Below are 55517 nucleotides of genomic sequence, written 5' to 3'. Positions count from 1 at the left end.
TGTAGATCCAGGCCAGCACGAGGCCGAACAGGGCGGCGCCGAGAATCCAGGGACCGAGGGCGGTGGCCACGACGAGGGACAGGACGGTCCAGCCCGCGGCGACGTAGAGACCCCAGCGCCCGGGCATCCGACCCGACGGGATCGGCCGCTGCGGCTCGTTGATGGCGTCGACGTGGCGATCGTACCAGTCGTTCACCGCCTGCGAAGTGGCGCAGACGAGGGGGCCGGCCAGGATCACCCCCGCGGCGATCACCGGCCATTGCCCGGTGGGCGAAGCGCCGGAGGAGACCACTCCACAGGTGAAGGCCCACATCGGCGCGAACCATGTGATCGGCTTCAGAAGCTCGATGAGGGCGCTGGGTGCAGGCGTTGCCATACCGACGACGCTAGAGTTTTACATACCTGAGTGTCAAGTTTGATTTACAATATTGTCGTGAGGTCGGGCCCCGGCGACGCCGCATCCGGTCGCCCGGTCAGACGTTCGTGACGACCGGTTCTCCGCCGCAGGTCAGGCTTCGTCGGGGGCGTCGCGGCCTTCGAGATCGCCGATGCCGTAGCGGTGCATCTTGGCGTAGAGGCCCTGGCGGCTCAGACCCAGCATCTCGGCGGCCGAGGCCCGGTTGTCGCGGGTGATGCGCAGAGCGGCCTCGATGCACAGGCGCTCGATCAGATCGGTCGATTCGCGCACGAGGTTCTTCATCGAGACGCGCCCGACGAGCTCCGTCATCTGCTCGACGGAGCGGGGCAGCTCGCGCCCGCCGGCCACGGCCGCGGCGCGCCGGGGCGTTGCACGGAGGGTGAAGCCGATGCAGGGCTGGCTGCCGCCGGGGACCGAGACGGCGGCGATTTCGACATCCTCGACGCTGCCGTAAGCCCCGCGGACCTGCGTGGGGAAGTGGCGGACGGAGCCATGCTGCGACAGCGTCGCGAACAGGGCGGCGGCCTCCGATTCCTCCCGCCCGATCCAGCTGTCGAGGGGCTGACCGCGAACCTGCTCCTCCGAGGCGAGCTGCACAAGGTCCAGGAAGGCGGGATTTGCGGTGAGCACCCGGCGGGCGGGGTCGGTGACCACGAAGCCTTCGGGCAGATTGCGCAGGACGTCGAGCGCGCCGGCGCCCGTACGGGCCGCGCTCGTCTCCAGGGGTTCGGGGGAGGCCAGCCGCAGCAGGATGCTGGTAGCGTTCTCCTGGCGGAACAGCGAGGCGGCGACGCGCACGGCGCCGCGTCCATGCCCGAGCCTCGCCTCCAGGTCGGCCGCCTGCCCGGTCATCCGCAGGCCGGCGAAAAGCGATTCGAGGTCGCGGACACAGGAGCCGTCGAACAGGTCGACCGCATCCTGGCCGACGATGCGCTTCTCGGCCCGCCCGATCAGCCGGGAGGCGGCGGGATTCACCTCGGTCACCCGGCGGGTCGCTGCATCGACCACGAGGACGGGCTCGGAGCCGAGCTGGAACAGCAGGCGGTACCGGGTCTCGGCGCCGCGCATGCGCAGGTAGTCGCGCTCCAGCGCCTGCTGCGTCTCGGCCAGGGTCCGCTGCAGCGAGGCCATGGCACGCAGGTTCCGCCCGAGGACGAGGATCTGGCCGTCCTTGGCCAACCGCATGGCGGCGTAGCGCACGGGCAGGTCGGTGCCGGTGGGCGAGACGTGGTTCACCTGGCGCCAGCGCGTGACGGCGCCGGGCGCGGCATCCTTGAGGAGCGCGGCGATCTTCGGGCGACTCTCCACCGTGACCGTGTCGACCCACGGCCGACCCAGCCAGGCTTCGCAGCCCTCGTCCGCGAGATCGGCGCTGCCGAACGTCGCTTCCCGGACGACGCCGTCACCGTCGATGACCAGGGACAGGTCCGTCGCGGCAGCCACCAGCAATCCCGCCGCCTGCGCGTCGAGAGGGCCGAGTGACTTTTGAAGCGCCGCGAGCGCATGGCTCGCGGCAGGAAGCGCCAGGCTGGTCACGGATCACCACGTCGGGATGTGGTCGGGCAGGTCGGATCAGGGAGGGAGGCTGTGTCGATCGAAACTGTCTTTCAGCAGGGTCTGACCGGCAGATCAAGCAAGCATTCGGCAACGGACAGGGCCGTGCGGGCGTCGCCGGCGCTCGCGTCGGCCCCGACGCGCCGGAAGCTGTCCGGATTGGCGGCGAAGGCCGGGCCCCCAACGAGGACCCGCAGCGCTTCGTTCCGAGAATTCCGGCGCAAGGCCGCCACGGTCTCGGTCATCGTCGGAAGCAGGGTCTCGGAGGCGAGGGACAGTCCCACGACGTCGAACCACTCCTCCTGGATGCAGCGGAGGCTGTCCGTCTCCGGCTGCGTGATCGTCGAGGTCACCGACCAGCCGGCTTCCCGAAAGAACTGCTCCACCAGGGTGAGGCCAAACCTGTGGGAATCTCCCGGACAGGGCAGCAGCAGGATCTTCCGGTTCACGGCGGGGGCCACGGGCTCGCTGCGAAAGCGGCTCGTGATCTCGCGCATGATTCGCTGCAGCCGCCCCATGGCACGGGTCACCTCGACGAAGTCGCAGAGGTCCTCCTCCCACAGGGTGCCGAGGTGGCGGGCCGTCGGCGCGAGGAGGTCGAGGAGGAGGCTGTCGGTCCCAAGGCCGGTCGCCAGGAGTTCGGCGAGCCGGCCCTCCACATCGTCGCCGGCCGGGTCGAGCATGAGGGCCGTGAAGGCCGCGATCTGCTCCTCGCTCGGCAGCACGTCCGTCGGCTCCGGGGCCGGCTCGATCCGGTGCGCCAGCATCAGGCGTGGAATGATCTCGGATTCGACGACGCGCGCCAGATCCCGTTGCAGCCGGATCGCCTGTCCGAAGACTGCGAGTTGGGCGCTGATGCGGGATTCGCACAGGTCCGCGACATCCCGGCTGGATGGTTCGTAGCGCAAGCGATCACCGAACTGACTCACATCATCCATTGGTCCCTCCCAATGTGGCTGACGGCTTTACTGTCGGTTCGATCTTGCGCGTCGAATTCCGGGACGTCTGAGCACGCGCCTCAGTACCCCGGCGCCGGGGAGGGCCAGCTTGGCCGGCCTCTGCAATGAAGTCGCACGATACGCCCGAAACTGACTTTATCAATACGCACCCTGTAACTATCTTGCATTCAATCTGTCATTTCGTTTTGACGTAAAGCTGGCTTGACACATCGGGACCGCCTTCCTAACCTCCCCTTCAACGAGGCCCGGCGACCTGGTCGCAAGGGGTCTCCACAGGGGGGCGGACAGCATGATCCGGAGTGCGGACAGGCCCAGACGACCTCTCTACGACGCCGATCAGCGCGCCCGTCGCGACGCCACCCGCTGGACCCTGGTCCAGGGGGTTCTGGCCCCCCTTCAATTCCTCGTGTTCGCCGTGAGTCTGGGCCTCGTCCTGCGCACCCTGTGGACAGGTGAAGGCGCGACCGCCGCCAACGCGTCCGTGGTGGTGAAGACCCTGGTGCTCTACGCGATCATGGTCACGGGCTCGATCTGGGAGAAGGCCGTCTTCGGCCGCTACCTCTTCGCCCCAGCCTTCTACTGGGAGGACATGGTCAGCATGCTCGTGCTGGCCCTGCACACCGCCTACCTCGTAGCGCTGGCCGCCGGCGCCCTCGACACCGCCGGCCTGATGGGCCTCGCCCTGGCCGCCTACGCCTCCTACGCCGTCAACGCTGCGCAATTCGTGCTGAAGCTGCGCGCCGCCCGGCTCCACACGCGGCCGTCCCGCCTCGTCGCGGAGGCGGCGCGATGAACGCCCACGCGCCGCTTCCCGCCCTGGAGACGGGCTGCGACATCCGCCAGGAGCGCGGCCAGCGCGCGGTGTTCTGTGGATTGACCGGCATCGTCTGGCTGCACCGCAAGATCCAGGACGCCTTCTTCCTCGTGGTCGGCTCGCGCACCTGCGCCCACCTCATCCAGTCCGCCGCCGGGGTGATGATCTTCGCCGAGCCGCGCTTCGCCACCGCGATCCTCGACGAGCGCGACCTCGCCGGCCTCGTCGACGCCAACGAGGAGCTCGACCGGGTGGTCGCCCGCCTGATCGAGCGCCGCCCCGACATCCGCCTGCTGTTCCTCGTGGGCTCGTGCCCCTCGGAGGTGATCAAGCTCGACCTGTCGCGGGCGGCCCAGCGCCTGTCCCGCAGCTTCCACCCCGACGTGCGGGTGCTGAGCTACTCGGGCAGCGGCATCGAGACCACCTTCACGCAAGGGGAGGATGCCTGCCTCGCCGCCCTCGTCCCCGAGATGCCCCGCGCCGCGGAGACCGGGGCGCCCGCGCTCCTGGTGGTCGGCGCCCTGGCCGACGTGGTCGAGGACCAGTTCGCCCGCCTCTTCACGGATCTCGGCCTCGCCGACGTGGCCTTCCTGCCCGCGCGCCGCGCCGGGACGCTGCCGGCGGTCGGGCCCAACACCCGCTTCCTCCTCGCCCAGCCCTTCCTGGCCGAGACCGCCCGCGCCCTCGAGGCCCGGGGTGCGAAGCGGCTCCCGGCGCCGTTCCCCCTCGGGGCGGAGGGCACGACAGGCTGGCTCGCTGCCGCCGCGGAGGCCTTCGACGTCCCGGCCGAGCGATTCGCCCGCGTCACCGCCCCGGGTCGAGCCCGCGCCGCCGTCGCCCTCGACCTCTACCGGGAGCGCCTCGCCGGAAAGCGGGTGTTCTTCTTTCCCGATTCGCAGCTCGAACTGCCGCTCGCCCGCTTCCTGTCGCGCGAGATGGGGGCGGCGCTGATCGAGGTCGGCACGCCCTACCTCCATCGCCAGCACCATGCGCCGGAACTGGCGCTGCTGCCGGCCGGCACGAAGGTGGTGGAGGGTCAGAGCCTCGACGCGCAGATGGATCGCTGCCGGTCGGAAAAGCCCGACCTCACGGTCTGCGGCCTCGGCCTCGCCAACCCGCTGGAGGCGGAAGGGCTGGCGACCAAGTGGTCGATCGAGCTGCTGTTCACCCCGATCCAGGGCTACGACCAGGCCGGAGACCTCGCCGAACTGTTTGCGCGCCCGCTGAAGCGCCGCGCCCGGCTGGAGGTCTGAGGCGATGCAGCTCACGCTCTGGACCTACGAGGGACCGCCGCATATCGGCGCCATGCGGATCGCCACCGCCATGCAGGGCCTGCACTACGTGCTGCACGCGCCGCAGGGCGACACCTATGCCGACCTGCTCTTCACCATGATCGAGCGGCGCGACGCCCGCCCGCCGGTGACCTACACGACCTTCCAGGCCCGCGATCTCGGCGCCGACACCGCCGCGATCTTCCAGAACGCCGTGGGAGAGGCCTACGCGCGCTTTCAGCCGCAGGCGATGATCGTCGGGGCCTCCTGCACCGCCGAGCTGATCCAGGACGACCCGGGCGGCCTCGCCCGCGCCCTCGACCTGCCGATCCCGGTCATCCCCCTGGAGCTTCCGGCCTACCAGAAGAAGGAGAACTGGGGCGCCTCGGAGACCCTCTACCGCCTCGTCCGGGCGCTGGCCGGCGGCACGCCGAGCGCGCGCGACGGGCGCCGCCCCCTCTGCAACATCCTCGGCCCCACGGCACTGGGCTTCCGCCATCGCGACGACCTCGTCGAGGTCACCAAGATCCTCGCCGCCCTCGGCATCGACGTGAACGTGGTGGCGCCGCTCGGTGCGACGCCCGCCGATCTCGGGCGCCTCGGGGCGGCGGATTTCAACGTCGTGCTCTATCCCGAGATCGCCCGTGCCGCCGGCCTTCACCTTCAGAAGACCTTCGGCCAGCCGATGGTCGAGATCGTCCCGATCGGCGTCCAGGCCACCATCCGCTTCGTCGAGGCGGTGGCCGCCGCCGCGGGCGTCGATCCCGCCCCCGTCCTCGCCGGTGCCCCCTCGCGCCTGCCCTGGTATTCGCGCTCGGTCGATTCGACCTACCTCACCGACAAGCGGGTCTTCATCTTCGGCGACGCCACCCACGCGCTGTCCGCCGCCCGCGTCGCCGCCACGGAACTCGGCTTCAAGGTGGTGGGCCTGGGCACCTACACCCGCGAATTGGCCCGCGAGGTCCGGGCCGAGGCGGCGCTCTATGGCATCGAGGCCACGATCACCGACGATTACCTCGACGTCGAGGCCGCGATCCAGGCCGCGGGACCGGAGCTCGTGCTCGGCACCCAGATGGAGCGGCACATCGCCAAGCGCCTCGGGTTGCCCTGCGCGGTGATCTCGGCGCCGATCCACGTCCAGGATTTCCCCGCGCGCCACTCGCCGCAGATGGGATTCGAAGGCGCCAACGTCCTGTTCGACACATGGGTCCACCCGCTGATGATGGGCCTGGAGGAACACCTGCTCGGCATGTTCCGCGAGGATGCCGAGTTCCACGGTGCCGCCGCGCCCTCGCACCTGCCCCGGCACGGTGTCGCTGCGCCGCAGCCGGTCGCCCCGGCACCTTCGGTGGCCGCAGAACCGATTCTCCTGACCTGGGCGACCGATGCCGAGAAGGAACTGAAGAAGATCCCGTTCTTCGTGCGGGGCAAGGCCCGCGCGAACACCGAGCGCTTCGCACGGGAACGTGCCCTGCCGCTCATCACCGTCGAGACATTGTACGATGCCAAAGCGCATTTCGGACGCTGAGCGCCCGGCGCTCCGGGTCGTCCTCGTGACGATGGACAACCACGTGGCGAGCGCGCTGGAGCGCGCCCGCCAACGGCTCGCCCGCGACCTGCCGGGCCTCACCCTGGACTTCCACGCGGCCGCCGCCTGGGACACCGACGCCACCGCCCTGGAGGCCTGCAAGGCCGACATCGCCCGCGCCGACATCGTCCTCTCCACCATGCTGTTCATGGACGAGCACGTCCGGGCGATCCTGCCGTCCCTGCTGGCCCGGCGCCCGCATTGCGACGCCATGATCGGCTGCCTGTCGGCGAGCGAGGTGGTGAAGACCACCCGCCTCAACCGCTTCGACATGGACAGCACCAAGCGCGGCGCCCTCGATTTCCTGAAGAAGCTGCGCGGCAAGCCCGGCGCCCAGGGCAACGGCGCCCGCCAGATGGCGATGATCCGCAAGCTGCCCAAGATCCTGCGGTTCATTCCGGGCTCCGCCCAGGACGTCCGGGCCTATTTCCTCACCCTGCAATACTGGCTCTCGGGCTCGGACGAGAACATCGCCAACCTCGTGCGCTTCCTGGTCGGCCGCTACGCCGCCGGCCCGCGCGAGGGCTGGCGCCGAATCGCCGCCGCGCCGGCGCCGCTCAGCTACCCCGAGACCGGGCTGTATCATCCGCGCATGGCCGGCCGGATCGGCGAGGATGGGGCGAAGGTGCCCGCACCCGCCGGCGCCCTGAAGGGCCGCGTCGGCCTCCTCGTGATGCGCTCCTACGTGCTGGCCGGAAACACGGCGCATTACGACGGCGTCATCGCCGCCCTGGAGGCGCGGGGGCTCAGCGTCGTGCCAGCCTTCGCCAGCGGCCTCGACAACCGCCCGGCCATCGATGCGTTCTTCCGGCGCGACGGGCGCCCGACCATCGACGCGCTGGTCTCGCTCACCGGCTTCTCCCTGGTGGGCGGCCCGGCCTACAACGACGCCGCCGGGGCACAGGCGCTCCTCGCCGACCTCGACGTGCCCTACCTCGCGGCCCACGCCCTCGAGTTCCAGACCCTGGAGCAGTGGGAGGCCTCCGACCGGGGCCTGTCGCCGGTGGAGGCCACCATGATGGTGGCGATCCCCGAGCTCGACGGCGCGACCAGTCCGATGGTGTTCGGCGGACGCTCCAGCCGCTCCCTCGGCGCCAGCGCCCGCGACATGGTCGTGCATCCCGAGCGCGCCGACATGCTCGCCGCCCGCATCGAGCGCCTCGTGGTCCTGCGCCGCAAGGCGCGGGCCGAGCGCCGGGTCGCCGTGGTGCTGTTCGGCTTCCCGCCCAACGCCGGCAGCATCGGCACCGCCGCCTTCCTGTCGGTCTACCACTCCCTCCACAACACCCTCGCGGCCCTGAAGGCCGAGGGTTACGCGGTCGATCTGCCCGAGAGCGTAGAAGCCCTGCGCGGGGCGGTGCTCGACGGCAACGCCACCCGGTTCGGCACGCCCGCCAACGTCCACCACCGCATCCCGGCCGACGACCATGTCCGCCGCGAGCGCCACCTCGCCGAGATCGAGGCGCAGTGGGGGCCGGCCCCCGGCCGCCAGAACAGCAATGGCTCGCAGATCTTCGTCCTCGGCGCGCAGTTCGGCAACGTCTTCGTCGGCGTCCAGCCGGGCTTCGGCTACGAGGGCGACCCGATGCGGCTGCTGTTCGAGCGCGGCTTCGCCCCGACCCACGCCTTCTCGGCCTTCTACCGCTACCTGCGCGAGGATTTCCGCGCCGACGCGGTCCTGCATTTCGGCACCCACGGGGCGTTGGAATTCATGCCCGGCAAGCAGACCGGCCTGTCCGGCGCCTGCTGGCCCGAGCGGCTGATCGGCGCGCTGCCCCACATCTATCTCTACGCCGCCAACAACCCGTCCGAGGGCCTGCTGGCCAAGCGCCGCTCGGCCGCGACCCTGGTGAGCTACCTGACCCCGAGCCTGGCCCAGGCCGGACTCTATCGCGGCCTGATCGACCTCAAGGCCTCGATCGAACGCTGGCGCGGCCTGGAGCCGGAGGCGGTGGGAGAGCGCCGCGATCTCGCCGAGCTGATCCAGGCCCAGGGCGCCGGCCTCGACCTCGTCGCCGCCGAGCCCGCCTGGACCGCCGATCTCGCCGGCCACGTCCACGGCCTCGGCACGGCACTCCATGAACTGGAGCACACCCTGATCCCGCACGGCCTCCACGTGGTCGGGCAGGCGACGCCGCCGGAGGAGCGGACCGACATCCTCCTCGCCCTGGCGGAGGCCAGCCACGGCCTCGTGCCCACCCGTGCCGGCCTCCAGGCCCTGGTGGCCGGCGCGGCCATCGACGCCGCCCTGGCGCAGGGCGGTCTCGGCCCCTCCGATGCGAACCGCGCCGCCTTCGCGTCCTTGCGCGAGACCGATCTCCTGTTGTCACGGGATCACGAGATCCGGGGCCTCCTCGCCGCCCTCGACGGCCGCTTCATCGCCCCCGTCGCCGGCGGGGACCTCCTGCGCAACCCGGACATCCTACCCACGGGCCGCAACCTGCACGGCTTCGACCCCTACCGCCTGCCCTCGGCCTTCGCCCTCGCGGACGGCGCCCGGCAGGCCGCGCGTCTCCTGGCCCGCTACCGCGACGAGGGCGCGGCGCTGCCCGAGAGCATCGCCCTCGTGCTCTGGGGCACCGACAACCTGAAGAGCGAGGGCGGTCCCATCGCCCAGGCCCTGGCGCTGATCGGCGCGGCCCCGCGCTTCGACGGCTACGGCCGCCTCTGCGGCGCCATTCTGATCCCCCTCGAAACCCTGGGTCGCCCGCGCATCGACGTGGTCGTGACCCTGTCGGGCATCTTCCGCGATCTGCTGCCGCTCCAGACAAAGCTCCTGGCCGAAGCCTCCTATCTCGCCGCCACCGCCGACGAGCCGTCCGACCGGAACTTCGTGCGCAAGCACGCCCTGACGCTCCAGGCCGAGCACGGGATCGACCTCGAGACCGCGGCCCTGCGGGTGTTCTCCAACGCGGAAGGCACCTACGGCGCCAACGTCAACCAGCTCGTCGAATCCGGCCGTTGGGAAGAGGCCGACGAGATCTCCGAGACCTTCGCGCGGCGCAAATCCTTCGCCTACGGCCGCACCGGCGTGCCCACCGCCCAGCGCGCCCTGATGGGGGCCGTGCTCGCCACCGTCGATCTCGCCTACCAGAACCTCGATTCGGTCGAGGTCGGCGTCACCTCGGTGGACCACTACTTCGACGGTCTCGGCGGCATGGGCCGCGCCGTCGCCGAAGCCCGCGGCGCGGCGGTGCCGATCTTCATCAGCGACCAGACCCGCGGCGAAGGCGTGGTCCGGACCCTGACGGAGCAGGTCTCCCTGGAGACCCGCACCCGGATGCTCAACCCGAAATGGACCGAGGGCATGCTCGGCCACGGCTACGAGGGCGTGCGCCAGATCGAGGCGCACCTCACCAACACCCTGGGCTGGTCGGCCACCACCAACGGCGTCGCCCCCTGGGTCTACCAGCGCATCACCGAGACCTACGTCCTCGACCCCGCCATGCGCGCGCGCATGGCGGCCCTCAACCCGACCGCTTCGGCCAAGGTGGCTCACCGGCTGATCGAGGCGCACCAGCGCGGCTTCTGGACCCCCGACGCGGAGACGCGCGACGCGCTCGACCGCGCCGAGGAGGAACTCGAGGACCGCGTCGAAGGCATCACCGCAGGGGTCGCCGCATGAACATCGCCATCCGCAATCCCGTCACCGCGCGCCAGCCCGAGGGCAGCGTCCAGGTCGAGCTCGACCCGAACCTCAAGATCGGCACCGCAAAGGTGTTCGCGGTCTACGGCAAGGGCGGCATCGGCAAGTCGACCACTTCGTCGAACCTGTCGGTGGCGTTCTCCAAGCTCGGCAAGCGCGTGCTGCAGATCGGCTGCGACCCCAAGCACGATTCGACCTTCACGCTGACGAAGCGCCTGGCCCCGACCGTGATCGATGCCCTGGAGGCCGTGCAGTTCCACTCCGAGGAGCTGCGCATCGAGGATTTCGTGGCCGAGGGCTACAACGGCGTCATGTGCGTCGAGGCCGGCGGCCCGCCGGCGGGCACCGGCTGCGGCGGCTACGTCGTCGGCCAGACGGTGAAGCTCCTCAAGGAGCACCACCTCCTCGAGGACACCGACGTGGTGATCTTCGACGTGCTCGGCGACGTGGTCTGCGGCGGCTTCGCCTCGCCGCTCCAGCACGCCGACCAGGCCCTCATCGTCACCGCCAACGACTTCGACTCGATCTTCGCCATGAACCGGATCGTGGCCGCGATCCACGCCAAGGCGAAGAACTATCCGGTGCGCCTCGGCGGGGTCATCGCCAACCGCTCGGCCAAGACCGACGAGATCGACCGCTTCAATGCCGCCGTGGGCCTCGAGCGCATCGCGCACTTCCCCGACCTCGACGTGGTCCGGCGCTCGCGCCTCAAGAAGTCGACCCTGTTCGAGATGGATCCGACGCCGGAACTCGAAGCCGTCACCACCGAGTACATGCGTCTCGCGGCGCATCTTTGGGCCGGCGGCAAGCCGCTCAACGCGATCCCCATGAAGGACCGTGACCTGTTCGAATTCCTCGGCTTCGATTGAGCGGGCGCCGAACCATGACCTCGCACAGCTACGCCGCCCGCCGCTCCCAGCTCACCACATACTTCGACCGCACCGCGGTCGAAGCCTGGGCCCGGCTGACCTCGGACGCGCCGGTCTCGAAGATCCGCGCCACGGTGCGGGCCGGCCGCGACGCCATGCGGGCCAACCTCCTGTCCTGGCTGCCCGAAGACCTCACGGGCCGGCGCCTCCTCGATGCCGGCTGCGGCACCGGGGCCCTGAGCCTGGAGGCGGCGCGTCGCGGCGCCGAGGTCGTCGCCATCGACGTGTCGCCGACGCTGATCGGCCTCGCCCGGGAGCGCACCACCCTGTCGGCCCCGGGGCGGATCGACTTCCGGGTCGGCGACATGCTCGACCCCGCGCTGGGCCGATTCGACCACGTCGTGGCGATGGATTCCCTGATCCACTACGCCACGCCCGACATCGTGCAGGCGCTCGCGGCCCTGGCGGCCCGGACCGAGGCCGGCATCCTCTTCACCGTCGCGCCGCGCACGCCCCTTCTCACGCTGATGCACATGGCCGGCCGCGCCTTCCCGCGCGGCGACCGGGCGCCCGCCATCGTGCCCGTCGGCGCGGCGGACCTGCGCCGTCGCCTGGCGGCGGAGCCGGCCCTGGCCGGTGTCCGGGTCGCACGCGCGCACCGGGTGAACAGCGGGTTCTACCTGTCCCAGGCCTTCGAACTCCGGCGGCTGCCATGACCCGCCTTGGCGCCTCCATGGCCCGCGCCCTGCAACGCGTCGGTCCCGGCTTCCTGCCCTTCGCCGACGCGGCGACGGCGGAGCTGCCCATGGGGCGCCTGCTGCGGCTCGCCCTGTTCCAGGTCACGGTCGGCATGGCCGCGGTGCTGCTCATCGGAACCCTCAACCGGGTGATGATCGTCGAACTCGCGGTGCCGGCCTGGATCGTCGCCGTGATGCTGTCCCTGCCGCTGATCTTCGCGCCGTTCCGGGCGCTCGTCGGGTTCCGCTCGGACACCCACCGCTCGGTCCTGGGCTGGCGCCGGGTGCCCTACATCTGGTTCGGCACGCTGCTGCAGTTCGGCGGGCTGGCCATCATGCCCTTCGCCCTGCTGATCCTGTCGGGCGACACCACCGGCCCGGCCTGGCCCGGCCACGTGGCCGCCGCGCTCGCCTTCGTCATGGTCGGCGCCGGCCTGCACACCACTCAGACCGTGGGCTTGGCGCTCGCCACCGACCTCGCCCCGGCCCATGCGCGACCGCGGGTGGTGGCGCTGCTCTGCGTCATGCTGCTGGCCGGCATGGTGGTGAGCGCCATCGCCTTCGGGCTGCTGCTGGCGGATTTCTCGGCCCTGCGCCTCATCAAGGTGATCCAGGGGGCCGCGCTCCTCACCGTCGTGCTCAACGGCATCGCCCTCTGGAAGCAGGAGCCCCGGTCGCCCACCCGCACGGCGCGCGACCTGCCCCGGCCGACCTTCTCGGACTCCTGGGCCCTCTATGCCGGCAAGGGCCGGGCGCGCCGCCGCCTCGTCGCCACCGGGCTCGGCACCGCCGCCTTCTCGATGCAGGACATCCTGCTCGAGCCCTATGGTGGCCAGATCCTGCACCTGCCGGTGGCCGCCACCACGGCCCTGACCGCGCTGCTGGCCGCCGGCGGCGGCCTCGGGCTCCTGATCGCGGCGCGCTGGCTCGACCGGGGCGGCGACGCCTTCCGGGTCGCGGCCTCCGGGGCGGTCGTGGGCATCGCGGCCTTCTCCGCGGTGGTCTTCGCCGCGCCCCTGGATTCCGCCCGGCTCTTCGCCGTGGGCGTCGCCCTGATCGGCCTCGGCGGCGGCCTCTTCGCTCACGGGACACTGACGGCCTCCATGGCCAAGGCCGGCCCGGAGGATACGGGCCTCGCCCTCGGCGCCTGGGGCGCGGTCCAGGCCAGCGCGGCCGGCCTCGCCATCGCGGCGAGCGGCATCCTGCGCGATCTCGGCGCGCATCTGGCCGAGACCGGCCGGCTCGGCGAGGCGCTGAACCTGCCCTCCACCGGGTACCTCATCGTCTACCATCTGGAGATCGCGCTGCTGTTCGCGACGCTGCTGGCCATCGGCCCGCTCGTCCGGCCCGAGAGCCGCACGCCTCTTCCTCGATCCCTGCCTCGCTCAGCCTGAAGGAGACCGGCCATGCCGAGAGGTGAAATCACGGGCTACGTCGACGTCGCGCAGCTGGTCCTCTACGCGTTCTGGATCTTCTTCGCCGGCCTCGTCTTCTACCTGCGCCGCGAGGATCGCCGCGAGGGCTACCCGCTCGAATCCGAGGCCGCCCGCGGCCGGGCGATGCCCCCGGACCCGTTCCTGATCCCGTCGCCGAAGGCTTTCTTCCTCTCCAACGGCCACGTGAAGCACGCGCCCCAGACCGGCGAGCGCACCCCCTGGACCTATCGCGGCCACAAGCACGAGGTCTGGCCGGGCGCACCGCTGGAGCCCGATACGGATGGGCTGCACGACGCCATCGGTCCCGGCTCCTACGCCGACCGCGAGGACAGCCACGACGAGACCTGGGATCGCGAGAAGCGCATCGTGCCCCTGCGGGTCGCGGAGCACTTCGTGGTCCATGAACTCGGCCCGAACCCCATCGGCATGTCGGTGTTCGGCGCCGACCGGCAGGTGGCCGGCACCGTGAGCGATCTCTGGGTCGATCGCGGGGAATCCATGGTGCGCTACTACGAGGTCGAGCTCGGCGCCGGCGGCCGGCGGGTGCTGATGCCCGCCACCTTCTGCCGGACCGGCCGGTTCTCCCAGCGCGTGACCTGCGAAGCCCTGCTGGCGCACCAGTTCGCCGACGTCCCCACCACCAAGGATCCGGATTCGGTCACCCTCAACGAAGAGGAGCGGATCATGGCGTTCTACGGCGGCGGCACCCTCTACGCGACCCCCACCCGGCAGGAGGCCATCCTGTGAACCGGTCCATCAGGCGGCCCGTGCCGCACCTGCCCGCCAACGCCTTCGACGCGCCGCCCGGCCTGCCGGCGCCGCTGCCCGCCGGCGAGCACATCCTCTGGCAGGGACGCCCCTGCGGCTTCGGCATCGCCTTCCGGGCGCTGCATCTGCGCCTCGTCGGCCTCTGGTTCGTCGGGCTGGCCCTGTGGGCGGCGCTCCCGGCGGCCCTCGCCGGACAGGTTCGGGAGGCTACGTCGCTCGCCCTGCCCACCCTGGGGATCGGCACCGGTGCGGTCCTGCTCCTGGGCCTCCTCGGCTGGCTCTCGGCCCGCACCACCACCTACACCATCACCAACCGCCGGGTGGTCATGCGGATCGGCATCGCCCTGCCGATGACCCTGAACCTGCCCTTCGCCCTGGTGGAGGGGGCCGGCTGCCACCTCTATGGCGACGGCAGCGCCGATCTTCCCCTGCGCCTTCGCCCGGGCAACCGCGTCGCCTACCTCCACCTCTGGCCCCATGCCCGGCCCTGGCACGTGAACCGGCCCGAGCCGATGCTGCGCACGGTGGCGCAGGGCGGCGAGGTGGCCGCGATCCTGGCCCGCGCGCTGGCGGCCCATCGCGCGGCGCCGGAGGAGACGGCCGGCCCGGTCATCCTGCGGCCGCGCGTGGCGCCCGGCCCGCGCCTCGCCACTGCGAGCTGATCCGATGACCCGATCCAACCCGCATCCCCTCGCACGTACCGCCGGCCGCACCTCCCGGGGACTCGTGGCCGGCGTCGGCCTCCTCCTCGGCTTCGTCGTGGTGGCCGTGACCGTCGGCCGGGTCGAGAGCATCGGCCTGACCCGGATGGAGCCGGCGCGCCCCGTCCAGAGCCTCGCCCTCCGGGTCGACGACGCGGCGGACGGCTCGATCACCCTGCGGGACGCCGAGCACGGCGACCTCGTCGCCACCGTCCGGCCGGGTGCGGACAACTTCATTCGCGCCACCCTGCGGGGCTTCGCGCAGGGGCGGCTCCGGGCCGGCCTGCCGCGCGACGTCCCCTTCCGCCTGACGCGCTTCGACGACGGCTCCCTCCGGCTCGACGACGCGCTCACCGGCCGCAGCGTCGATTTCGGCGCCTTCGGTCCCTCGAACTTCGCCGCCTTCGCCCGCCTGATGCCGAACGACGGAGCCGCACGATGATGGCCTGGCTGAACGGACGCCGCACCGTCGACGTCCCCTGCACCGTCGAGATCGAACAGACGCCCGAGAGCCTGCACGCCCACGTGGTCCTCGACGCCAGCTTCGAGATCGAGCCCGGCGACGCCGTGCAGGTGCACGACGCGCCCACCTCGGTGCCCTACGGCGAACGCCTCGTGGTGCGCCGGACCGCCACCGTGACCCGCGCCGGACGCCTGGAGCGGCTCTGGACCAAGCTCGCGGGCCACCTCGAGCTCACCGAACTCTACGAAGTCAGCTTTTCCGAGAGGAGGCGCCTGTGACCGCAGCCATTCAGCAGTCCGTTCCCAAGGCTCCCGCGCCCAAACTGCCCCTCAACGAGGCCACCAAGGCCGCGCAGGAGACGACGTTCCTGTCGCCGCGCTTCTACACGACCAACTTCGAGGAACTCGACCGCACCGACGTCGAGCCCGTCCGGGCCGAGTGGAACAAGCTCATCGCCGAGCTGCGCGCCGATCCGAACAAGCGCCACTTCACCCGCAATTCGGAGTTCGACTGCGACATGTCCGGGCTCGACCCGGCCCTGCGCAAGGAGTTCATGGACTTCCTGGTCTCGTCGATCACCGCCGAGTTCTCGGGATGCGTGCTCTATGCCGAGATGCGCAAGCGCGCCAAGAACCCCGACATCCGCGAGCTGTTCGGCTTCATGAGCCGCGACGAGGCGCGGCACGCCGGGTTCATCAACGACGTGCTGAAGGATTTCGGCATCGGCGTGGACCTGGGCTTCCTGACCAAGTCGAAGAAGTACACCTTCTTCCGGCCGAAGTTCATCTTCTACGCCACCTATCTCTCCGAGAAGATCGGTTACGCCCGCTACATCACCATCTTCCGCGAGCTGGAGCGCAGGCCCGAGCGCCGCTTCCACCCGATCTTCAAGTGGTTCGAGAAGTGGTGCAACGACGAGTTCCGCCACGGCGAGGCCTTCGCCCTTCTGATGCGGGCCAACCCGAAGCTGACCTCCGGCGTGAACCGCTACTGGATCAAGTTCTTCCTCCTGGCGGTCTTCGCGACCATGTATGTCCGCGACCATTGCCGGCCGGCCTTCCATGAGGCCCTCGGGGTCGATCCGACCGATTACGACTTCCAGGTCTTCCGGATCACCTCGGAGATCTCGAAGCAGACGTTCCCACTGACGCTGGACCTCGACAACCCGCGCTTCAAGCAGGCCCTCGACCGGCTGCTCGCCTGCTCGGTGGGGATCGCCGATGCCAAGGCGCAAGGCGGCTTCCTCGGCAAGCTCAAGCAGGGCGCCTGGGTCGCCGCCTCGGCGGTGAACTTCGCCCGGCTCTACGCCCTGCCGACCCGCGACAACCCGATGCCGGCGGAGATCCGCCTCGAGCCGGTCTGGTAGGATGGCCGCCTACGCGCTTCCCGCCCTCTATGCGGTGCTGGTCTGGTGGTTCTCCACCGGCCTGATCCTGCTCCTCGACCACCGCCCGCGCGCGACGCACGGGGTCAGCATGGCGGCGGGCACGGGCGTGCTCGCCCTGGCGCTGTGGGCCATCGGCGCCTCGGCCGGCGATGCCAGCGCGGGCGGCGCATACGTCGCCTTCACGGCGGCCCTGGTGGTCTGGGGCTGGCAGGAGATGAGCTACTACATGGGTTACGTCTCCGGCCCCCGGGCGGAGGGCTGCCCGCCCGACGCACGGGGCTTCCGGCGCTTTCGCGCGGCGGCGGCCACCAGCCTGTGGCACGAGGCGGCCATCGTCGCCGGCGGCCTCGCGATCCTGGTCCTGACCTGGCGCCAGCCGAACCTCTTCGCCCTGTGGACCTACCTCGTCCTGTGGGGGATGAATCTCTCCGCCCGGCTGAACCTCTTCCTCGGGGTGCGCAACCTCAACGCCGAATTCCTGCCCGAGCACCTCGCCTATCTCGGCAGCTACCTGCGGGTGCGCGCCATGAACCCGCTGTTCCCGGTCTCGGTGACGGCGGCCGGCCTCGCCACCGCCGCCCTGGTGCTGGCGGCCCTGGCCGAGGGCATCACCGCCCACGAAGTCGCCGGCCTCAGCATCCTGGCGACCCTGATGGCGCTGGCCACCCTGGAACACGGCTTCCTCATGCTGCCGCTGCCCTCGGCCGCTCTGTGGCAGTGGAGCCTGCCGAAACCGGACCGGGGCGGCCCGGTGTCCTCGCCCGTCCCGGCCGCGCGCGGGGAAAGCCCTCGCGTCGGCGAGCCCCGCCTCGCCGAGGCCGAGGGACGCTGAAACAGGTTCCCGGTCCGCGCGCGCGGACCGGCTCGATCGACGCCGCCGCGGCGGCAGGATGGGCGAGCGGGCCGAAACCCGCCGTGCAACGAGGGAAGGGGACGGGCATGAACTACGAAGAGATCTTCGGCTCTGCTTTGGCCGGCCTGCATCGCGAGGGTCGCTACCGCGTCTTCACCGACCTCGAACGGCAGGCGGGCCGCTTCCCGCACGCCACCCACCACACGCCGGCCGGCACGCGGCCCGTCACCGTCTGGTGCTCCAACGACTATCTCGGCATGGGCCAGAACCCGGCCGTGCTCGACGCCATGCACGAGGCCCTGGATCGCTGCGGCGCCGGTGCCGGGGGCACCCGCAACATCTCGGGCACCAACCATTACCACGTGCTCCTCGAGCGCGAGCTCGCCGACCTCCACGCCAAGGAGGCCGCGCTGCTCTTCACCTCCGGCTACGTCTCGAACTGGGCGGCTTTGGGCACCCTCGGGAGCCAGCTCCCCGGCTGCGCGATCTTCTCGGATGCCGGCAACCACGCCTCAATGATCGAGGGGATCAAGGCGAGCCGCGCCGAGCGCCACATCTTCCGCCATAACGACCCCGAGGATCTCGACCGCAAGCTGCGCCTCGTCGATCCGGGCAGCCCGAAGATCGTGGCCTTCGAGTCGGTCTACTCGATGGACGGCGACATCGCCCCGATCTCGGAGATCTGTGACGTGGCCGAGGCGCACGGCGCGCTCACCTACCTCGACGAGGTGCACGCCGTCGGCCTCTACGGGGCGCGCGGCGGCGGCATCTCGGAGCGCGACGGCCTCGCCCACCGCCTCGACGTGATCGAGGGCACGCTCGGCAAGGCCTTCGCGGTCCATGGCGGCTACATCACCGGCTCGGCCAAGCTCTGCGACTTCGTGCGCAGCTTCGCCTCCGGCTTCATCTTCACCACCTCGCTGCCGCCCGCCGTGGCGGCGGGGGCCGCGGCGAGCATCCGCCACCTCAAGGCGAGCGGAGCCGAGCGGGCCCGGCACCAGGAGCGGGTCGCCGCGGTGCGCGCCCGCCTCGACGCCGCCGGCATCCCCTATCTGCCGAACGACAGCCACATCGTGCCGGTGATGGTCTGCGATCCCGTGCTGTGCAAGGCGATCAGCGACACCCTGCTCGACGAGTTCGGCATCTACGTCCAGCCGATCAACTACCCCACCGTGCCCCGCGGCACCGAGCGCCTCCGGATCACGCCCTCGCCCCTGCATTCCGACTGCGACATCGACCACCTCGTCGGCGCGCTGAGCACGATCTGGGGCCGGATGGGCGTCCAGCGCGCGGCGGCCGAGTAGGACGCCCGCGAACCCTGCACCCCGTATGGGGGCAGGGGACCCCGCACACGGTCTCGCGCAAGGAAGATCAAGCCCATGATCGTGAATGGATCGATCCGAGCGATGTCCCTCAAACCGGTCTCCGCGACGCCTCCGAGCGAGACGCCGCCGATCCTCCGGGCCGCGGGGCCGGTCAAGGCGCCGCGGGCCCAAACGGCCTCGGCCACGCCGACCTTCCCGTTCTCGGCCATCGTCGGCCAGGACGAGATGCGCCGGGCACTGCTCATCGCGGCCGTCGACCCGTCGGTGGGCGGCGTGCTGGTGTTCGGCGACCGCGGCACCGGCAAGTCGACGGCGATCCGCGGCCTCGCCGCGCTGCTGCCGCCGATGGCGGCGGTGGCGGGCTGTCCCTATGCCTGCGATCCCGGCCGGCCGGCCGAGCACTGCTACCGCTGCCGCGAGCAGGTGGAGCTGCGCGCCGAATCTGTTCCTATCCCGGTGGTGGACCTGCCGCTGGGTGCCACCGAGGACCGGGTGGTCGGCGCCCTCGACCTGGAGCGCGCCCTGACCCGCGGCGAGAAGGCCTTCGAGCCGGGCCTGCTGGCCCGGGCCAATCGCGGCTTCCTGTACATCGACGAGGTCAACCTGCTGGAGGACCACCTCGTCGACCTCCTCCTCGACGTCGCCGCCTCCGGGGTGAACACCGTGGAGCGCGAGGGCCTGAGCATCCGCCACCCCGCGCGGTTCGTCCTCGTCGGTAGCGGCAACCCGGAGGAGGGGGAGCTGCGGCCCCAGCTCCTCGACCGCTTCGGCCTCGCCGTCGAGGTGACGACGCCCACCGACCTGCCGACCCGCATCGACGTGGTCCGCCGCCGCGACGCCTACGAGCGCGATCCGGTGGCCTTTTGCGCCGGCTACGCCAAGGCCGACCGCGCCATCCGCAAGGCGCTCACCGCCGCCCGCGCCCGGCTTCCCGCCCTTGCCGTGCCCGATGCCACCCTGGAGGCCGCCGCCCGCCTCTGCCTGGCGCTGGGCACCGACGGCCTGCGCGGCGAACTCACGCTGATGCGCACCGCCCGGGCGCTCGCCGCCTACGAGGGCGCCGAGACCGTGGGCCTCGACCACCTGGCCCGGATCGCCCCCTCGGCCCTGCGCCACCGCCTGCGCCGCAACCCCCTCGACGAATCGGGTTCCACCGCGCGGGTCGCCCGCGCCGTGGAGGACATCCTGGGCCAATGAGCCCCGCCTGGGCCGTCGCCCTGCGCGTGGCGCACCTCGTCGCCCGCGATCCACATGCCTGCGGCGGCGTCCTCGTCCGGGCCGGGGCCGGCCCGGTGCGGGACCTCTGGCTCGACCGTCTCGCAGGCGAACTCGCACCCGCCCGGCCCGTCCGCCGGATGCCGGCGGGCATCGCCGACGACCGCCTCCTCGGGGGACTCGACCTCGCCGCGACCCTGGCGGCGGGGCGGCCCGTCGCCCAGTCCGGCCTTCTGGCCGAGGCCGATGGCGGGCTCGTGGTGGTGCCCATGGCGGAGCGCCTGTCCTCCGGCACCGCCGCTCGCCTCGCCGCCGCGCTGGATGCCGGCGAGGTGCGCGCCGAGCGCGACGGACTGGCGGCGCGGACCCGCACGCGGATCGGCCTCATCCTCCTCGACGAGGGGGAGGGCGACGACGCCGCGGTTCCCGAGGCCCTGGCCGATCGCCTGGCCTTCCGCCTCGACCTGACCGGTCTCGCCTGGGGCGACACGCAAGGGGCGGCCACCGAAGGCGAGCCGGAACCGGACGACCCGGACCTCGAACCCGACGCCGCGGTCGCGGATCTCTGCGCGGTCGCGGCCGCGCTCGGCATCGCCTCCCTTCGGGCGCCCCTGCTGGCCCTGCGGATCGCCCGCCTGCTGGCGGGGCACAAGGCGCTTCGCGCGCGAGACGTTCGCGAGGCCGCCTGCCTCGTCCTCGCCCCGCGCGCGACGCGCCTGCCGTCGAGCCCGGAGGACGCGGAGGCGGCGCCGGCGGAGCGGCCCGAGTCGCCCGCATCGGACGGGACCGAGTCGTCCGATCAAGGTCTCGAACCGGGCGCCGAGAGCCTCGTCGAGGCCGCCCGCGCGGCAATTCCACCGGATCTCCTCGCCCGCCTGGGCGCGGCCGGCGCGGCGCCGTCCTCCCCGAAGGCCGGCCGCGTCGGCGCGGTGATGCAGGCCCCGCGCAGCGGACGTCCGGCCGGCACCCGGCCCGGCTCGCCGCGCACGGGCCGCCTCGCCCTCCTGCCGACCCTGCGGGCCGCCGCGCCCTGGCAGCGCCTGCGCTCCGGTGCGGAGGGAGCCCCGCGCCTGATCCAGGTGCGCAGCGACGATTTTCGCATCACGCGGTTCCGCCAGCGCAGCGAGACCACCACCATCTTCGCCGTGGATGCCTCCGGTTCGGCCGCCCTGGAGCGCCTGGCCGAGGCGAAGGGCGCCGTCGAGCTGCTCCTGGCCGAGGCCTATGTCAGGCGCGACAAGGTCGCCCTCGTCGCGTTCCGGGGCGCCGGGGCCGAGATCGTGCTGGCCCCGACCCGCGCCCTGGCGCGGGCCCGGCGCGGCCTCTCGGCCCTGCCGGGGGGCGGGGGCACGCCGCTCGCCTCCGGCCTCGACGCCGCCGGCACCCTCGCCCGCGCCGTCCGGCGCGGCGGCGGCACCCCCGTGGTGGTGGTGCTCACCGACGGGCGCGCCAACGTCGCCCGCTCCGGGGCGCCCGGCCGGGTCGCGGCCGGCGCCGAAGCCCTGAACGCCGCCGGCCTCCTGCGGGCCGACGCCATCCGGACGATCCTCATCGACACCGCGGCGCGACCGCAGGAGACCGCGCGGCGCCTCGCCGAAGCGATGGGCGCGCGCTATGTCCCGCTTCCCTATGCCGATGCCGCGGCCATGAGCACCGCGATCCGCTCGGCCCGCTGAAGGATCTGCGATGCCTGCGCCGAGCGACCGGCCCCAGTGGGAGCGCGACGGCGCGGATTGGCCCAACCGCGCCGCGAGCCGGTTCGTCCGCGCCGGCGACCTGACCTGGCACGTGCAGGAGTTCGGGGCGCCGGAGGCCCCCGTCGTTCTGCTCCTGCACGGCACCGGCGCGGCCACCCATTCCTGGGCCGGCCTCGCGCCGCTGCTCGCCGAACACTTCCGGGTCGTGGCCCCGGACCTGCCGGGCCACGGCTTCACGGATCCGCTGCCCGCCGGGCGCCTGTCCCTGCCCGGCATGGCCGGAGCGATTCGCGACCTCCTGCGGACCCTCGACCTGTCGCCGGACCTCGTGGTCGGGCATTCCGCCGGCGCGGCGATCCTGGTGCGGCTCTGCCTCGACGGGCTCGCGCCCCGGCTGCTGGTGGCCCTGAACGGCGCCCTGACGCCGTTTCCCGGCCTCGCCTCGGTGTTGTTCCCGGGGCTCGCCCGGATGCTGTTCCTGAACCCCGTCACCCCGAGGATCTTTGCCTGGACCGCCGACCGACCGGCGGTGGAGCGCCTGATCCGCGGCACCGGCTCGCGCCTCGACACCCGCGGCCTCGAACTCTACCGGCGCCTCTTCCGCTGCCCGGGCCACGTGGCCGGCGCCCTCGGCATGATGGCGAACTGGAACCTCGCCGCTCTCGACCGGGAGATCGGCCGGCTCGCGGTGCCGACGCTGCTGCTCGTCGGCGGCGACGACAGGGCGATCGCCCCCGAGACCGCCTTCGCCCTGAAGGACCGGCTGCCCGACGCCCGGGTCCGCCTCATCCGCAACCTCGGGCACCTCGCCCACGAGGAGGCGCCGGCGCGCGTGGCCGACGAGATCGTCGCGGCCTACCGGGAGCAGGTCGCCGTCCAACCGTCCGCCGGGACTTGACGCGGACGCAGCCCGGCCGCACCGACGGGCGCGAGGACGCCCGACTGGGGATGGTCCGATCTTGGATGTCCGACGACGGTGCCGGCCCGGCCCCAGTCGGGGAGGTTTCTGCCCATGGCCCTGACGCCCGTCACCCTCACCGGCCGGCACGTCGAACTCGTGCCGCTGGCGCACTACCACGCCCCGGCCCTGGCCGAGGCGGTGCAGGACGGCGAGCTCTGGCGCCTCTGGTACACGGCGATCCCCGCCCCGGAGACGATGGCGGCCGAGATCGAGCGCCGGCTCGGCTTGCGGGACCTCGGCACGATGCTGCCCTTCACCGTCCTCGACGGGCCCGGCGGGCGCCCCGTCGGGATGACCACCTACATGAACATCGACGCCGCCGGGCCGCGGGTGGAGATCGGCTCGACCTGGTACGCCGCGCGGGTCCAGCGCACCCATCTCAACACCGAGGCGAAGCGCCTGCTTCTGGGCCACGCCTTCGAGGCCCTCGGCTGCCTCGCCGTCGAGTTCCGCACCCATGTCCTGAACCAGGCGAGCCGGCGCGCCATCGAGCGCCTCGGGGCGCGCCTCGACGGCATCCTGCGCCACCACCAGCGCCTCGCGGACGGCTCCCTGCGGGACACCTGCGTCTACAGCATCGTCGCGCCGGACTGGCCCACCGTGCGGACCCACCTGACCTGGCAGCTCGCGAAGCCGCGCTAGCGTGGCCGCCACGAGCAGCGTGACCGCGACGACGAGTTCCTCGAACATGCGGGCATGACGGAGCCCCGGTTCGGACGAGCGCCGAGATCGAGGTGGCTTCGCGCGCCGATGGTCCGCAAGACGGGTCCGCGCCGAAATCGTCTCCGCCCGGTCCGAGGGAAATGGCTGGGGTTGGTCGGCTGTGTCCCGTAGCCATCGCGCGCCCGATGTCCGATGACGGGGGACCGGCGCGGATCGTGCGCCGGCCGCTCCAGCCGTCCGGGCTCGCCCGCCCCCAGGCTTCTCACGGAAGGGGACCCGACGATGTCCGGAACCACGAGCCTCCTCGCGTTCGCGGCGGTCGCCCTCGGCATGGCGCTGACGCCCGGGCCGAACATGGTCTACCTGATCTCGCGCTCGATCTGTCAGGGCCCGCGGGCGGGCCTGATTTCGCTCGGCGGCGTCGCCCTCGGGTTCGTGGTCTACATGCTGTGCGCCGCCTTCGGTCTCACCGCCCTGGTCCTGGCGGTGCCGTTTGCCTACGACGCGATCCGCATCGTCGGCGGCCTCTACCTGCTCTGGCTCGCCTGGCAGGCCGTGCGGCCCGGGGGACGCTCCCCCTTCGAAGTGAAGGCCCTGCCGCAGGACGGTCCCCGGAAGCTGTTCCTGATGGGCTTCCTGACGAACCTGCTCAACCCGAAGATCGCGGTGATGTACCTGTCGCTGCTGCCGCAGTTCATCGACCCGGCCCGGGGCAGCGTCTTCGCCCAGGCCCTCAGCCTCGGGGCGATCCAGATCGTCCTCAGCGTCGCGGTCAACGCCGCGATCGCGGTCTCGGCCGGGTCGATCGCCCTGTTCCTGAGGCGCCGGCCCTCGTTCGCCATGGTCCAGCGCTGGATCATGGGAACGGTCCTGGCCGGCCTCGCCGTCCGGATGATGACCGAGGCGCGGCGCTGACCCTTCGCCGGCTCCGGTGAGTTGCCGGACGGGTCGGGGCGGCGTGCCGGCGAGGCCGGCGCAGAATCGCGCTTGCGCCGGACGCCCTCCCGCGAATAGTGTCAGCCTATGTTGACACTCGCCGACTCGCCGAGCCTCGCGACGACCCGGTCTCCCCGCCCGCACGCGGTGGTGATCGGCAGCGGATTCGGGGGACTGGCGGCGGCGGTGCGTCTTGGCGCGCGCGGCTACCGGGTGACGGTGTTGGAGCGCCTGGACCAGCCCGGCGGGCGGGCCCGCGTCCACCGCCAGGACGGCTTCACCTTCGATGCCGGGCCGACCATCGTCACGGCGCCGTTCCTGTTCGAGGAACTCTGGACCCTGTGCGGGCGGCGCATGGCCGACGACGTCACCCTGGCGCCGATGCTGCCCTTCTACCGTATCCGCTTCCCGGACGGCGCCACCTTCGACTACAGCGGCGACCCGGAGGCGATGCGGGCGGAGGTGGCGCGGTTCTCGCCCGAGGACGTTCCCGGCTACGAGCGCTTCATGGAGCGCAGCGCCGCGATCTGCCGGATCGGGTTCGAGGAGCTCGGGCACGTCGCCTTCTCCTCGGTCCGCGACATGCTGCGGATCACGCCGTCGCTGCTGCGGCTGGGCGGTCACCGCTCGGTCTACGACCTCGTGGCGCGCCACATCCGCGACGAGCGCCTGCGCACGATCTTCAGCTTCCATCCCCTGCTGATCGGCGGCTCGCCCTTCCGGGCCAGCGCCATCTACTGCCTGATCGCCCATTTGGAGCGCCGCTGGGGGGTGCATTTCGCCATGGGCGGCACCGGCCGCCTGGTCGACGGACTCGTCGGGCTAATCGAGGGACAGGGCGGCACCCTGCGCTGCCGGGCCGACGTGGCCCGCATCGACGTCGCGGCCGGGGCGGCCACCGGCGTCACCCTCGCCGACGGCACCCGCATCGCCGCCGACATCGTCGTGTCGAACGCCGATTCCGCCGAGACCTACCTGTCGCTGCTCGGCGAGGAGGGCCGGTCCTGGCACCGGGCGAAGCTCAAGGCCTCGTCGTCCTCCATGGGCCTCTTCGTCTGGTACTTCGGCACGAATCGGCAGTTCCCCGACCTCGCCCACCACACCATCCTGATGGGGCCGCGCTATCGCGAACTGATCGAGGACATCTTCGTCCGGAAGGTGCTGGCGCCGGATTTCAGCCTGTACCTACACCGCCCCACCGCCACCGATCCGCTCCTGGCGCCGCCGGGCTGCGACGCGTTCTACGTGCTGGCGCCGGTGCCGAATCTTGCCGGCGGGCAGGACTGGTCGGTGCTTGCGGAGCCCTACCGCAAGGCCATCGCCGACAGCCTGGAGCGTTCGGTGATGCCGGGCCTCGCGGGTTCGATCGTGACCTCCCGCGTGACCACCCCCGCGGATTTCGCCGGCGACTTCCTGAGCTTTCGCGGCTCCGGCTTCGGCCTGGAACCCGTGCTGACGCAGTCGGCCTGGTTCCGGCCGCACAACGCCTCGTCGGCGTTCCGCAATCTCTACCTCGTCGGCGCGGGCACCCATCCGGGTGCCGGGCTTCCCGGCGTCCTGTCCTCGGCCAAGGTCCTCGACACGGTGGTGCCGAATGCGCGTCTCTTCGCCTGAAATCGTTCGGCCCGCCCGCCCGTTCTTCGACGCCGTCCGGCGCGAACCGGAGCGGCCGCCGCTCTGGGCGATACCCCATGCGGATGCCGCAGACCATGCCGCCTGCCGGGCCGCGATCCGGGACGGCTCGCGCAGCTTCTTTGCCGCCTCCGCCCTGCTGCCGGCCCGGGTCCGGCGGCCGGCCTACGGGCTCTACGCCTTCTGCCGCCTGTCCGACGACGCGGTGGACCATGCCCCGGCCCGCGACCGTCCGGCGGCCCTGGCGCGCCTCGCCACCCGCCTTGCTCGCATCTACGACGAAGCCCCTTCCGATTCCCCCGCCGACCGGGCCATGGCCGACCTCGTGGCCGGCCACACGCTGCCCCAGGCCCTGCCCGCCGCCCTCATCGAGGGGCTGGCCTGGGACGCGCAGGGGCGGCGCTACGAGACCCTGTCCGACCTCACCGCCTATGCGGCCCGGGTCGCCGGCAGCGTCGGTGCGATGATGACCGTGCTGATGGGCGTGCGCGACGCCGCCGTGCTCGCCCGGGCCTGCGACCTCGGCGTCGCCATGCAGTTCACCAACATCGCCCGCGACGTCGGCGAGGATGCCCGGGCCGGGCGCCTCTACCTGCCGCTCGCCTGGATGCGGGAGGCCGGCCTCGACCCGGACGCCTTCCTCGCCGATCCGGTCGCCGGCCCGGAACTGCGGGCGATCGTCGGTCGCCTGCTCGCCGTCGCCGACTCGCTCTACGCCCGGGCCGAGGCGGGCATTCCCGGGGTGCCCCTCGATTGCCGGCCCGCCATCCGCGCCGCCCGCCTGATCTACGCCGAGATCGGCCGCGACCTCGAGCGTGGCGGCCTCGACCCGGTCGCCACCCGCGCCCGCGTTCCCGGCCGGCGCAAGGCCGCCCTGATGGCCCGCGCCCTCCTGCCCCTGGCCGCCGCGCCGGGCCTGATCGAGCGAGACCTGGCCGAGCCGGCCCTGGCCGAGACCGCCTTCCTGGTGGAGGCCGTGGCCGCCCAGCCCGTGCCGGTGCCGACGGCCTGGTGGAACGTCCCCGCCCAGGCGGCCCGGGTCCTCGACCTCGTCGAGACCCTGCGGGCGCGCGAGGCCGCGCTGCCGGCCGGCCCGTGACCGACCCGCTCTTCGCCGCCTTCGACATCGGTCTCGTCTTCGCGCTCGCCCTCGGGCTGGCGACCTGGCAGCTCGTCGTCCTGAAGCGCGGCATCCGGCGCGACCGGGCGGCGGCCCAGCGCGCGGTGGCCGAGCGGGCGAAGGACCCGCCGGCCTGATCCGTTTCAGCGCGTCCGGCGCGGCATCCGGAACGGCAACATCAGCCGGACCAGCGGGTGACGGAAACGCGCGAGCGACAGGCTCTCGTGAACCGGGCGCACCGCCTCGCCGCGCAGGGTCGAGCGTAACCACGAGCGCGCATAGAACGGCGTGTCCTCGAAGGTCCGCGCGACCTCGGCACGCGCATCGTCGCTGCGCGTCTCGCGCGGCACGCGCCAGAACCGCGTCGGCGGCAGCGCGACACGCCGCGGCGGATCGATGTCCCGGGGCGTTCCGTCGGCGGCAAAGCACAGGGTGAGTTCCTGCCGGGTGCCGTCCGTCCGGTTCACGTCGTACAGGATCGCGGCCCCGTCGCGCAGGTCGGCACGGCACCAGGTCCAATCGCGAAATGCGGCCTCCAGCGACGTGTCGCCGTGGTTGGTGTCGAAGTAGGCGGTTCCGCGCCAGGCGATCTCGGGCTCCTCCAGCGCCACCTCCACCTGCGAAGAGGGCGCCATCGGCCACCAGCGGTGCTGGCCCCGCGCGTCGAGGGTGCGGGGGCCCGGCGTGAAGCCGCCCGGGCGCAGGCGTACCGTCCCCCGAACCCGCGAGGGGATCGGCGCTGTCACCTCGTCGAGGCGGATCGTCAGGGTTGTGCCGTCCCAGGACAGGCCGCTCGGACCGATTCGGATGTGGTCCGCATCCCGGTGGAGGCTCGCACGGCCCCGCTCGGTCATGCAGAAGCGGTTGGCCCGCTCCCCGTAGAGCACGACGTTGACGGCGCAGTGATCGAAGGGGTCGCGGGCGGGGTCCCAGGCGTAATAGGGCGAAAACACGCTGCCGATGAAGGCGATGATGGTCAGGCCCTGGCGGCCGTCCTCGCTCAGGGCATCGACGTACCACCAGACGTAGCCGTCGCGATCCACCCGCGTATCGAAGCGCGGGCGCCGCTCCGGTCCCGCAGCAGGCTGTCCGCCGCGATCCGCCCGGACTGCGCCGCCATCGGCACCCCCGGACCCGGATGGACGCTCCCCCCCGCGAGGTAGAGGCCCGGAATCCGCGTGCGGGCCCCCGGGCGCTTGAACGAGGCCATCCAGCCGTGGGACGCCCGTCCGTAGAGGGCGCCCGCCGATCCCGGGAACAGGCGCGCGAATTCCGCCGGACCCGTCGTCGCCGAATCCGCCGTCTCCGAGAGGGTCAATCCGCTCGCGCTCAGGCGCTGCCGCATCGTGGTCACGCATGTCTCGATCTCCGAGGGGCTGAAGGTCCGGGCCGGGGCATTGACGAGGCAGAGCAGGCGCTCGGGCCGTCCTGACGGCACGTTCGCGTCGGTGCGATCCTGCGCGCAGACGTAGACGGTGGGATCGTCCGGCAGATGCCCGGCACGGATGCGCGCGAACTCCGCGGCGGAGTCGCCCGAGAAGAACACCGTGTGCCGCGAGAGCGGAAAGCCTTCGGCGCGGGCCTGCGCGCAGAGCGTGACCGCCGAGAGCGACAGCTCGGAGGCCGGGACGGTCTCGGCCGCCCGGGCGGCGTCGCGTCCGAGCAGGCCGTCGGCCAGGGCCGCCACATCGGCATTGCAGACGACGGCATCCGCGGTCAGCCGCTCGCCGTCGTCGAGATCGACGCCGACGACGCGGCCGCCCTGCACGGCGATGCCCCGCGCAGCCGTCCCGTAGCGGAATCCGGCGCCGCGCTCCGCCGCCAGATCGGCGACCGCGGCGGCGAGGCGGCTGAGGCCGCCGGCCACGTGCCAGACGCCCTCGCTCTCCACATGGGCCACCAGCATCAGGGTCGCGGGGGCCGCGAAGGGCGACGAGCCGCAATAGGTCGCGTAGCGGCCGAAGAGCTGGCGCAGGCGCGGGTCTTCGAAGTAGTCGCCCAGCGCGCGCCACAGGGTCGTGAAGGGCTGGATTCGCCAGAGGTCGCCCAGTCCCGAGAGGCCGGCCCGGCGGGTCAGATCGATCGGGCTCGGGCGCTCGCCACGAATGAAGGGCCCCTCCAGGGTGGCGTAGACCTCGGCCGCCCGGGCGCGGAACCGGCGGTATCCGTCGCGCTCGCGCGGCCCGGCGAAGTCCGCGATGGCCGTCTCGGAGGCGTTCGGATCGGCGTGGAGGTCGAGCTGTTCGCCCGGTCCCCAGGCGTGGCGGGCCAGGATCGTGGCCGGCTCCAGCCCGACATGGGCGGCGAGATCCGCACCGCATTCGGCGAAGATCTCCTCGAAGACCCAGCGCATCGTGAACACGGTCGGACCGGCATCGACCGCCGCCTCGCCCACCGGCACGCGTCGCATCTTGCCGCCCGGCCGCTGCGCCCGCTCCAGCACCGTCACGTCGAGGCCCGCATGGGCGAGCCGCAGGGCCGCCACCAGACCTCCGATCCCCGCGCCGATGATGACGATCCTCACGTGGTTCCCTCCCGTCAAGTAAATCTGACTTGACAACTGTCAATTAATAATGACACTTTTGATGTCAGAGAACAAGCGGCATGGGAGTTACGGCCAATGGACGCCAACCGTCGCATCGAGCAGGCCCTCGACGCCGCCGTTTCCCACCTGGAAGCACCCGGAGCGCCGCCACGACTCGCGGAGTCGATCCGCTACGCCGTCTTCCCCGGCGGACACCGGATCCGCCCCCGCCTGTGCCTGTCGGTGGCGCGCGCCTGCGGTGACGACGATCCGGCAGCCTCGGACGCAGCGGCGGCAGCCATCGAACTTCTGCACTGTGCCTCCCTGGTCCACGACGATCTGCCGTGCTTCGACGACGCGCCCCTTCGGCGCGGCCAGCCGTCCGTCCATGCGGCCTTCGGCGAGCCCCTGGCGGTGCTGACGGGCGACGCCCTCATCGTGTCCGCCTTCGAGACGCTTGCGCGCGGCGCGGCCCGGAATCCGAAGCGGCTCGCCGCCCTGGTCGGCCTCGTGGCCCGGGCGGCCGGTTCGCCCTCCGGGATCGCTGCCGGTCAGGCCTGGGAGTCTGAGCCGACCGTGGCGTTGACCGAGTATCAACAGGCCAAGACCGGGGCCCTATTCGCCGCCGCGACGGTCACGGGGGCCGCCGCGGCGGGCGTACCGTCGCTCCCGTGGCGTCTCCTCGGCGAATGCCTGGGCGAGGCCTACCAGGTGGCCGACGATCTGCGCGACGTCGCCTGCCGTCAGGAAGAGGTCGGCAAGCCCGTTGGCCGCGACTCGACGCTCGGTCGCCCGAACGCCGCCGCGCTCCTCGGGATGAGCGGGGCGCTCACGCGCCTGAAGCGCCTGGTGCGCGAGGCGATTGAGGTGATTCCCGATTGCCCGGGCGCCGAGACGCTGCGCGCCGAGATCGAGGCGCAGACGCGGCTCTTCCTGCCGGCGAGCCTGGCACGGGAGTTGGCGTAAGGTGGCGCGCGGCGCCACCCTCGATCCACCGGCCCGGGCCGGCGCCGGTGGCCTTCGGGCGCGCTGGTACGCGTTACGGGCCCGCCTCGTCGCCGATCCGCGATTCCAGCGCTGGGCGGCCGGCTTTCCCCTGACGCGGCGGATCGCCCAGGCGCGGACGCGCGCCCTGTTCGATCTCTGCGCGGGCTTCACCTATTCGCAGACCCTGTTCGCCTGCGTTCGGCTCGATCTCTTCGGCATGCTGTCGGAGGGTCCGGTGCCGGAAGCGGCGCTCGCCCACCGGATGGGGCTCGCGCCCGAGGCCGGGACGCGTCTCCTCAAGGCCGCGGCCTCCCTCGGGTTGATCCGCCGGCTGCCGGACGGCCACTGCCTCCTGGCCGATCTCGGCGCCGCCCTGGTGGGGAACCCCGCGATCGGCCGGATGATCGAGCACCACGCGCTGCTCTACGAGGACCTGCGCGACCCCGTGGCCCTCCTGCGGGGCGAGGCGGGACCGACCCGTCTCGCCGGGTACTGGCCCTATGCGTCCGGAGACGGGCCCGATCTGCAGGGCGACGCGGTCGCGTCCTACAGCGGGCTGATGTCGGCCTCCCAGGCGCTGATCGCGGAGGATATCCTCAAGGCCTACCCGATGCGGCGCCACCGCTGCCTCATGGATGTCGGCGGCGGCGAGGGCGCCTTCCTGGCGGCGGCCGGCCGCGTCGCGCCGGACCTTCAGCTCAGGCTCTTCGACCTGCCGGCGGTGGCCGATCGCGCCGAGGAGCGCATGATGCGCGCCGGGCTCGCGGGCCGCTTCGAGGCCTTCGGCGGCAGCTTCCGGACGGACCCGCTCCCGCCCGGTGCCGACGCGATCACCCTGGTGCGGGTGGTGCACGATCACGACGACGCGACCGTCCGCATCCTGCTCGCGGCGGTACGCGAAGCGCTTCCCCCCGGCGGGCGTCTCATCCTCGCCGAGCCCATGAGTGGCACGCCCGGCGGCGAGCCCATCACGGACGCCTATTTCGGCCTCTACCTTCTCGCGATGGGCAGCGGGCGGTGCCGCTCCGCGCGGGAACTCAGGGCGCTTCTCTCCGAAGCAGGCTTCCGGCGCACCGTCGAGGTCGCAACGCGCCGTCCCCTGCTGACGCGCCTGTTGGTGTCAACGCGATAAGCCATGTCCGGTGTAAGTTTGTCTTGACGTTCCAGAGTGTCTATCTAGGATGACATAAGGGTTCGGGACTGAACGAACCGAGTCGTTGGATGGGGGGAGGTCAGGCGCGATGCAGACAGATGCCGTCGTCCTCCGCGATCCCGGTCGGATCAGCCTGGAATGCCTGGCTCTCGATGCTCCCACGGCGACCGATGCGGTCGTGGCGATCCGCTGGAGCGGCATCAGCACCGGAACCGAGCGCCTCCTCTGGTCGGGCCGGATGCCGTCGTTTCCCGGCATGGGCTACCCGCTGGTGCCCGGCTACGAGTCCGTGGGCGAGGTCGTCGAGGCCGGGGTCGCGAGCGGCGTCCGGGTCGGGCAGACGGTGTTCGTTCCCGGCGCGCGATGCTTCGGTCCGGTCCGCGGATTGTTCGGCGGGGCCGCGTCCCACCTCGTCAGCGCCGGCGAGCGCCTCGTTCCCATCGACGACGCGTGGGGCGAGCGCGGAACCCTGATCGCCCTGGCCGCCACCGCGCGGCACGCCCTGGCGGGGATCGACCTGCGCCAGCCGCTCCTCGTCATCGGCCACGGTGTCCTCGGCCGCCTCGTCGCGCGGATCGCTCAGGCCCTCGGGGGGACGCCGCAGGTTTGGGAGACCAACCCGGTGCGGCGCGCGAGCGAGGGTCCCTATCCCGTCCTCGCTCCGGACGACGATGCGCGGCGCGACTACGCCACGATCCTCGATGTCAGCGGCGATTCCACGATCCTCGATACGGGGATCGCGCGCCTCGCGCCCGGTGGCGAGGTCGTTCTCGCCGGGTTCTACGAAGACCGCCTCGGCTTCGCCTTCGCGCCGGCCTTTCTCCGGGAAGCCCGGATCCGCGTCGCCGCCCAGTGGCGGCCGGAGGATCTCGCCGCGACCCTCGCGCTCATCGCCGAGGAGCGCCTCTGCCTCGACGACCTCGTCACCCATCGGCGCCCGGCCGCGGACGCACCGGACGCCTATCGCACGGCCTTCGGCGACGCCGGATGCCTGAAGATGATCCTGGATTGGAGAGCCGCATGAACATCCAGCTGAAGGCCACGCAGCTGAACGGCGGCGCCCTGACGGCTTCCGAGAGCCTTCGCGCCGAGGCCGGCATCGAGCCGGATCCCGTGCCGGTGGCCGCCTCCAAGGAGACGCAGATCATCGCGATCTACGGCAAGGGTGGCATCGGCAAGTCGTTCACCCTCGCCAATCTCAGCTACATGATGGCCCAGCAGGGCAAGAAGGTCCTGCTGATCGGCTGCGACCCGAAGAGCGACACGACCTCGCTGCTGTTCGGCGGACGCGCCTGCCCGACGATCATCGAGACGTCGACCAAGAAGAAGCTCGCCGGCGAGCAGGTCGCCATCGGCGACGTCTGCTTCAAGCGCGACGGCGTCTACGCCATGGAGCTCGGCGGCCCCGAGGTCGGGCGAGGCTGCGGCGGGCGCGGCATCATCCACGGCTTCGAATTGCTGGAAAAGCTCGGCTTCCACGAATGGGGCTTCGACTACGTCCTGCTCGACTTTCTCGGAGACGTGGTCTGCGGCGGCTTCGGCCTGCCGATCGCCCGCGACATGTGCCAGAAGGTCATCGTCGTCGGCTCGAACGATCTCCAGTCGCTCTACGTCGCCAACAACGTCTGCTCGGCAGTGGAATACTTCCGCAAGCTCGGCGGCAACGTCGGTGTCGGAGGCCTCGTCATCAACAAGGACGACGGCACCGGCGAGGCGCAGGCCTTCGCGGCCGCCGTCGGCATCCCGGTCCTGGCCTCGATCCCGGCCGACGACGACATCCGCAGGAAGAGCGCGAACTACGAGATCATCGGACGGCCCGAGAGCCCCTGGGGCTCCCTGTTCTCCGATCTCGCCCAAAACGTCCACGCGGCGGCGCCGAACCATCCGACGCCCCTCAGCCAGGACGGTCTCCTCGGCCTGTTTAAGGGCGAGGCCGTCGGCCGGGGCGTCACCCTGGTGCCCGCCACCTTCGCGGACATGTGCGGCACGACGCGGGTCGTGAAGCCGTCCCTCGAAGTCGTCTACGACGAGGTCTGACGCATCATGGCCGTCACCCTCGACATCGCCGACCTCCGCGCCCGCCAGACCCTTCGCGCCGGCCATGAGCGCCCGGCTTCGACCCTGGCCCCCGTCGCGGCCCCGGCCGAGGTGGTGAACCTCGCCGCCGCGAAGGCGGACGGCCTGGGCTGCCACTCGGGCAAAGCGACGATGCGGGCAGCGGCCGAGGCCGCCGGCATGTCCGAGACGCTCGAGCAGCTTCGGACGGACTACCCCGCCGGCCCGCACGACCAGCCCCAGAGCATGTGCCCCGCTTTCGGCTCGCTCCGGGTCGGCCTGCGGATGCGCCGCACGGCGACGATCCTCTCGGGCTCGGCCTGCTGCGTCTACGGCCTGACCTTCACGTCGCATTTCTACGGCGCCAGGCGGAGCGTGGGCTACGTGCCCTTCAACTCCGAGACCCTGGTCACCGGCAAGCTGTTCGAGGACATCCGCGAGGCGGTGTTCCAGGTGGCCAAACCCGCCGACTACGACGCCGTCGTCGTCATCAACCTCTGCGTTCCCACCGCCTCGGGCGTGCCCCTGCGCCTCCTGCCGAAGGCGATCAACGGGGTCCGCATCATCGGCATCGACGTGCCGGGCTTCGGGGTGCCGACCCATGCCGAGGCCAAAGACGTGCTCGCCGGGGCGATGCTGAAGTTCGCCCGCACGGAGGCCGAGCAGGGTCCCGTCCAGGCGCCCCGCACGGGGCGGGCCGAGCGCCCGACCGTGGCCCTCCTCGGCGAGATGTTTCCGGCCGACCCGGTCGTCATCGGCGGCCTGCTGGAGCCCCTCGGACTCAGCCCCGGACCGGTGGTGCCGACGCGGGAATGGCGCGAACTCTACGCGGCCCTCGACTGCACGGCGGTCGCGGCGATCCACCCGTTCTACACCGCTTCCATCCGGGAATTCGCCGCCGCCGGCCGCCCCGTCGTGGGTTCGGCCCCGGTCGGCCATGACGGCACCGCCGACTGGCTCGACCGGATCGGCGAAGCCTGCGCGGTGCCCCGTGCCACCGTCGAGGCCGCCAAGAACCGGCTCCTGCCGATGATCCGGGGCGCGCTCGCCGCCAACCCCATCAAGGGCCGGATCACCCTGTCGGGCTACGAGGGGTCCGAACTGCTGGTCGGGCGCCTCCTCGTCGAGAGCGGCGCGGACCTGGCCTATGTGGGCACCGCCTGCCCGCGCACGCCCTATTCGGAGGCCGACCAGGCCTGGCTTGAGGCACGCGGCGTCACGGTGCGCTACCGCGCCTCCCTGGAGGACGACCTCGGCGCCATGCGGGACGCGCGGCCGGACCTCGCCATCGGCACCACGCCGGTGGTGCAGAAGGCCAAGGCCCTCGGCATCCCGGCCCTCTACTTCACCAACCTGATCTCGGCCCGCCCGCTGATGGGCGTCGCCGGCGCCGGGTCGCTGGCCAAGGTCATCAACGCGGCGCTCGGCAACCGCGGTCGCTTCGATGCCATGCGGGCCTTCTTCGACGGGGTCGGCGAGGGTCATGCCGCCGGCATCTGGGAGGATGTGCCCAAGCTCCGCCGGAACGTCGCCTCGGCCGTGCGGGCCAAGCCCGCGCCGGGACAGTTCGAACACGCGCCGATCGGGGAGATGGCCTGATGCTCGTCCTCGATCACGACCGGGCGGGCGGCTACTGGGGCGCCGTCTACGTTTTCACCGCCATCAAGGGTCTGCAGGTCGTCATCGACGGCCCGGTGGGCTGCGAGAACCTGCCGGTGACCTCGGTGCTGCACTACACCGACGCCCTGCCGCCGCACGAACTGCCCATCGTGGTGACGGGCCTGGCCGAGGAGGAACTCGGCCGCCACGGCACCGAGGCCGCGATGAAGCGGGCCCACGCCACTCTCGATCCCGCCCAGCCGAGCGTGGTCGTCACCGGCTCCATCGCCGAGATGATCGGCGGCGGCGTCACGCCGGAGGGCACCAACCTCCAGCGCTTCCTGCCGCGCACCATCGACGAGGATCAGTGGCAGGCCGCCGACCGGGCCATGGCCTGGCTCTGGAACGAGTACGGCGCCAAGCGCTTCGCCAAGAAGGGCATCCCGGCCCGGCCCGCCCGCAGCGAGGGCGTGAAACCGCGGGTGAACCTGATCGGGCCGGCCTACGGCACCTTCAACATGCCCTCGGACCTCGCCGAGATCCGGCGCCTCGTCGAGGGCATCGGCGCCGAGGTGAACCTCGTCTTTCCCCTCGGCTCGCACCTCGCCGACGTGCCCGCTCTGGTGAACGCGGATGCCAACATCTGCCTCTACCGCGAGTTCGGCCGCCTGCTCTGCGAGGCCCTGGAGCGCCCCTACTTCCAGGCGCCCATCGGCATCCATTCGACCACGCGGTTCCTGCGCGCGCTCGGCGAGGCCCTCGGCCTGGACCCCGAGCCGTTCATCGCCCGCGAGAAGCACACCACGATCAAGCCGGTCTGGGACCTGTGGCGCTCGGTGACCCAGGATTTCTTCGGCACGGCGAGCTTCGGGATCGTGGCCTCCGAGACCTACGCGCGCGGCGTCCGGCACTTTCTCGAGGACGAGATGGGGCTGCCCTGCCACTTCGCCGTGGCTCGCAAGGCGGGTGCGAAGACCGACAACGCCGAGATCCGCGACCTCATCGCGAAGACCCCGCCTCTGGTGCTGTTCGGCTCCTTCAACGAGCGGATGTACGCGGCCGAGGCCGGTGCCCGGGCGGTGTTCGTGCCGGCCTCGTTCCCCGGCGCGATCATCCGGCGCCACACCGGCACGCCCTTCATGGGGTTCGCCGGCGCGACCTACCTCGTCCAGGAGGTCTGCAACGCCCTGTTCGACATGCTCTTCCACATCCTGCCGCTGGCCCGCGACATGGACAGGGTCGAGGCGACCCCGGCGCGGCTCCACCGGGAGCTGCCCTGGGACGAGGCGGCCCGGGCCCGTCTCGACGAACTCGTCGAGGCCCATCCCGTGCTGGTGCGGATCTCGGCGGCCAAGCGCCTGCGTGATGCCGCCGAGCGCGTCGCGCGCGGCGAGGGCGGAGGCCGGGTGATCGCCGATCACGTCGAGCGCGCCCGCGCCGAGGCCAGCCTGGGAGCCGCCGCATGAGCGCGCGTCCCGGCCTCGGCGCCCATTCCCTTTCCGATTGGAACGGCGCGGCGCCGTCCAAGCGGTCGATGCCGACCCCGCGCGTCCCGACCCGGACGCGTCCCGCCGCGGAACGCCGAGAGGAGACCCATCCCATGCAACGTTCGCTCAATCCGGTGTCGCGCCTGCATCAGGACGAGGTCCAGTTCCGGATCATCCTGGCCAGCACCTATCCGTTCTTCCTCATCGCGGCGCTGGTGCAGCGCGTGATCCCGCAGGCCCGGACGGCGCTGCCGCAGCGGCGGCGGTCGGTCTTCGCCGAGGCCCGGGCGATGGCCGTCTCGGCCATTCCCTTCGTGTTCATGGGCTGACTTCGCCCTCGGGTCGAGGCGTTCCGCCCGCCCCCGATCGACCTCCCGTCCGAACAGGCGGGAAGGACCGCCGAGGCCGCTCCGCGCGGTCCGGTGACACCCACCGTACCCGGACGTGCGGGCGCGGCTAGCCAAAGCGGAGGTTTGACCCAATGGCCAATGGCATTGTCGAGAAACCGAGCAGCCTGTCCGGGCTGACGGAACCGGAAGCCAAGGAGTTCCACGCGATCTTCTTGACCAGCTTCATCATCTTCACGGCGATCGCCGTGGTCGCCCACATCCTCGTGTGGCTGTGGCGCCCCTGGCTGCCCGGACCGAAGGGCTACGCCGCCCTCGAGACGGCCGCCCAGGGCGTCGCCTCCCTGCTCTCCTGAGAAGGACCCTCATCATGCACAAGGTCTGGCTTCTCTTCGATCCGCGCCGCACCCTGGTGGCGCTCTTCACCTTCCTCTTCATTCTGGCGCTGCTGATCCACTTCATCTTGCTCAGCACCGACCGGTTCAATTGGCTGGAAGGTCCCAAGGCGCCGCGCGCCGCCAACGCGCAGACGCTGGTTCTGCCCACGATGCCCGCCTGACCGGCGCGCACCGCAAGCACGGATGATCGGCGGGCGGGCCCCAAAAGCCCCCCGTCGGCCATCGCCGACAGACGTGGTCGAGAGACGTGGTGGAGCGGGGAGGTCGCGATGGCGATGCTGAGTTTCGAGCGAAAATACCGCATCCGCGGCGGCACCCTGGTCGGCGGCGACCTGTTCGATTTCTGGGTCGGGCCATTCTACGTCGGCTTCTTCGGCGTCACGACGCTGTTCTTCTCGGTGCTTGGAACGGCGCTGATCATCTACGGTGCGGCGCTCGGACCGACCTGGAACATCTGGCAGATCAACATCGCGCCGCCCGATCTGAAGTACGGGCTCGCCCTGGCGCCGCTCCAGGAGGGCGGCCTCTGGCAGATCATCACCTTCTGCGCCGTCGGCGCCTTCTCGTCCTGGGCCCTGCGCGAGGTCGAGATCTGCCGCAAGCTCGGCATCGGCTACCACGTGCCCTTCGCCTTCGCGGTGGCGATCTTCGCCTATGTGACCCTGGTCGTGGTCAGGCCGCTCCTGATGGGCGCCTGGGGGCACGGGTTCCCCTACGGCATCCTCAGCCACCTCGATTGGGTCTCGAACACCGGCTACCAGTACCTGCACTTCCACTACAATCCCGCGCACATGCTGGCGGTGACGTTCTTCTTCACCACGACGCTCGCGCTCTCGCTGCACGGCTCGCTGATCCTGTCCTCGACCAATCCGGGCAAGGGCGAGGTGGTGAAGACTCCCGAGCACGAGGACACGTTCTTCCGCGACACCATCGGCTACTCGATCGGCACGCTCGGCATCCACCGGCTCGGCCTGTTCCTGGCGCTGTCGGCCGGCTTCTGGAGCGCCGTCTGCATCGTCATCAGCGGCCCGTTCTGGACCCGCGGCTGGCCCGAATGGTGGGGCTGGTGGCTCAATCTCCCCGTCTGGCGCTGATCTCGGAATAGGGAGGCTCGCGACACCATGGCCTACTACCAGAACATCTTCTCCGAAGTGCAGGTCCGCCCGGTCCAGCCGGACCTCGGCATCCCGGTCGACTCCAACAAGCGCTGGGGCACGCCGTTCAACTCCTACCTGTTCGGCCTCATCGGCAATGCGCAGGTCGGCCCGATCTACATCGGCTATCTCGGGGCGCTCTCCTTCGCCTGCGGGTTGATCGCCTTCGAGATCATCGGCCTCAACATGTGGGCGAGCGTGAACTGGGATCCGATCCAGTTCGTGCGGCAGTTGCCCTGGCTCGCCCTCGAGCCGCCCCGTCCGCAATACGGCCTGAAAGTCCTGCCGCCGCTGGCCGAGGGCGGCTGGTGGCTGATCGCCGGCTTCTTCCTGACCGCCTCGATCCTGCTCTGGTGGCTGCGGCTGTTCCGGCGCGCCAAGGCGCTGGGCCTGGGCTACCACGTGCCCTGGGCCTTCGCCTCCGCGATCTGGCTGTTCCTCGTGCTCGGCTTCATCCGGCCGGTGCTGATGGGATCCTGGAGCGAGGCCGTCCCGTTCGGCATCTTCCCCCACCTCGACTGGACCGCCGCCTTCTCGCTGCGCTACGGCAACCTGTTCTACAATCCCTTCCACATGCTCTCGATCGTCTTCCTCTACGGGTCGACGCTGCTCTTCGCGATGCATGGCGGCACCATCCTGGCCGTGAGCCGCTTCGGCGGCGAGCGCGAGATCGACCAGATCGTCGACCGCGGCACCGCCACCGAGCGCGCCGCCCTGTTCTGGCGCTGGACCATGGGCTTCAACGCCACCATGGAATCGGTCCACCGCTGGGCCTGGTGGTTCGCGGTCCTGACGACGCTCACCGGCGGCATCGGAATCCTGCTCACCGGGACGGTCGTCGACAACTGGTACCTCTGGGCCGTCAAGCACGGCGTCGCCCCGTCCTACCCGCAGGTCTATCCGCCGGTCGTCGATCCGCTGAGTGTGTCGCCCACAACCCTGCCAGGGGGAGCTCCATGAAGACCTTCTTCGCCGTCCTCGGAGCTTCCATCGCCTTCTTCCTCACCGTGGCGATGGTCGGTCTGACCGACTGGGACCGACCGCCGCTGGCGGTCCAACAGAATGGCTTTCGCGGGACCGCGATGGCGCAGGTCCACACCCGCGAAGCCGTCGAGGACACCCGGGACGCCAACCTGGCGCCGGTGCCCGCCGATCCCGCCGAGCCCGGCGAGGAGCTCGCAGGTACGACCTACGAGAACGTCCAGGTCCTCAAGAACGTCAGCGTCAACGAGTTCAATCGCCTGATGGCGTCGATGACCGAGTGGGTCAGCCCCGAACAAGGCTGCACCTACTGCCACAATACCGAGAACATGGCCGACGACAGCCTCTATCAGAAGAAGGTCGCCCGCCGGATGCTGCAGATGACGCAGCACATCAACAGTTCCTGGAAGGAGAACCACGTCGGCGGTGCGGGCGTCACCTGCTACACCTGCCACCGGGGACAGCCGGTGCCGGCCAATATCTGGTTCACCCAGCCGGGTCCCAATCGCCCGGGCGGCTTCATCGCCCGCAACAACGGGCAGAACATGGCCGCGCCGTCGGTCGGCCTGGCCTCGCTCCCCTACGACACCCTTACCGAATACCTCGCCGACAAGACCATCGACAACAATGCGATCCGGGTGAACGCGACGACGGCGCTGCCGACGACCAAGGGCAAACCGATCCAGGATGCGGAGAAGACCTATGGGTTGATGATCCACATGTCGGAGGGACTGGGGGTCAACTGTACCTTCTGTCACAACACCCGGGCGATCTCGAACTGGTCGCAGAGCACGCCGCAACGGACCACCGCCTGGCACGGCATCCGGATGGTGCGGGACATCAACGGCAATTACCTCGAGCCGCTGCTCTCGACGTTCCCCCCGAACCGCCTCGGCGCTCTGGGTGACGTGCCGAAGGTCAATTGCACCACCTGCCACAACGGGGTCAGCAAGCCCCTGAACGGTGCGAACGTCATCGACGCCTATCCCGAGCTCGCCAAGTCGACCGAGACGGCGAGCGCCGCCGATCCCAATCCGCCGGTCACCCCATCGCCCGTTCCGGATCAGCCCGCGATGCCCGTTCCGACGCCGCAATAGGCCGGCCGTCTCCCGATCGGACACGAAACGCCGCTGGACAGGTCTCCAGCGGCGTTTCGACGTTCGGAGACGGTCCGCGACGAGTGACGCGTCTCGTCGCGCGGGACTACTTCTTGGAGGCCAGGTAGGCGATCACATCGTCGATCTTCTTGTCGTCGGGATAGCCGGCGAACACCATCTTGGTTCCTGGGACCTTCGCCTTCGGGTTCTTCAGCCACTCGTGCAGGTTGGCCTCGTCCCAGGTGATCCCCGAGCCTTTGAGCGCGGCGGAATAGGTGTAGCCTTCCTCCGAGGCGGCCTTGCGGCCGACGACGCCGGTCAGGTTCGGTCCAACCCCATTCTTGCCGAAGGCGTGACAGGCCTTGCAGGGTGCGAACGCCTTCTCCCCCGCCGCGGCATCCCCCTCGGCATGCGCGGCCATCGGGAGCAGGGCGGCAAATAGAGCACCGTAGATCGTGTGTCGCATGGGGTTTCCTCGCAGAACGTCTTGGTGGTGAAACCTAGCTAAAGCGCCGCTATCAAAAGTAATGCGAACCGCAACGATTATCACGGCAACGTGATCGCCCGGGAGGGATTAAGGGCGGCGATCGTCTGGTTTGGCCAGTCGGGGGGCCTACCCTTAGGCCCCTGCGCGAAATCCATCGCCCCAGGTGGAGCCATGCCGGTCCAACCCGCCGACGTCTGCCAGTTCCTCCATCGCACCGGCTGGAGCCAGGCGCGCCTCGCCTGGGAACTCGGGATCAACCAGCCGCGGATCTCGCGTTTCATCAACGGCATGAAGAAACCGAACCCGGACCTCGTGCGTGTCCTGGACGCCTTCTTCGCGGCGGAGGCGCAGGCCCGCGTCACGGCGCGGACAGGCGGCGGGTATCGGCACGGCCCTCCGCGCGCGTAGACTGCCGCTCTCCCGGCACCGGCGCTGCCGGCATCGGATCCAGCCCGTCGTCGCGTTGGACGCTCGCCCGAAGCGCGCCGTCGCCTTCACCCGGCGAACGCTCGCCGAAGGTCCCGTGAGGCTCGTTCGCGAATGACCGATGTCCCCCGCGGCGAAGGCCGGATGATCCGCGCCGGGGAAGAAACGCCAAGGGTGCCGGTCCAGTCACGACCGCGGCGCCTCCTCGGCACGATGGCGTCGATCGCCGCCGTCATCGCCCGGGTGACCGCGGGCTGAACGCCCGCGCGCCCTCGTCCCGTCAGGTCCGGGCGTAGGCGGCCGCATCCGCCACCTGCGCGGAGGACGGCGTCACGCCGGTGTAGCGGATGAACTGTTCGAGGCCCTGCAGAACCAGGACCTCGTGCCCGGTGATGCACGGCTTCCCGAGGCGTTCCGCCGCCGCGAGGAACGGCGTCCGGGAGGGCAGGGCGACCACGTCGAAGGCGATGGCGCAGGCGGCGATGGCCGCCTCCGGAAAGGCCAGGGCCCCGGCATCCGGCCCTTCCATGCCGAGGGGCGTGACGTTGACGAGGAGCGGCGCCGTGCGGTCGCCGAGCGCGGTCGCATGGGCGAAGCCGGACCGCTCCGCCAGGGCCGCACCCGTCGCCGCGTTGCGCGCGACGATCGTCCCATGCCGAAAGCCCGAATCGCGCAGGGCCGCCACCACCGCCTTGGCCATTCCGCCGGACCCACGCAGCACGAAACGCGTCGTCGGATCGATCCCGTGGCGGTCCAGCAGGGCGCGCACGGCGAGATAGTCCGTGTTCGCGCCGGTCAGCCTGCCGCCGTCGTTGACGATGGTGTTGACGCTGTCGATCGCCCGCGCGGACGGATCGAGGGTGTCGAGGAGGGGGATCACCGCCTCCTTGAAGGGCATCGAGACCGCGCAGCCGCGGATGCCGAGGGCGCGGATGCCGCCGATCGCCCCGGGCAGGTCGGTGGTCGAGAACGCCTTGTAGACGTAGTCGAGACCGAGAAGCGCGTAGAGCCGGTTGTGGAACCGCGACCCGAAATGCCCCGGCCGGGCCGACAGGGACATGCAAAGCGTCGTGTCGCGTCCGATGAGGGGACGCGCGGGCAGACCCGCCTCCACGTTCTCCGCCGTCCCGCCCACCCTCAGGGCTGCGATCCCGCGAAGAGCTTCGGGTTCAGGGCGGCGAGCGCCAGGAGGGGCGGGGGCATGATGACGCCGGCGACGCGCATGGCGCGCGCGGCCGCGCGGCAGGCGGTCTGGTCGTTCGCTCCGGCGGCGGCCTCGAGCTGCGCCACGACGGCGGGATCCGGCTTCGGGCTCGGCGCCGGCGCACCGGGGGGCGGCGGAGACTTGGCGGCGGCATTGGCCTGCGCGAGGACGGTCTTGCCGTCGCTGACGGGGGCCCGCGTGTCGCTGGTGGGCGCCTTGGTGTCGGTGTTCGTGGGCCCGCTCAGCCCCGACTTCTGCTGCGGGTCACCGCCGGCCGTGGAGGGCTGCCCGTCGCTCTTGCCGGAGGCATTGGAGACGGCGGTGGCCTGCTTGGGCGGCGTGGAGGCCTCCTGCTTCTTCTCCTCCGGCTTCTGCACGAACGCGATCAGTTCCTGGCACAGGTTCGCCGGTCCCTTCGCGGGGGCCGCCGCCGGGGCGGGCGCCGCATCCTGCGCGAAGGCCGCGGGCGCCGCGAGGCAGCCCGACAGGAGCAGTGCGGCGAAGGGCAGGCGTCGGATCATCTTCGGTCCCCTGTGGTCCGGGCTCGTGGTTTTCATCGGTGATCGCTGGAAGGATCAGGATCGCTTCGGATGGGACGGCTCTCCGGTGGCCTTGCCGTGGGCGGATTCCCCGGTGTCGTTCGTCTGCGGATCCCCGTTCCACTTCTCCCCGACGAGATTGGTGCCCGGCTCCGACACGCGGGCGCCCGACGTCGCGAAGGCCTGGTAGGCGAACGTCTGATTGCTCGTCAGGGCGTACATCGCCACGACGCCGAGCCCGATGGCCGCGATGATGGCGAGGATGAAGGCTTTCATGGTCGGGGTCCTCGCCGCGCGGGCGTGCAGGGTGTTCGGTTACTCGGCGGGGGCGGGGTGGCGACCGGAGAGCTGCGGGCCGCTCGCCGTCTTCGCCTGCTCCTGCTCCACCCAGAGATCGTGGTGGGCGCGCGCCCAGGCCAGGTCGACCTTGCCGCTGCCCATGGCGTCGTAGGCGCCCTTCATGCCGAGCGTGCCGATGTAGATATGGGCGAGGATGCCGGCGATGAAGGCGATGCCGATCAGCGAGTGGATCACCTGCATGACCTGCATGCCGTTGATGTCCAGCAGCGCGAACGGGAACAGCATCATCAGGCCGGTCATGCTCATGGCGGCGCCGAAGCCGGCGACCATCCAGAACACGCCCTTCTGACCGGCGTTGAAGCGGGCCGCGTGCGGGTGCTTCTTGCCGATGAACCCGCCGCCGGCCTTGATCCAGTCCCAGTCGAGGCGGTTCGGGATGTTGTCCTTGATCCAGACCACGAACATCATCACCACGCCGAACATGAACGGCCAGGCGAGATAGACGTGGCTGTACTTGGCCCACTGCGCCAGGGCGCCGAAGGCCTCGGGGCCGATCAGCGGCATCAGCAGGCGCTTGCCGAAGATGTAGTTCAGGCCGGAGAGCGACAGGATGATGAAGCACACGGCCGTCATCCAGTGGGTGAAGCGCTCGAAGGTGTTGAAGCGCAGGATCTTCCGGCCCGATTCCTGGCTGTGCTCCGTGAGGATGCGCCCGCGCCAGAGGAAGAACGCGCCCAGCGCGCCGATCATGCCGAGAATGAGGGCGGCCCCGATCCACGGCAGGTAGTGCTCGCGGAACGACTGGTACTCGCGACCTTGCGGCTGGATCAGGTTCGCAGCCTTCCGATCGGGGATGCTGATCCGGCCGGTGATCTTGTCCGCGTTCTTGAAGAGAAACTCTTCGTTCACCGAATCCGCCGTGGGCCTGGCACCCATGGGGTTCTGCCCATCCTGCGTGATCGGATTCTGGGCGCGTGCCGGTTCGAACGCGCCCGGCGCGGCCAGGAGCGTCGTCGCGACGACGAGGGTGCTGAGGAGCGTGACTGCCCGCCGCATCGGCGTTCCTTTCGATGGCGTGTCGTCATGGAGCCGCCGGACGGCCGCCGGCTCCAGGGGCGAGGGGGCGATCAGATCGCCACCGTCTCGCGGTAGGCCGTCTTCCAGCCCCAGGCGCCGGAGCCGTAGCCGCGCTTGATCACGCGCTGCTTGTAGATCTCGGCGATCATCTCGCCGTCGCCGGCGAGCAGGGCCTTGGTCGAGCACATCTCCGCGCAGAGGGGGAGTTTGCCCTCGGCGAGGCGGTTCGAGCCGTATTTCTCGTACTCGGCCACCGACAGGTCCGGCTCCGGGCCGCCCGAGCAGTAGGTGCACTTGTCCATCTTGCCGCGCGAGCCGAAGTTTCCGACGCGCGGATACTGGGGCGCGCCGAAGGGGCAGGCGTAGAAGCAGTAGCCGCAACCGATGCAGATGTCCTTGGAGTGCAGCACCACCGCGTCGGCCGTGGTGTAGAAGCAGTTCACCGGGCACACGGCCGCGCAGGGCGCGTCCGTGCAGTGCATGCACGCCATCGAGACCGAGCGCTCGCCGGGCTTGCCGTCGTTGAGCGTCACGACGCGACGGCGGTTGATGCCCCAGGGCACCTCGTGCTCGTTCTTGCAGGCGGTGACGCAGGCGTTGCACTCGATGCAACGGTCGGCGTCACAGAGGAACTTCATACGGGCCATGGTCGATGCGCTCCTCTCACGCGGCCTTGATCTGGCATAGGGTACACTTCGTCTCCTGCATGCCCGTCACAGGATCGAAGCCGTAGGTGGTGACCGAGTTGACGCTCTCGCCGAGCACCACCGGGTCGGTGCCCTTCGGGTAGTAGTCGCGCATGTCCTTGCCCTCGTACCAACCCGAGAAGTGGAAGGGCATGAACGCGACGCCCTTGCCGACACGGTCGGTGACGAGCGCCTTGACCTTGGCCTTCGAGCTGTTCTCGGCGCCGGTGACCCAGACCCAGGACCCGTCCTTGATGCCGCGCTCGACGGCGTCGCCGGTGTTGATCTCGACGAACATGTCCTGCTGCAACTCGGCCAGCCACGGGTTCGACCGGGTCTCCTCGCCGCCGCCCTCGTATTCCACGAGGCGGCCCGAGGTGAGGATGATGGGGAAATCGCGCGCCACGTTGCGCTCGACGGCCGCCTTCTGCACCGAGAACCCGATGTTCGGCATGCGGAACTGCCGCTCGTCGGGGCGGGTCGGGTACTTCGCCACGAGGTCGGGGCGCGGCGAGTAGACCGGCTCGCGGTGCACCGGCACCGGGTCGGGCAGGTTCCAGGCGTTCGCCCGGGCCTTGCCGTTGCCGAACGGGATCACGCCGTGATCGAGGCAGACCCGCTGGATGCCGCCCGACAGGTCGGTGGCCCAGCTCACGGTGTCGGCCTTGTCGCCGCCGATCTTGAGGATCGTGGCGAGTTCGTCCGCCGTCAGGTCCTTGTCCCAGCCGAGCTTCTTGAACACCCCGAAGGTAAATTCCGGGTAGCCGTCGGTGAGGTCGGAATCCTTGGTGAAGCTGTCCTCGGCCAGCAGGGTCTGGCCGTTGCGCTCGGTGCCGAACCGGGCCCGGAAGGTGCTGCCACCGTCCTTCACGTGGAGGGAGGTGTTGTAGAGGATGGCCGAACCCGGATGGCGCAGCTCGGGCTTGCCCCAGCACGGCCAGGGCAGGCCGTAATAGTCGCCGCCCACCTCCGGGTCGTCCTTGGGCGCCCGCAGGGTGATGAGATCGAACTTGTGCTGGTTGCGCATGTGCGCCTTCAGCCGCTCGGGGCTCTGGCCGCAATAGCCGGTCGACCAGCCGCCGCGGTTGATCTCCCGCAGCAGATCCTCGGCCGAAGGGACGTTGTTCTCGACCTTGATGTTCTTGAACAGCGTCTCGGCGAAGCCGAGCTTCTTGGCGAGGAGGTAGAGCACCTCGTAGTCGTTCTTCGACTCGAAGGCCGGCTTGACGATCTGCTCGCCCCACTGGAGCGAGCGGTTCGAGGCCGTGCGCGAGCCCTCCATCTCCAGCGAGGTGCAGATCGGCAGCAGGTAGGTGTTGTCCTGGCGGGCATCGAGGGCCGCGAAGGTGGTCGGATGCGGGTCGGCGACCACCAGGAGCTCGAGCTTGTTCATGCCCTCGATGGCCTCGGGCAGGCGGGTCACCGTGTTGCCGCCGTGGCCGAACACCATGAACGCCTTGATCGGGCTGCGCTGGTCGATCTGCTCCGGCGGCAGGTTCACGGCATCGAACCAGCGCGTCGAGGTGATGCCGGGCGCTTCCATGTTCTCCTTGCGCGAGCGGGCCTTGCGGCCGGCCGCGGCGGGAACCTCGTCGAAGCGGGACTGCAGCCACTCGTAGGGCACGTCCCAGACGCGGGCCCAGTGGCGCCAGCCGCCCTCGACGAGACCGTAGTAGAGCGGCAGCGAGGTGACATCGAGACCGAGATCGGTGGCGCCTTGCACGTTGGTGTGGCCGCGGAAGATGTTCGCGCCGGTGCCGGGCTTGCCCACGTTGCCGGTGGCGAGACACAGGATGCAGAGGGCGCGCACGTTGGCGGTGCCCACCGTGTGCTGGGTCGCGCCCATGCACCAGATCAGGGTCGCGGGCTTCTCCTTGGCGAACTTCTCCGCCACCCGGCGCAGCTGCTCGCCGGGCACGCCGGAGACGCGCTCGACCTCCTCGGGGGTCCACTTGGCGACTTCCTTGCGGACGTCGTCCATGGCGTAGACGCGCTGGCTGATGAACTCCTTGTCCTCCCAGCCATTCTGGAAGACGTGCCAGAGGATGCCCCAGACCACCGGAATGTCGGTGCCGGAGCGGATGCGCACGTACTCGGTGGCGTGGGCCGCCGTGCGGGTGAAGCGCGGATCGATGACGATCATGTTCGCGCGGTTGATCTCCTTGCCCGACAGCACGTGCTGCATGGAGATCGGGTGCGCCTCGGCGGGGTTGCCGCCCAGGATGATCATCGTCTTGGCGTTGCGGATGTCGTTGTAGGAATTGGTCTGGGCGCCGTAGCCCCAGGTGTTGGCGACGCCCGCCACCGTGGTCGAGTGGCAGATGCGTGCCTGGTGATCGACGGAGTTGGTGCCCCAGAAGGCGCCGAACTTGCGCATCAGGTAGGCGGCTTCGTTGGTGAACTTGGCCGAGCCGAGCCAGTAGACCGAGTCCGCGCCGTTCTTCTCGCGGATGGCGCCGAGCTTGTCGCCGATCTCCTCGATCGCCTGTTCCCAGGAGACGCGCTGCCACTGGCCGCCGACGAGCTTCATCGGGTACTTCAGGCGCCGGTCGGACGAGACCAGCTCGCGGATCGCCGCGCCCTTGGCGCAGTGCGTGCCGCGGTTGATCGGGCTCGCATAGGACGGCTCCTGGCCGACCCAGACGCCGTTCACCACCTCGGCCGTCACCGTGCAGCCCACCGAGCAGTGGGTGCAGACGTTCTTCTTGATCTGGACGTCGGGGCCGACGGCCGACGAGCCGGCGGCGCGGGCCTGACGGACCGATCCGAGCTGGATCGTGCCGGCCGCCGCCAGGGCGCCGGCGGTCAGGCCCGACTTCTTCAGGAAGCCGCGACGGTCGAGCACGCCGGCCGCGAGGCCCGCGGCGACGGCCTGGTGCTTGGTGCGGCTCGCCTCGCCGCTCTTGCGCTTGGTCAGCATCGCAGGCTCACTTCTTTCCGGCGTTCGTGCTGTTCTGAAGGGTCTCGTAGCCATTCGTCCGGTAGAACGCCTTCACCTCGTCCGTGAGGCGGTAGCGCGACCGGGTCTCGTCCGTGCCGGGGTCATAGGCCTGCGCCTCGGTGACCGAGAGCGGTGACGCCATGCCGGCCGCGGCCGCCACCGTGCCGCCGCCGAGCGCGCGGAAGAACTGGCGACGGCCGAGCTGGTCCTTCTGATCCTGTCCCATCGCCCACACACTCCCTCCGGCGCTCTCCGACACGGGGTCGAGCGCCATGATCCAAAGAGACGGATGCCTCAGGCATCCATCGCGAAAGCCGCCGCCTCGATCTCGAGGAAGGCCCGTCCCAGGGCCCCGACCGGGCGATAGAAGCGCGCCGCCTTGGCCCGCTCCAGATCCGTGAAGAAACGTTCGCCCCACGGCGCGATGTGCCGGAGGAAGAACGCGCGCGCAGCACCGGGCTCGGCCTCGAACCGACCGACCGTGAGCCCGGCCATCACGTCGAAGAGAATCGCGAGATGATCCTCAGGTTCGGTCGTCGCCGGGTCGCGCTCGATGCCCAGTCCCGAGAGATCCTCGCGAACCCGGGCAAGGGGCCGCTCGTTCAGGAACCCCGTTAGGTAGTAGGAGGCGTAGGGCAGAAGTTCTCCCCGCCCGACACCGACGAAGAGCGCGAAATATTCCCGCTCCACGGCATCCGCCGACGTCTCCCGGGCCAGGGCTGCGAGGGAAGCGACCTCGCGGCCCAGGACGCTGTCGCCGCCCGCGAGCCCCGCCAATGCACGAAGAAGATCCGCCGTGGGAGGACGGCCGAGGAGGACCGCGAGAAGGTCGTACTGCTGCGCGCGCAGGTGATCGACTTCGTCCAGGGCCAAGCTCACCGTCGTGGCCTCGTCCATCCGATCCATCACCCCGACGCCGACTTCCCCTGGCGGCTCTGAAAACGGCGCACCGGAACGCATACCACTCCTCGACCCTTCCGGCCCCCGCCGCTCCACCTGAGGTGCGGTCTAGTTTGTATTGATAATAAAAAGGGTTTCACCGAACGGCAATCGCGTTTCTTCGCATTAGCTCGGCATCGCGCCGCCATGGCGTCGCAGGGGCGAAACAATCGGGGCCGATTGAAACGTGCGCTCGCCATTCTGCGATGGATGAAGGTCCTCCGCGCCGACGTGCGCGGTCGGCGCGTCCTGGATGGAGACCATCTGCGTTTCCGCGGCGGTTTCATCCGCGACCGGGACGGTCGACGGCGCGACCTCGACGTCACCCTCTTGGATACCGACCGGCTCCTGCGGCGGCTTCGGGGCGTGGCCGGTCATGATCCGCTCGACCATCGCCGTGATGTCGTCCGTGGGGAGCATGGGTCCGAGCCCGGGCACCCCACCGGGCGTATTCCAGTCGTAGGCATATTCCCGGGCCTCGCTGACGAAATCACGGATCGCCGGATCGACGGACCACATCCGCCGAAGGGCGGCTTTTCGCAGCGCCGCCGGAATCCCCGCTCTGAGAAACGGAACGAGCTCAGTCTCCGCGGTCAGATCCTCGATCTTCGGCAACCGGGCGATCGCATCCGCCAAGCTCTCGTCGTCGAGCGCTGGTTCCGTGGAAACCAGAGCTTCGTCAACGACTTGCGGTTCGAGCGGGACCGCGAGCGCCGACGGTTCCTTGACCGCCTGCGCGCGCTCGTGCTGACGAACCTCCTGCTTGCGTCGCGCCCAGCGTGAGAGAAGGCTCTCGCTCATTCGCCGCGTCCCTTGCCCTGACCGCCCCGCGCCAGCGCTTCCGGATCGGCCCGGTCGCGCTTCCGCTTCTCGAACTTCCGCTCGACATGGAACGCCTCGAAGAACGCGAGCAGGATGCCCTGGCATTCCGTCGGCATCGGGACCGCCTCCACGATCTCGCCGATGCCTTCCGCCATGGCCTCGCCCTCGTAGGGGTCCGCCGTCACGGTCGCGATCTCGTAGGAATCCTCACCGAGCTTGCGCAACGAGACCCAGAGGGAAGGACGTCCGGACACGAGGTTGTCGCGATAATGCGAGGTCTCCGCGGGGTGGAGGAGAACCTCGTAGGATCCGGCGTAGAACGTTGATTCCTCTTCGTTTTCTGCAAGCGGGGTCCAGTTCGCGACGGGAGGCGCCGCCGGGAGTGCCGCGACCGGCAGCCAGGCATGGGTCGCCCAGGGGCCGCGCAGGCGCCGTCGGGCGACGAGGATACCGACCTCGAAATGATTCTGCGGCCTGGCGCGATCCTGCTCAGGGTGGTCCAGCGCTCGTCCGCCCGCATCTTCGTCGAGGATTGTCGGATCGTTCGGCATCAGCAGGGCGCCTGCGCTGTCTTAAGGGGGAGACCCGCGATCAGATTGTGCGGCTTCAGCGTCACGAGGTTCGCGCCCGTCGCCGCCAGCAGGAGGTAGACCGGACGGTCGCCGATCGAGTCTTCGAGGCGCGTCCGGTCGGCGAACGTCAGGCTGAAGAGCGCGATGACGCGTTCCTGGTCGGCGCTCGAGACCGGTTCTCCGCGCCAGAGGGCGTTGCCGATCCGCGTCGCTTCCGCATCAAGGCCGACGAACCAGCGCCAGTCGGAATCCTCGAGCTTGTCGAGCGGGTTGACCCGAACCTCGACGTTCAGGAGGTGCCCGACGAAAGCCTCGATCACCCGGGCGAGCGCCTCGCGGCTGCGCATGCTGGAGCCGAGGTTCAGCGCCATCGAGAATGCATCGGAGCGGCTCCAATAGCTCCAGGCATTGTCCTCGTTCAGGATGTCGAGTTCGTTCGCCGCGTCCTTGCCCAGCATGCTCACCAGCGGCGACAGGGGGGCGCTCCCTTCCCGCGCCTCGATCACCTCGGCGTCGGCCAGGAGAACGGCGTTGTCGAGGCGACTGATCCGTTGAGGCCGGAACAACAGCTCCGCCGCGCGCAGCACGAACGGGTCGTCGCAGCCGTCGAGGGCGTTGCGCAGGATCAGGTGGACCAGCTGGTTCAGGAACAGCGAGGGAATGCCCTGCAGGCCCTCCCGGATCATTCCGAGATAGGCTGCCTCGATCGAGCGCGCCGCCAACAGGCGGTCTCGGAAGGCAAGCAGCACCTCCCAGTTTTCCCGAGCATCCGGATCCGCGATGGCCCTCACGGCCTCCATTGATACGACGCGGCGTGGATGGGCGAGCAGGTCGGCATACAGGCCGCGCTCCGCGGCGCAGGCGTCGTCGGGCGGCAATACCTCCGGGCGGGCCAGATAGGCGAGGATCAGTTCGTCGGTGACGGCCAATCCGCCGCCCTCGGTGCGCTGCGTCAGGTGGTGGCCGCTGGAGACCCAGAATTCGGTCATGGCAGGGTCTGTCCCGGTACGAGGGCTGGCATCGATCAGTTTCCCGAGGAAGCCGAAGCGCGCGCGAGCCCGATGAGATCGGCGCGTTCCTCGGGTTCCTCCTCATCGGTCTCCACGAAGCGAAAGGCGCGGGCATGGGCATGCAGACGGTCGGCTCCCGGCGTTCCGGCATCGCGCTTGTGCAACGTCCGGAAGGCTTCGGTGATCTCGCCGTCCGTCTGGGTCCGGTGCATCGCTACGACGCTCCCGACGGGAACGCCGCAGAGGGAGGCTGCGAAGTCGAGCTCTTCGCGGGCCGCCGCCCGTGCGGTCACCCGGTCCGGTGCACCGAGACGCTCGTGAAGATGTCGAGCCAAATCCTCGACCGCGGCATCGCGCTCGGTCTCGGACGCTTCGGTCACCACCACCAGGGTCGAGAAGCCGAGAGACGTCACCCCGACGAAACCGGACCGGAAGGCGGCGCGCGCTTTCCCCTCCAGGGCGGAAAGATCCTGGTCCCAGAAAAGAAACGAGCCCGTCACCGCCCATTCACCCGGCTCGGCCGGATGCGCGAAGACGAAGGTATCAGAGGGGTCGAGCCGCAGTGTGCGCGGCAGCTTGAGCGCCGTCATAAACGGACCGTCCCGGTTTCAGGATCAAGCCATGCCGGTTCGCGCAGCAGCCGCGCCAGAGGCCAGCGCTCGGACTCACCCAGGATGACGTCGCCGGCCCGATCGATATGGACCGGCACGCCCGGCGGTGTCGGCAGGTGCGCGAGGTAGCGGGCGGCGATCCCGTCGAAGCCATCTTCCGCCCAGAGGGAGAACGTCCGAATCAGATTGCGGGCAAAGCTCTCCACCAGCGGAAACCGGATGTCCGCCGGAAAGCCCTCCTCGTCGAGGGCCGTCGAACCAGGAGTGAGCCCCGGATCGCCGGTGGCTCCTTTCGAGAGAAGAAGCATGGCCGAAAAGACGAGCCAGTCCGGCGTCGATTCCTCCGGGCAGTGGGCGGGCCAGCCCAACCGCCCACCCCCGAGCCGGGCGCCGTCGAAGACGAGCACGTCGGGCCAGCCGAAGGTCAGCGGCTTCTCCGGTGGACCATGCGCGCCGACAGCGTCGGCCAGGGCCGTCATGGCAGCCAGGAATGCGCGGCGCGCCGAGACCAGCGGCTCTTCCGGCGCCAGAACCACTGCAAGGTCGAGCACGCCCGCGCGTTCGGTGAGCACGAGGGTGCCCGCCGCATCAGCCCCCTGATGCTCGGCCAGCGACCGGGCTTCCGTGAAGGCATCACAGGCACCTCCCACCAGGCGGCCGGTGAATGCCGGTGGCAGAGCGAGTGCTGTCGATCGGAGATCGAGGTCTGGGGTTGTCGTCACGGAGAAGGCAGGACTCGCGAGGAACCGGTTGCGGGAGAAGCGCTGCCACCGAGATGTCGTCCCGGCGACCGAGGCACAAGGCGCAAGATGCGCGCGGGACGCGTCGTCGCTGCGCTCCGGTGTCGGATCGCAGTTTTGAACCATTTGAGTATATGAGATACGAACGACGACGCGAAGAGGCCATCGCTGTGCCGGCCCGTCGTCTGCGTCAGCTTCCCCAGATCCATCCAGGGTTCGTCCGTGTCCGACCGTATCGTATTCGCCTGCACCTGCGAAAAGACGATGTCGCTCGATGCCGAGGCGATCGGGCGTGGGTGCGGCGGGACGCTCAGGGTGGCCGATCAGCTCTGCGGCCGCGAGCTCGACCGATTTCGGGGCGCCGTGCAGGCGGGCGGTGCGGTCACCGTATCCTGCACCCTGCAGTCGCCCCTCTTCGACGAGGTCGCCTCCGAGCTCGGCGCCGAGGACCGGGTGGTCTACGCCAAAATTCGCGAGACGGCAGGCTGGTCGTCCCAGGGTGACGCAGCTGGCCCGAAGATGGCAGCATTGCTCGCCGCCAGCGCCGAGCCGGTCCCGGATGCAGCCACCGTCGCGATCGAGAGCCAGGGCATCGCACTTGTCTATGGTCGCGATGCGACCGCCATCGAGATCGGCCGCCGTCTCGCGGAGCACCTCGACGTGACGGTGCTTCTAAGTCGGCCGGAAACGGTCGAGCCGCCTAAGCGCAATGACTTTCCGATCGTGCAGGGGACGATCGCCGGCGCCAAGGGACGGCTCGGGGCCTTCGAGCTGCGCATCGACGACTATGCCCTGCCGGCTCCGTCGTCCCGATCGCATCTCCTGTTCGGAGCGAGCCGCAACGGCGCCACTTCGACCTGCGACATCGTCCTTGACGTCACCGGCGGCGTCGCCCTGTTTCCGGCGCACGAGGTCCGGCTCGGCTATCTCCGCGCGGATCCGAGAGATCCGGCGGCGGTCGAGCGCCTGATAACGGAGGCGTCACACCTCGTCGGCACCTTCGACAAGACGCGCTTCGTGGATTTCCACGCCGAGCTTTGCGCTCATTCACGCTCCCGCGTCACCGGTTGTACCCGCTGTCTCGAGGTTTGCCCGACGGGGGCGATCGCGGCAGCGGGCGATACGGTGGCGATCGATCCCTACATCTGCGCCGGGTGCGGAAACTGCGCCTCGGTCTGCCCGACCGGGGCTGCCGCCTATGCGCTGCCGCCGGCCGATGCGCTAATGCGCCGGCTGCGGACCCTGATGGTCGCCTACCAGGCCGCTGGCGGTCGTGACGGCGTGATACTGTTTCACGATGGCGACCACGGCGAACCTCTGATCGACGCCCTCGCCCGTCATGGAGACGGCCTGCCGGCCCACGTGCTGCCCGTGCGGGTGAACGAGATCACGCAACTGGGCCCGGAGGCCTTCGCGGCACTCTTTGCGTACGGCGCCGCCGGGGTCCGCATTCTCGCCCGCGACCGACCCAAGCATGATCTCGACAGTCTGCGCCGGGCGGTGACCCTCGGCGACACCCTGGCGCGCGGGCTCGGTTTTGGCAGCGGAACCTCAGAGCCGGTCGTCTCCCTGATCGAAACCGACGACCCGGATGTTCTGGGCGCCACCCTGGCAGGACAGCGGGTCGGAAAAGCGGCCGGCGTTCCCTCTCGTTTCATGCCGATCGGCGGCAAGCGAGAAGTTCTACGCTTTGCCTTCAACGAGATGCATGCGGCAGCCCCCGAGCCGGTGGCGCGCATCGCGCTGGCCGGGGGGGCTCCATTCGGCGGCTTGGAGTTCCGCACCGAGGATTGCACGCTCTGCCTGGCCTGCGTCGGCGCCTGCCCGACCCATGCACTGTCGGACAGTGCCGACCGGCCGTTCCTCGGTTTCGAGGAAAGCCTCTGCGTGCAGTGCGGTCTCTGCGCGAATACCTGCCCGGAGAGTGTCATCACCCTGAAGCCGGGCGTCGATTTCGAGGCCTGGGCCGCGCCAAGGCGGGTGGTGAAGGAGGAGGAGCCCTTCGCGTGCATCGCCTGCGCCAAGCCTTTCGGCACGCGCAGCACCATCGAGCGCGTAGTGCAGAAGCTGCGCGACCGGCACTGGATGTTCCGGGGCGAAGCCGGCGAAGCGCGCGTGCAGGCCCTCATGATGTGCGAAGATTGTCGTGTCGAGGTCGCGGTGAATCAGGGCTTCGATCCCCATGCCGGCCCCGAGCGCGACCGTCCGCGCACCACGGAGGATTATCTCCGCGAGCGCGCCGCCCGCGGCGAGGCGATCTAGCCGGATCGGCCGCTGCCATGGGCGACTGGACGTGGCGGAGCATGGAGGAACGGGATCTCGTACAGGTCGTCGCCCTGGCCGACCGGCTGTTCCCGGACCATCCGGA

Annotated in this window: 56 protein-coding genes (2 of these 56 only partly in view); 37 read left to right on the top strand and 19 right to left on the bottom strand. The window is 70.6% G+C overall.

The genetic code is table 11. The features are described from left to right. From chlG to ASF20_RS09185, 3 genes are all read right to left on the bottom strand, one after another. Positions 1–376 carry the 5' portion of a chlorophyll synthase ChlG gene (gene chlG / locus ASF20_RS09195; RefSeq protein ID WP_056273219.1) on the bottom strand. It extends 509 nt beyond the left edge of the window, so only the first 376 of its 885 coding nucleotides appear in the window; the start codon lies at positions 374–376; its stop codon lies beyond the left edge, outside the window. Between the two features lie 132 nt (positions 377–508). Next, the gene (ppsR, locus tag ASF20_RS09190; protein WP_056273216.1) at positions 509–1954 is read right to left on the bottom strand and encodes a transcriptional regulator PpsR; all 1446 of its coding nucleotides are present in this window, start codon (positions 1952–1954) and stop codon (positions 509–511) included. Positions 1955–2025: 71 nt separating this feature from the next. Next, positions 2026–2910 carry a cobalamin B12-binding domain-containing protein gene (locus ASF20_RS09185; protein WP_056219082.1) on the bottom strand — a complete coding sequence of 295 codons (885 nt, stop codon included), beginning with the start codon at positions 2908–2910 and terminating at the stop codon, positions 2026–2028. Positions 2911–3220: 310 nt separating this feature from the next. On the opposite strand from ASF20_RS09185, the gene bchF reads away from it, so the two are divergent. The 22 genes from bchF (at position 3221) to ASF20_RS23930 (ending at position 27150) form a co-directional block, all read left to right on the top strand. After that, the gene (bchF, locus tag ASF20_RS09180) at positions 3221–3724 is read left to right on the top strand and encodes a 2-vinyl bacteriochlorophyllide hydratase (RefSeq protein ID WP_056273211.1); all 504 of its coding nucleotides are present in this window, start codon (positions 3221–3223) and stop codon (positions 3722–3724) included. After that, positions 3721–4998, top strand: a complete 1278-nt coding sequence (locus ASF20_RS09175; protein ID WP_056273208.1) for a ferredoxin:protochlorophyllide reductase (ATP-dependent) subunit N — start codon at positions 3721–3723, stop codon at positions 4996–4998. Before bchF ends, ASF20_RS09175 begins: the two co-directional genes overlap by 4 nt. A 4-nt stretch (positions 4999–5002) precedes the next feature. Further along, a complete protein-coding gene (bchB, locus tag ASF20_RS09170) occupies positions 5003–6544 on the top strand; it encodes a ferredoxin:protochlorophyllide reductase (ATP-dependent) subunit B (protein ID WP_056273204.1) in 1542 nt (513 codons plus the stop codon). Next, on the top strand, positions 6519–10229 hold the full coding sequence (locus ASF20_RS09165; RefSeq protein WP_056273202.1) for a magnesium chelatase subunit H: 3711 nt from the start codon (positions 6519–6521) through the stop codon (positions 10227–10229). The genes bchB and ASF20_RS09165 overlap by 26 nt, the downstream gene beginning before the upstream one ends. After that, positions 10226–11119, top strand: coding sequence for a ferredoxin:protochlorophyllide reductase (ATP-dependent) iron-sulfur ATP-binding protein (gene bchL / locus ASF20_RS09160; RefSeq protein WP_056273198.1), 894 nt, complete (start codon positions 10226–10228; stop codon positions 11117–11119). Before ASF20_RS09165 ends, bchL begins: the two co-directional genes overlap by 4 nt. A 14-nt stretch (positions 11120–11133) precedes the next feature. Further along, positions 11134–11835: a magnesium protoporphyrin IX methyltransferase gene (gene bchM, locus ASF20_RS09155; protein ID WP_056273195.1), complete on the top strand. Its 702-nt coding sequence runs from the start codon at positions 11134–11136 to the stop codon at positions 11833–11835. Next, entirely contained in the window at positions 11832–13250 is a 1419-nt protein-coding gene (locus ASF20_RS09150; protein WP_056273192.1) for an MFS transporter, read from the top strand. The genes bchM and ASF20_RS09150 overlap by 4 nt, the downstream gene beginning before the upstream one ends. Positions 13251–13262: 12 nt before the next feature. Beyond that, a complete protein-coding gene (gene puhA / locus ASF20_RS09145; protein WP_056273189.1) occupies positions 13263–14039 on the top strand; it encodes a photosynthetic reaction center subunit H in 777 nt (258 codons plus the stop codon). After that, the gene (puhB, locus tag ASF20_RS09140) at positions 14036–14722 is read left to right on the top strand and encodes a photosynthetic complex putative assembly protein PuhB (protein ID WP_056273183.1); all 687 of its coding nucleotides are present in this window, start codon (positions 14036–14038) and stop codon (positions 14720–14722) included. The genes puhA and puhB overlap by 4 nt, the downstream gene beginning before the upstream one ends. 4 nt (positions 14723–14726) lie before the next feature. Next, complete coding sequence (gene puhC, locus ASF20_RS09135) at positions 14727–15203, top strand: photosynthetic complex assembly protein PuhC (RefSeq protein WP_082487672.1); 477 nt, start codon at positions 14727–14729, stop codon at positions 15201–15203. Beyond that, entirely contained in the window at positions 15203–15502 is a 300-nt protein-coding gene (locus ASF20_RS09130) for a hypothetical protein (RefSeq protein WP_056219521.1), read from the top strand. The genes puhC and ASF20_RS09130 overlap by 1 nt, the downstream gene beginning before the upstream one ends. Before the next feature lie 44 nt (positions 15503–15546). Then, positions 15547–16590 carry a magnesium-protoporphyrin IX monomethyl ester (oxidative) cyclase gene (gene acsF / locus ASF20_RS09125; protein WP_200917666.1) on the top strand — a complete coding sequence of 348 codons (1044 nt, stop codon included), beginning with the start codon at positions 15547–15549 and terminating at the stop codon, positions 16588–16590. Between the two features lies 1 nt (position 16591). Beyond that, complete coding sequence (gene puhE, locus ASF20_RS09120; RefSeq protein ID WP_082487674.1) at positions 16592–17443, top strand: putative photosynthetic complex assembly protein PuhE; 852 nt, start codon at positions 16592–16594, stop codon at positions 17441–17443. 107 nt (positions 17444–17550) lie between these two features. Next, positions 17551–18768: a 5-aminolevulinate synthase gene (hemA, locus tag ASF20_RS09115; RefSeq protein ID WP_056273176.1), complete on the top strand. Its 1218-nt coding sequence runs from the start codon at positions 17551–17553 to the stop codon at positions 18766–18768. A gap of 102 nt (positions 18769–18870) precedes the next feature. After that, the gene (gene bchI / locus ASF20_RS09110) at positions 18871–19986 is read left to right on the top strand and encodes a magnesium chelatase ATPase subunit I (RefSeq protein WP_082501275.1); all 1116 of its coding nucleotides are present in this window, start codon (positions 18871–18873) and stop codon (positions 19984–19986) included. Then, the gene (locus ASF20_RS09105) at positions 19983–21680 is read left to right on the top strand and encodes a magnesium chelatase subunit D (protein WP_056273173.1); all 1698 of its coding nucleotides are present in this window, start codon (positions 19983–19985) and stop codon (positions 21678–21680) included. Before bchI ends, ASF20_RS09105 begins: the two co-directional genes overlap by 4 nt. Before the next feature lie 10 nt (positions 21681–21690). After that, positions 21691–22599, top strand: a complete 909-nt coding sequence (gene bchO / locus ASF20_RS09100) for an alpha/beta fold hydrolase BchO (RefSeq protein ID WP_056273169.1) — start codon at positions 21691–21693, stop codon at positions 22597–22599. Positions 22600–22713: 114 nt separating this feature from the next. Beyond that, complete coding sequence (locus ASF20_RS09095) at positions 22714–23304, top strand: GNAT family protein (protein WP_056273166.1); 591 nt, start codon at positions 22714–22716, stop codon at positions 23302–23304. A 303-nt stretch (positions 23305–23607) separates the two neighbouring features. Next, positions 23608–24240, top strand: coding sequence for a LysE family translocator (locus tag ASF20_RS09090; RefSeq protein WP_056273162.1), 633 nt, complete (start codon positions 23608–23610; stop codon positions 24238–24240). Positions 24241–24348: 108 nt separating this feature from the next. Continuing rightward, on the top strand, positions 24349–25875 hold the full coding sequence (locus ASF20_RS09085) for a phytoene desaturase (RefSeq protein WP_056273159.1): 1527 nt from the start codon (positions 24349–24351) through the stop codon (positions 25873–25875). Continuing rightward, the gene (locus ASF20_RS09080) at positions 25856–26992 is read left to right on the top strand and encodes a phytoene/squalene synthase family protein (protein WP_056273155.1); all 1137 of its coding nucleotides are present in this window, start codon (positions 25856–25858) and stop codon (positions 26990–26992) included. Before ASF20_RS09085 ends, ASF20_RS09080 begins: the two co-directional genes overlap by 20 nt. After that, positions 26989–27150 carry a hypothetical protein gene (locus tag ASF20_RS23930; RefSeq protein ID WP_156394230.1) on the top strand — a complete coding sequence of 54 codons (162 nt, stop codon included), beginning with the start codon at positions 26989–26991 and terminating at the stop codon, positions 27148–27150. Before ASF20_RS09080 ends, ASF20_RS23930 begins: the two co-directional genes overlap by 4 nt. 6 nt (positions 27151–27156) lie before the next feature. Here ASF20_RS23930 and ASF20_RS09075 read toward each other — a convergent pair whose 3' ends face one another. Continuing rightward, positions 27157–28056 carry a carotenoid 1,2-hydratase gene (locus tag ASF20_RS09075; protein ID WP_200927206.1) on the bottom strand — a complete coding sequence of 300 codons (900 nt, stop codon included), beginning with the start codon at positions 28054–28056 and terminating at the stop codon, positions 27157–27159. Beyond that, positions 28014–29537, bottom strand: a complete 1524-nt coding sequence (gene crtD, locus ASF20_RS09070) for a 1-hydroxycarotenoid 3,4-desaturase CrtD (RefSeq protein WP_244476364.1) — start codon at positions 29535–29537, stop codon at positions 28014–28016. The genes ASF20_RS09075 and crtD overlap by 43 nt, the downstream gene beginning before the upstream one ends. 96 nt (positions 29538–29633) lie before the next feature. Here crtD and ASF20_RS09065 point away from each other — a divergent pair, with 96 nt between their 5' ends. From ASF20_RS09065 to pufC, 12 genes are all read left to right on the top strand, one after another. Beyond that, positions 29634–30503 (top strand): polyprenyl synthetase family protein, encoded by an 870-nt coding sequence (locus ASF20_RS09065; RefSeq protein ID WP_056219143.1) that lies wholly within the window; start codon positions 29634–29636, stop codon positions 30501–30503. A gap of 1 nt (position 30504) precedes the next feature. Next, positions 30505–31656 (top strand): methyltransferase, encoded by a 1152-nt coding sequence (locus ASF20_RS09060; protein ID WP_056273152.1) that lies wholly within the window; start codon positions 30505–30507, stop codon positions 31654–31656. 109 nt (positions 31657–31765) lie between these two features. Further along, positions 31766–32701 (top strand): chlorophyll synthesis pathway protein BchC, encoded by a 936-nt coding sequence (gene bchC, locus ASF20_RS09055; protein WP_056273148.1) that lies wholly within the window; start codon positions 31766–31768, stop codon positions 32699–32701. Continuing rightward, positions 32698–33714, top strand: a complete 1017-nt coding sequence (locus ASF20_RS09050; protein ID WP_056273142.1) for a chlorophyllide a reductase iron protein subunit X — start codon at positions 32698–32700, stop codon at positions 33712–33714. Before bchC ends, ASF20_RS09050 begins: the two co-directional genes overlap by 4 nt. A gap of 6 nt (positions 33715–33720) precedes the next feature. Next, positions 33721–35331, top strand: a complete 1611-nt coding sequence (bchY, locus tag ASF20_RS09045) for a chlorophyllide a reductase subunit Y (protein ID WP_056273141.1) — start codon at positions 33721–33723, stop codon at positions 35329–35331. After that, positions 35331–36797: a chlorophyllide a reductase subunit Z gene (gene bchZ, locus ASF20_RS09040; protein ID WP_056273136.1), complete on the top strand. Its 1467-nt coding sequence runs from the start codon at positions 35331–35333 to the stop codon at positions 36795–36797. The genes bchY and bchZ overlap by 1 nt, the downstream gene beginning before the upstream one ends. A gap of 134 nt (positions 36798–36931) precedes the next feature. Further along, positions 36932–37147, top strand: coding sequence for a hypothetical protein (locus ASF20_RS09035; protein ID WP_055956535.1), 216 nt, complete (start codon positions 36932–36934; stop codon positions 37145–37147). 152 nt (positions 37148–37299) lie between these two features. Further along, positions 37300–37521, top strand: coding sequence for a light-harvesting antenna LH1, beta subunit (pufB, locus tag ASF20_RS09030; protein WP_056273133.1), 222 nt, complete (start codon positions 37300–37302; stop codon positions 37519–37521). A gap of 14 nt (positions 37522–37535) precedes the next feature. Further along, positions 37536–37724: a light-harvesting antenna LH1, alpha subunit gene (gene pufA / locus ASF20_RS09025; protein WP_018043293.1), complete on the top strand. Its 189-nt coding sequence runs from the start codon at positions 37536–37538 to the stop codon at positions 37722–37724. 108 nt (positions 37725–37832) lie between these two features. Next, positions 37833–38657, top strand: coding sequence for a photosynthetic reaction center subunit L (gene pufL, locus ASF20_RS09020; protein WP_056219170.1), 825 nt, complete (start codon positions 37833–37835; stop codon positions 38655–38657). A 27-nt stretch (positions 38658–38684) separates the two neighbouring features. After that, entirely contained in the window at positions 38685–39677 is a 993-nt protein-coding gene (pufM, locus tag ASF20_RS09015) for a photosynthetic reaction center subunit M (RefSeq protein ID WP_056219173.1), read from the top strand. Next, positions 39674–40795 (top strand): photosynthetic reaction center cytochrome PufC, encoded by a 1122-nt coding sequence (pufC, locus tag ASF20_RS09010; RefSeq protein ID WP_056273130.1) that lies wholly within the window; start codon positions 39674–39676, stop codon positions 40793–40795. The genes pufM and pufC overlap by 4 nt, the downstream gene beginning before the upstream one ends. Positions 40796–40901: 106 nt before the next feature. Here pufC and ASF20_RS09005 read toward each other — a convergent pair whose 3' ends face one another. Beyond that, entirely contained in the window at positions 40902–41261 is a 360-nt protein-coding gene (locus ASF20_RS09005) for a cytochrome c family protein (protein WP_056219179.1), read from the bottom strand. A 192-nt stretch (positions 41262–41453) separates the two neighbouring features. Between ASF20_RS09005 and ASF20_RS09000 the strand changes: the two genes are divergently transcribed. Then, positions 41454–41690, top strand: a complete 237-nt coding sequence (locus ASF20_RS09000) for a helix-turn-helix transcriptional regulator (RefSeq protein WP_056273127.1) — start codon at positions 41454–41456, stop codon at positions 41688–41690. A gap of 298 nt (positions 41691–41988) precedes the next feature. On the opposite strand, the gene ASF20_RS08995 is transcribed toward ASF20_RS09000, so the two are convergent. From ASF20_RS08995 to ASF20_RS08935, 13 genes are all read right to left on the bottom strand, one after another. Continuing rightward, positions 41989–42822, bottom strand: coding sequence for a shikimate 5-dehydrogenase (locus tag ASF20_RS08995; RefSeq protein WP_280136485.1), 834 nt, complete (start codon positions 42820–42822; stop codon positions 41989–41991). Between the two features lie 23 nt (positions 42823–42845). After that, positions 42846–43469, bottom strand: coding sequence for a hypothetical protein (locus ASF20_RS08990; protein ID WP_244476363.1), 624 nt, complete (start codon positions 43467–43469; stop codon positions 42846–42848). An 18-nt stretch (positions 43470–43487) separates the two neighbouring features. Further along, positions 43488–43727, bottom strand: a complete 240-nt coding sequence (locus tag ASF20_RS08985) for a hypothetical protein (RefSeq protein ID WP_056219187.1) — start codon at positions 43725–43727, stop codon at positions 43488–43490. Positions 43728–43766: 39 nt separating this feature from the next. After that, positions 43767–44807: a formate dehydrogenase subunit gamma gene (locus ASF20_RS08980; protein ID WP_056273121.1), complete on the bottom strand. Its 1041-nt coding sequence runs from the start codon at positions 44805–44807 to the stop codon at positions 43767–43769. 71 nt (positions 44808–44878) lie between these two features. Continuing rightward, on the bottom strand, positions 44879–45475 hold the full coding sequence (gene fdh3B / locus ASF20_RS08975) for a formate dehydrogenase FDH3 subunit beta (RefSeq protein ID WP_055955987.1): 597 nt from the start codon (positions 45473–45475) through the stop codon (positions 44879–44881). A gap of 16 nt (positions 45476–45491) precedes the next feature. Further along, positions 45492–48434, bottom strand: a complete 2943-nt coding sequence (locus ASF20_RS08970; protein ID WP_056273118.1) for a formate dehydrogenase subunit alpha — start codon at positions 48432–48434, stop codon at positions 45492–45494. 7 nt (positions 48435–48441) lie between these two features. After that, positions 48442–48681 (bottom strand): formate dehydrogenase, encoded by a 240-nt coding sequence (locus ASF20_RS08965; protein WP_056219196.1) that lies wholly within the window; start codon positions 48679–48681, stop codon positions 48442–48444. 68 nt (positions 48682–48749) lie between these two features. After that, the gene (locus tag ASF20_RS08960; RefSeq protein WP_156647998.1) at positions 48750–49352 is read right to left on the bottom strand and encodes a molecular chaperone TorD family protein; all 603 of its coding nucleotides are present in this window, start codon (positions 49350–49352) and stop codon (positions 48750–48752) included. A gap of 168 nt (positions 49353–49520) precedes the next feature. Then, a complete protein-coding gene (locus ASF20_RS08955; protein ID WP_056273114.1) occupies positions 49521–50195 on the bottom strand; it encodes a DUF3306 domain-containing protein in 675 nt (224 codons plus the stop codon). After that, complete coding sequence (locus tag ASF20_RS08950) at positions 50192–50767, bottom strand: DUF3305 domain-containing protein (RefSeq protein ID WP_082501243.1); 576 nt, start codon at positions 50765–50767, stop codon at positions 50192–50194. Before ASF20_RS08950 ends, ASF20_RS08955 begins: the two co-directional genes overlap by 4 nt. Beyond that, positions 50767–51777 (bottom strand): DUF6352 family protein, encoded by a 1011-nt coding sequence (locus ASF20_RS08945; RefSeq protein ID WP_056273110.1) that lies wholly within the window; start codon positions 51775–51777, stop codon positions 50767–50769. Before ASF20_RS08945 ends, ASF20_RS08950 begins: the two co-directional genes overlap by 1 nt. Positions 51778–51812: 35 nt before the next feature. Continuing rightward, a complete protein-coding gene (locus ASF20_RS08940; RefSeq protein ID WP_056273107.1) occupies positions 51813–52388 on the bottom strand; it encodes a DUF6505 family protein in 576 nt (191 codons plus the stop codon). Next, positions 52385–53131 (bottom strand): biotin/lipoate--protein ligase family protein, encoded by a 747-nt coding sequence (locus ASF20_RS08935; protein ID WP_056273103.1) that lies wholly within the window; start codon positions 53129–53131, stop codon positions 52385–52387. The genes ASF20_RS08940 and ASF20_RS08935 overlap by 4 nt, the downstream gene beginning before the upstream one ends. Before the next feature lie 282 nt (positions 53132–53413). Between ASF20_RS08935 and ASF20_RS08930 the strand changes: the two genes are divergently transcribed. Together ASF20_RS08930 and ASF20_RS08925 are read left to right on the top strand one after the other, a co-directional pair. Further along, entirely contained in the window at positions 53414–55411 is a 1998-nt protein-coding gene (locus ASF20_RS08930) for a 4Fe-4S binding protein (protein ID WP_056273100.1), read from the top strand. Positions 55412–55428: 17 nt separating this feature from the next. Beyond that, positions 55429–55517: the beginning of a GNAT family N-acetyltransferase gene (locus ASF20_RS08925; RefSeq protein WP_082501241.1), read on the top strand. It continues 415 nt past the right edge of the window; only the first 89 of its 504 coding nucleotides appear in the window; its start codon is at positions 55429–55431; its stop codon lies beyond the right edge, outside the window.

Source organism: Methylobacterium sp. Leaf88 (assembly GCF_001422795.1).
In the GTDB taxonomy this organism is placed as follows: domain Bacteria; phylum Pseudomonadota; class Alphaproteobacteria; order Rhizobiales; family Beijerinckiaceae; genus Methylobacterium.
This window is presented reverse-complemented; position numbering and strand designations above follow the sequence as displayed.

Coding starts and splice junctions, on each gene's coding strand:
- ASF20_RS09185 (WP_056219082.1), bottom strand. CDS start 2,910: ATGGATGATGTGAGTCAGTTCGGTGATCGCTTGCGCTACGAACCATCC.
- bchF (WP_056273211.1), top strand. CDS start 3,221: ATGATCCGGAGTGCGGACAGGCCCAGACGACCTCTCTACGACGCCGAT.
- ASF20_RS09175 (WP_056273208.1), top strand. CDS start 3,721: ATGAACGCCCACGCGCCGCTTCCCGCCCTGGAGACGGGCTGCGACATC.
- bchB (WP_056273204.1), top strand. CDS start 5,003: ATGCAGCTCACGCTCTGGACCTACGAGGGACCGCCGCATATCGGCGCC.
- ASF20_RS09165 (WP_056273202.1), top strand. CDS start 6,519: ATGCCAAAGCGCATTTCGGACGCTGAGCGCCCGGCGCTCCGGGTCGTC.
- bchL (WP_056273198.1), top strand. CDS start 10,226: ATGAACATCGCCATCCGCAATCCCGTCACCGCGCGCCAGCCCGAGGGC.
- bchM (WP_056273195.1), top strand. CDS start 11,134: ATGACCTCGCACAGCTACGCCGCCCGCCGCTCCCAGCTCACCACATAC.
- ASF20_RS09150 (WP_056273192.1), top strand. CDS start 11,832: ATGACCCGCCTTGGCGCCTCCATGGCCCGCGCCCTGCAACGCGTCGGT.
- puhA (WP_056273189.1), top strand. CDS start 13,263: ATGCCGAGAGGTGAAATCACGGGCTACGTCGACGTCGCGCAGCTGGTC.
- puhC (WP_082487672.1), top strand. CDS start 14,727: ATGACCCGATCCAACCCGCATCCCCTCGCACGTACCGCCGGCCGCACC.
- ASF20_RS09130 (WP_056219521.1), top strand. CDS start 15,203: ATGGCCTGGCTGAACGGACGCCGCACCGTCGACGTCCCCTGCACCGTC.
- puhE (WP_082487674.1), top strand. CDS start 16,592: ATGGCCGCCTACGCGCTTCCCGCCCTCTATGCGGTGCTGGTCTGGTGG.
- hemA (WP_056273176.1), top strand. CDS start 17,551: ATGAACTACGAAGAGATCTTCGGCTCTGCTTTGGCCGGCCTGCATCGC.
- bchI (WP_082501275.1), top strand. CDS start 18,871: ATGTCCCTCAAACCGGTCTCCGCGACGCCTCCGAGCGAGACGCCGCCG.
- ASF20_RS09105 (WP_056273173.1), top strand. CDS start 19,983: ATGAGCCCCGCCTGGGCCGTCGCCCTGCGCGTGGCGCACCTCGTCGCC.
- bchO (WP_056273169.1), top strand. CDS start 21,691: ATGCCTGCGCCGAGCGACCGGCCCCAGTGGGAGCGCGACGGCGCGGAT.
- ASF20_RS09095 (WP_056273166.1), top strand. CDS start 22,714: ATGGCCCTGACGCCCGTCACCCTCACCGGCCGGCACGTCGAACTCGTG.
- ASF20_RS09090 (WP_056273162.1), top strand. CDS start 23,608: ATGTCCGGAACCACGAGCCTCCTCGCGTTCGCGGCGGTCGCCCTCGGC.
- ASF20_RS09085 (WP_056273159.1), top strand. CDS start 24,349: ATGTTGACACTCGCCGACTCGCCGAGCCTCGCGACGACCCGGTCTCCC.
- ASF20_RS09080 (WP_056273155.1), top strand. CDS start 25,856: ATGCGCGTCTCTTCGCCTGAAATCGTTCGGCCCGCCCGCCCGTTCTTC.
- ASF20_RS09065 (WP_056219143.1), top strand. CDS start 29,634: ATGGACGCCAACCGTCGCATCGAGCAGGCCCTCGACGCCGCCGTTTCC.
- bchC (WP_056273148.1), top strand. CDS start 31,766: ATGCAGACAGATGCCGTCGTCCTCCGCGATCCCGGTCGGATCAGCCTG.
- ASF20_RS09050 (WP_056273142.1), top strand. CDS start 32,698: ATGAACATCCAGCTGAAGGCCACGCAGCTGAACGGCGGCGCCCTGACG.
- bchY (WP_056273141.1), top strand. CDS start 33,721: ATGGCCGTCACCCTCGACATCGCCGACCTCCGCGCCCGCCAGACCCTT.
- bchZ (WP_056273136.1), top strand. CDS start 35,331: ATGCTCGTCCTCGATCACGACCGGGCGGGCGGCTACTGGGGCGCCGTC.
- ASF20_RS09035 (WP_055956535.1), top strand. CDS start 36,932: ATGCAACGTTCGCTCAATCCGGTGTCGCGCCTGCATCAGGACGAGGTC.
- pufB (WP_056273133.1), top strand. CDS start 37,300: ATGGCCAATGGCATTGTCGAGAAACCGAGCAGCCTGTCCGGGCTGACG.
- pufA (WP_018043293.1), top strand. CDS start 37,536: ATGCACAAGGTCTGGCTTCTCTTCGATCCGCGCCGCACCCTGGTGGCG.
- pufL (WP_056219170.1), top strand. CDS start 37,833: ATGGCGATGCTGAGTTTCGAGCGAAAATACCGCATCCGCGGCGGCACC.
- pufM (WP_056219173.1), top strand. CDS start 38,685: ATGGCCTACTACCAGAACATCTTCTCCGAAGTGCAGGTCCGCCCGGTC.
- pufC (WP_056273130.1), top strand. CDS start 39,674: ATGAAGACCTTCTTCGCCGTCCTCGGAGCTTCCATCGCCTTCTTCCTC.
- ASF20_RS09005 (WP_056219179.1), bottom strand. CDS start 41,261: ATGCGACACACGATCTACGGTGCTCTATTTGCCGCCCTGCTCCCGATG.
- ASF20_RS09000 (WP_056273127.1), top strand. CDS start 41,454: ATGCCGGTCCAACCCGCCGACGTCTGCCAGTTCCTCCATCGCACCGGC.
- ASF20_RS08990 (WP_244476363.1), bottom strand. CDS start 43,469: ATGAAAACCACGAGCCCGGACCACAGGGGACCGAAGATGATCCGACGC.
- ASF20_RS08985 (WP_056219187.1), bottom strand. CDS start 43,727: ATGAAAGCCTTCATCCTCGCCATCATCGCGGCCATCGGGCTCGGCGTC.
- ASF20_RS08980 (WP_056273121.1), bottom strand. CDS start 44,807: ATGCGGCGGGCAGTCACGCTCCTCAGCACCCTCGTCGTCGCGACGACG.
- fdh3B (WP_055955987.1), bottom strand. CDS start 45,475: ATGGCCCGTATGAAGTTCCTCTGTGACGCCGACCGTTGCATCGAGTGC.
- ASF20_RS08970 (WP_056273118.1), bottom strand. CDS start 48,434: ATGCTGACCAAGCGCAAGAGCGGCGAGGCGAGCCGCACCAAGCACCAG.
- ASF20_RS08965 (WP_056219196.1), bottom strand. CDS start 48,681: ATGGGACAGGATCAGAAGGACCAGCTCGGCCGTCGCCAGTTCTTCCGC.
- ASF20_RS08960 (WP_156647998.1), bottom strand. CDS start 49,352: ATGGACGAGGCCACGACGGTGAGCTTGGCCCTGGACGAAGTCGATCAC.
- ASF20_RS08955 (WP_056273114.1), bottom strand. CDS start 50,195: ATGAGCGAGAGCCTTCTCTCACGCTGGGCGCGACGCAAGCAGGAGGTT.
- ASF20_RS08950 (WP_082501243.1), bottom strand. CDS start 50,767: ATGCCGAACGATCCGACAATCCTCGACGAAGATGCGGGCGGACGAGCG.
- ASF20_RS08945 (WP_056273110.1), bottom strand. CDS start 51,777: ATGACCGAATTCTGGGTCTCCAGCGGCCACCACCTGACGCAGCGCACC.
- ASF20_RS08940 (WP_056273107.1), bottom strand. CDS start 52,388: ATGACGGCGCTCAAGCTGCCGCGCACACTGCGGCTCGACCCCTCTGAT.
- ASF20_RS08930 (WP_056273100.1), top strand. CDS start 53,414: ATGTCGCTCGATGCCGAGGCGATCGGGCGTGGGTGCGGCGGGACGCTC.